We start from the raw sequence: 40,758 nt of genomic DNA, 5'->3' as shown, positions 1-40,758 counted from the left end.
AGGACGTTGCCAGGCAGTATCAATTATATATTTTATCAATGAGTATAAAAGCTCAAAGATGTATATTACTATCGCGGGGTGGAGCACTATCGAATCAACTTCTTCGAATCAGCTTCAGCGTACTGATTGAGCCGCACCTTGGCTAAGCTTTCTGAAATCAGGACGGTCTACGCAATCAATGAGCATAAAAGCTCAAAGATATTTATTACTATCGCGGGGTGGAGCAGTCTGGTAGCTCGTCGGGCTCATAACCCGAAGGTCGCAGGTTCAAATCCTGTCCCCGCAACCAAATGGTCCCGTGGTGTAGCGGTTAACATGCCTGCCTGTCACGCAGGAGATCGCCGGTTCGATCCCGGTCGGGACCGCCATTATTACATAAACGACAACGAAACTACGTGTTTCGTTTTTTTTATGCATTTTTTAGGGTAGACTGTTAAAGAAACTTGGACAAACTAGATAGATGCGATACACTTGATAAAAGGGATCAATCCTTAGAACTGCATGGTTCTAAGGTTTTTTTATAAATCTTTCCATATGGATTTTTCAGGTAGCAGACTGTCTGAGGCTGCATCTGACTTTTATGACAGAAAAGGCGGTGCAGCACATGACCATTGAAGATGAATTTCATTTTATAGATAAAATCAGGCAAAGTAAAAATCGCCAGCCGGAATTAATAGAAGGCATAGGAGATGATGCTGCGCTCTATCAAGCTAAAGCTGATCATTTAGAAATTGTATGCGCGGACACCATGACTGAAGGCGTTCATTTTCTCAAAGGAGCTTCTTCTCCAAAGGATATCGGCTATAAAGCTGTGGCTGTCAATATTAGTGACGTTGCAGCTATGGGCGGTATTCCAAAGTACTATCTTGTCACTATTGCTGTGCCTAAAACCTGGTCTGAAGAGGAATTAGTGGAGCTCTACGCAGGGATGGATGAGATCGCTGCTATATACCGCATGGATCTGATCGGCGGAGATACGGTTTCAACCTCAGATAAGCTTGTAATTACGGTTACGGTCATAGGAGAAGTTCAGAAAGGGAAACAGCGTTTGAGAAAGGATGCCCGTCCTGGTGATGCGATATTTGTAACAGGCACAATTGGCGACTCAGCTGCAGGGCTTCATATTCTGCTTGGAAACGTCTCAGTTCATGGAGAAAACGATTCTGAATTTCTTGTGAATCGCCATAAGCGTCCAGTGCCGCAGGTTAAAGCAGGACAGCTTATGTCTTCCGCTGAGCGCATTTCATTGAATGATATCAGTGATGGTCTCGCAAGTGAACTAAATGAAATATGCGAAGCAAGCTGTGTTAAAATGGTCATAGAAAAAGACCTTGTTCCACTCAGTGATTCACTGCGTTCTTTACATTCTGAGCAGCTCGATGAGTGGATTTTATATGGCGGGGAAGATTTTGAGCTGGTTGGCACTGTACCTCTCGCAGCATTTGACCTACTTCAAATGAAGTGCAGCGAAGAAGGCATTTCTCTAACAAGGATTGGACATGTAGAAGCTGGCTCATCTGAGGTGCTGCTCCTGCATAATGGCAAAAAAACAAAGCTCAAAAAATCTGGATACAATCATTTTAAGTAAGGTGAGTATATGACAAAGCATACAGTGAAAACAAATAGCTCTGAGGAAACAACGAAGCTTGCAATCAGGCTTGGTGAACTTGTGAATCCTGGAGATGTGATTACATTAGAGGGCGATTTAGGAGCCGGGAAAACTACGTTTACGAAGGGTTTAGCAAAAGGCATCGGAATCCAAAAAAACGTAAACAGCCCGACATTTACGATTATGAAGGAGTACAGGGATGGGAGGCTCCCTCTTTACCACATGGATGTATACAGAATGGAAGACAGCGATGAGGATTTAGGATTTGATGAGTTTTTTGAAGGAGAGGGTGTCACTGTGGTTGAATGGGCGCATCTTATTCAGGATCAGCTTCCTCCAGTTCGCCTTGATATTCGTATACTTCGTGTAGAAGATGAGTCACGTGAAATTATCTTTGAACCTATCGGGGATCACTATATTGGTTTATGTAAGGAGCTTATAGATGAAAGCAATCGCGATTGATACGTCCAATTTGACACTTGGTGTGGCCATAGTGGAAGACAGCAAAGTGATTGGAGAATATGTAACAAACATTAAGCAGAATCATTCGGTCCGGGCAATGCCTGCTGTTGAATGGCTTATGCAGGAATGCGGAGTTAAACCAGGTGAACTGGATCGTGTCATTGTTGCGGGAGGGCCTGGATCCTATACCGGCCTCAGAATTGGTGTCAGCATTGCTAAAACACTTGCATGGACGTTAAACATTCCCCTTTCAAGTGTTTCAAGTCTTGAGGTGCTTGCAGCTGGCGGAAGTTATTTTAATGGTTTTATCTGTCCGATTTTTGATGCCCGGCGCGGTCAGGTGTATACCGGACTGTATGAGTATGCAGATGGGGAGCTTATGAAAAGAAGAAATGATCAGAATCTCCTGCTGTCTGACTGGCTCTTAGAATTAAAAAAGGAAGAGAAGCAAATTCTTTTTATCGGGAATGATGTCAGCCTGCATCTGCAGTTAATTATTGAAATGCTTGGTGATCAGGCAGTGATTGCAAGTATGACCGAACATAATCCAAGACCAGCCATGCTTGGAAAAATCGGTTTGATGAAAGAGCCTGAGGATATACATACCTTCGTGCCGAACTATATCCGCTTAGCAGAGGCGGAAGTTAAGTGGCTCGAACAACAGAAATAAGTGGGTGAGAAGGTTGAAACAGGAACAGGATACAATCAGAATTAGGCTTATGAATGTTGATGACATTAATGATGTTTACGAAATTGAAACACAATCCTTTGCAACACCTTGGCTGAAGGAATCCTTTCATAATGAATTGACTCAAAATCATTTTGCCAAATACCTTGTTGTAGAATTTGACCAGAAAATTATCGGCTACTGCGGACTGTGGATCATAATGGATGAGGCTCAAGTAACGAACATTGCTGTTTTGCCTGGCTATAGAGGGAACAAGGTGGGGGAAACACTGCTGAAGCAGGCCATCGGAATGGTGAAGGAATATGGAGCAGGGAAAATTTCTCTGGAAGTGCGCGTCTCAAATCATGTTGCGCAATCTTTGTACACCAAGCTCGGTTTTCAGCCTGGCGGAATTAGAAAACGGTATTATACTGATAACGGGGAAGATGCGTTAGTAATGTGGGTGAATTTAAAATGACTGGAAAAGATCAATATATATTAGGAATAGAAACGAGCTGTGATGAAACAGCTGTATCGATCGTGAAAAACGGGCGGGAAATCATTTCGAATGTTGTAGCTTCACAAATTGAAAGCCATAAACGTTTTGGCGGCGTTGTACCTGAGATTGCGTCAAGACATCATGTTGAGCAGCTGACACTTGTGCTTGAAGAAGCGATGCAGCAGGCTGAAATGACATTTAAAGACCTAGATGCCATCGCAGTTACGGAAGGCCCGGGCCTTGTTGGAGCGCTATTGATTGGAGTCAATGCGGCAAAAGCGCTGGCATTTGCCCACCAGCTGCCATTAATAGGCGTTCATCATATTGCAGGTCATATCTATGCAAACCAGCTGATCTCGGAACTGCAGTTTCCTTTGCTTTCGCTTGTTGTATCAGGGGGACATACTGAACTTGTTTATATGAAAGAACATGGATCATTTGAAGTAATCGGAGAAACGCTTGATGATGCTGCAGGAGAGGCGTATGACAAAGTGGCAAGAACGCTTCATCTGCCTTATCCGGGTGGACCTCATATTGACCGGATGGCAGCGGAAGGATCTCCTGTCATCAATTTACCGAGAGCCTGGCTTGAACCGGATTCTTACAACTTCAGCTTCAGCGGTTTGAAATCAGCTGTCATCAATACTCTTCACAATGCAGAACAGCGTGGTGAAGTCATTGATCCCAATGATTTAGCGGCAAGCTTTCAAGCGAGCGTGATTGAAGTTCTTGTCACAAAGACAGCATCAGCTGCTGAGAAATATAAGGTAAAGCAAGTTCTTCTTGCTGGAGGTGTAGCAGCCAATCGCGGTTTACGGGCAGCTTTAGAAGAGAAGTTTAAAGAATTTCAGGATGTAGAGCTGCTGATTCCGCCATTATCTCTATGTACAGACAATGCTGCGATGATTGCAGCTGCAGGAAGCGTCCTTTTTGAAAAAGGACATAGAGGAAATTTGAGAATGAATGCGAATCCTGGACTGGAACTGCCTAGTTAATATGTTGTATTAACATGTTATCCACATACCGTCTAATAACATCTTTTCGCTTATAGAAAAGCTTGTGGAATAAGCATTGGATAACTTGTGGACATTGTGGATAAAAAAGCGTTATTTTGTGGATAATGTGAATAAAAGAGTGGAAACCTTATGAATTAAGATTCTTTTATGTGGATAACTAAAAAACTCAGTGCCGTCATCGGCACTGAGTTTTTTTGATTCTTTCAATATATGTGTATAAACTGTTAATCCTCTTGAAGCTGTTCCCATTCATTCATTAAATGTTCGACTTCTTGTTGATAACCATCGTTTTCGGTGTTGATTTCCTGCACTTTCGTATGATTTTGATAAATATCCGGATCACATAAAAGCTCTTCATTCTTCTCAATCTGCTGTTCAACGAACGAGATTCGCTCTTCTACTTCCTGCAATCTTCTTTGTTTTTGTCTTGCCAGTTTTTTTGCTTCTTTATCTTGTTCATAGGACAGCTTGTTTTGATTTTCTTTAGGCTTCAGATCAGGGACTGCGTCAAGTGCTGCAAGCTCCAGCTGTTCTGCCTTTTTAGATTGATAATAATCATAGTCGCCCAGATATTCATAGACGCTGTTTGCTGATAGTTCATATACTTTGGTCGCAATGCGATTAATGAAATATCGGTCGTGGGAAACAAATAGGATTGTGCCCGGATAATCTATCAAGGCATTTTCCAGAACTTCTTTACTGTCAAGATCGAGATGGTTTGTCGGCTCATCAAGAATGAGCAGATTCGCCTTTTGAAGCATAAGCTTGGCAAGAGCAAGTCGTGCTTTTTGTCCGCCGCTTAAAGTTGATACATTCTTTAAAACATCGTCGCCTGAAAATAAAAAATTGCCGAGTACGGTACGGATTTCTTTTTCAGCAAGCATCGGATATTCATCCCATAATTCATCAAGAACGCGTTTGTTTGAAGTTAAATTTGCCTGCTCCTGATCGTAATAACCAATCTTCACTCCTGAACCTATTTCAAATGCCCCTTTAAATGGGACCATCTTATCAATGATTGTTTTTAGAAGCGTAGATTTGCCTACTCCATTTGGACCGACAAGAGCAATGCTGTCACCTCTTGAGATGGAAAAAGAAACGTTTGAGATGATTGGCTGCACACCATCATATGAAACGGCTATATCCTTGGCTTTCAGCACATCGTTTCCGCTTTGTTTTTCAATATCAAAACGGAAGTGAGCTGATTTTTCATCGCCTTGAGGCCTGTCCATCAGTTCCATGCGGTCCAGTTTTTTTCTGCGGCTTTGAGCGCGTTTTGTAGTAGACGCCCTGGCCATATTCTTTTGGATAAAATCTTTCAGCTTCGCAACCTCATCCTGCTGTTTTTCGTAGAGTTTTAATTCACGCTCATAGTTTTCAGCGCTTTGCTCTAAGTAGCGGCTGTAGTTTCCTGTATATTTCAAACTGGTGTTTCTTGAAATTTCGTAGACCTGATTTACGACTTTATCTAGAAAATAGCGGTCATGGGAAACGATTAAAATCGCTCCGCTGTAGCTTTGCAGATATTGCTCGAGCCAGGAGAGTGTTTCAATGTCCAGGTGATTCGTCGGCTCATCCAGCACTAATAAGTCAGGACTTGTCAACAGCAGCTTGCCAAGTGCAAGGCGCGTTTTCTGGCCGCCGCTCAGACGCTGGATAGGCGAAGAGGCATCGAAATCAGCGAAACCCAGACCGTGAAGTACAGAACGGATATCCGCTTCATATTGATAGCCGCCTTTTTCTTTAAACTCAATTTGCAGACGGTCGTATTCTTTCAGGTATTGGTCAAATTCGCGCTGTGCGGGATCTGTACTCGCCATTTTTTGCTCTAAATCACGCATGGATTGTTCCATATCCTTTAAAAACTGAAACACAGAAACCATCTCATCCCAAATCGATAGACTGGATTCGAGTCCCGTATCCTGAGCAAGGTACCCGATGGAGACACCTTTTGGTTTGATGATCTCCCCGGATTCGTAAGAAAGCTGACCTGCAATAATTTTGAGCAGGGTTGATTTTCCGGCGCCGTTGCGGCCGACAAGAGCAATTCTATCCCTGGTTTGAACTTCAAGTTTGATATTCGATAATATAAGATCAGCTGCAAAATATTTCGTCAGCTGGTTAATTTGTAGCAAAATCATGTATTTTCACCTCAGGCTATGATAGTTTAAGTGTAGCTTATAGAAGAGAGAGCCGCAATGATTGTAGCTTTCAGGGAGCAGACATTTGTCACAATAAGTAAAAAGACAGATTTGTAAAAATAGTGTATAGTCTAGTATGAGGGGCGTTAAAAGATGTCAAATTTTACTCATTTTAACCAGCAGGGCAGAGCCAAGATGGTTGATATATCGGACAAGCATGATTCTGTACGCACCGCTGTAGCTGTTTCAAGCGTTGTCATGAAAGAACATGTATATGAACAAATTGTAAATAATAAGCTCCAAAAAGGGGACGTGCTGGCTGTTGCCCAGGTAGCAGGCATCATGGCCGCCAAAAACACATGGAACATCATTCCCATGTGCCACCCGATTCCGCTTAAAGGAATTGATATTGAATTTGAGTGGAAAAAAGAGAACGGTCTTTTCCATCTGATGATTGCTGCTTCAGTGAAAACATCAGGAAGTACGGGTGTGGAAATGGAAGCGCTAACTTCTGTTTCAGTCTGTGCCCTGACCGTGTACGACATGTGTAAAGCACTTGATAAAGGGTTAATCATCGGACCTGCCTATTTATCTGTAAAAACTGGCGGGAAAAGCGGAGATTATACACGAGACGAACCTGTAGCTTTGAATGTGGGGGATAGAATGTGAACAACATCGAACAATCGAAAATTCCGCAAGCTACTGCTAAGCGCTTGCCTTTATACTACCGTTTTTTAAAAAATCTTCATGCATCAGGAAAGCAGCGTGTTTCTTCAGCAGAGCTGAGCGATGCGGTAAAAGTGGATTCTGCAACGATCCGCAGGGATTTTTCTTACTTTGGAGCTCTTGGCAAAAAAGGATATGGGTATAATGTTAATTATCTTCTGTCTTTTTTCAGAAAAACGCTCGATCAGGACGAAGTGACAAAAGTCACCTTAATAGGTGTCGGTAATTTAGGCACAGCCTTTTTGCATTATAATTTTACTAAGAATAATAATACGTTAATCTCACTTGCCTTTGATGTCGATGAGAAAAAGATCGGCACTGAAATTGGTGATGTGCCTATTTATAATCTGGATGATCTTGAGGAGCACCTTCCTGATGATGTGACCGTAGCGATTTTAACGGTTCCGGCACAGGCTGCCCAGCCCATTACGGACAGGCTGATTGCAAAAGGAATTAAAGGGATTCTGAATTTTACTCCGGCACGGTTAAATGTACCTGAAGAAATACGGATTCATCATATTGATCTTGCAGTAGAACTGCAATCACTCGTGTACTTTTTGAAACACTATCCTAACGCTTAAGAATTGAGGTGAATGATATGCCTACTATCGGTTTTGGAAGTTTATTGCTGATTGTTTTTGCTGCACTTTTAATCTTCGGGCCAAAGAAACTGCCTGAGCTTGGAAAAGCGGTTGGAAATTCATTGCGTGAATTTAAGCATGCAACGAAGGGTTTAGCGGATGATGATGAAGATAAAAAGAAAGAAGAGAAGTAAGATAGGATGAAAGCTGTCATGAAACAAAACGAAATGTCGGTTTTCGATCACATTGCCGAGCTGCGGAAAAGGCTGATCATTACGGTTTTTTTCCTTTTCATCTCTGTGATCGCCGGCTTTTTATTAGCAAAGCCGATTATCATCTATTTACAGCATACAAATGAAGCTCAGAACTTAACGCTGAATTCATTCCGAATGACCGATCCGCTTATGGTCTATATGCAATTTGCGTTTATTATTGCCTTTATTATTACATCTCCAATTATTCTTTATCAGCTGTGGGCATTCATTAGTCCGGGTCTCTATGAAAAAGAAAGACGGGTCACGCTGAGCTATATTCCAATCTCCATTGGACTGTTTCTTGCCGGCATAAGTTTCTCGTACTTTTTGCTCTTTCCATTTGTCGTGGATTTCATGGAGGGAATCTCCAATGACTTAGAGATTAATCAAGTCATTGGCATCAACGAATACTTTCAGTTTTTAATTCAGCTGACAGTGCCGTTTGGACTGCTGTTTCAGCTTCCGGTTGTCATCATGTTCTTAACGAGGCTAGGCATTGTAACACCGATGTTCCTCTCTAAAATCAGGAAATATGCGTACTTTGCCCTTCTCGTCATTGCTGCGCTGATTACACCGCCGGAGCTTGTGTCGCATCTTATGGTTTCCGTGCCGCTGTTTATCCTTTATGAAATAAGCATTGTTGTCTCCAGATTTGCTTACCGCAAGGCGCAGCGCACACAGTTTGAAGAGGCAAATAAAGAAGGGTGATCCTGTTAATAGGATCACCCTTCTTTTTATTTGACTGTTTTCGCATAGATTGTTGTTTTTCATTACAAATGTTGCCCGTTCCTTGCAGCGAGAGGAACTTGCTTTCCGCGGGGAGCATGGGAGCCTCCTCGGCGTTGCCTGTGGGGTCTCCCAATTTGCTCTATATCCCGCAGAAGTCAAGTTCCTTCCGCTGCAATCCACTAAGGGTTTTTAACATTTAGTCTAATAACAACAATATTTACGAAAAGAGCCTTTTATTTCTTCTTCGTTTTCACTTTATAAGAAAGATTAAACATTCTAAATGCTACTCCAAGATCAAACGTAGCGATTAACATAAGCAGGATTGTCGGAAACGTCCAGATCCCGCTTTCTGAACTGTTTATGGCAAGATAGGTAAACAGAATACCCATTGCCAAGTAAAAGACTCCCATAGAAATTGGGCTAGTTCTCATGCTTACATGCCTCCAAAAATAAATTGCATTTGTTCTGCCTTTTTCATCATTTCCTCAAGCTGCTCCCGGTTTGATTGCAGAATGACGACAAACGTATTCATCGCAACATGGGCAAAAATAGGTACCATGAGGCGTTTCGTTTTTACATATAGAAAAGCAAACACAAACCCCATGGATCCATAAAGAAGAAGATGCTGAGGTTCACCGTGAACAAGTGCGAATACGATTGAACTGATCAGTGCGGACAAAAAGAAATTCAGGCGCTGATACAATGCGCCGAATAAAATTTTTCTGAAAATGATTTCTTCCAGGATCGGGCCGATGATGGAAGTGACGACTATAAGCAAAGGCGTTACCTTCAAGACTTCCATGATGACCTTTGTATTTTCTGATTCACCTTCAATGCCAAATACCTGAATTTCTATATTAGCGGCAATCACTTGAACAGACAGCGCCATGAACACTCCGCCTGCAGCCCATAAAATCGATGGACCGGCGGGGGCGGCATCGCCCCTTAAATCATTGCTTTTATAATGGCTGCGAAGAAGAAGCAGGACGATCACAAAAGCTGCTGCAAAACTGAATACCGTCCAATAGCCCGATGCTGTTATCTGCGCCATGCGCATCGATTCGTCGTCACCGACGCCAAGCTTAAGCAGAAGCGGAATGCCAAGAATGCCTGAAAACTGCATGACGATATATGTCAAAATAATAAGCCAGTATTCTTTCTTCAAATGAACGACTCCTTTAACTTGCCGGATGTTTATGTCCGTAAAAGCATAATTTCAGCTAGGCATAATTGTACCATAAATATGAGCGGATGTAGGAAGATAACGCCTTTAGGGTATGCCGGAATGGCTGTAAACATGTGAAATCGGCATAAGGAAAAGGATTTCAATTTTTTTTAACTTATTACTTGAATTTGAATGAGAGATTATATAATATAGTACTTGTGTTAGCACTCAAGACATATGAGTGCTAATAAAATGAAAATTTAAATTAATGAAATCTTGAGGAGGTTGTTTCACTTGTTAAAGCCATTAGGTGATCGTGTCGTAATTGAGCTTGTACAATCTGAAGAAAAAACTGCTAGTGGGATCGTACTGCCGGATAGTGCGAAAGAAAAACCGCAAGAAGGTAAAGTAGTGGCAGCAGGTACTGGTCGTGTGCTTGACAACGGTGAGCGTGTTGCTCTTGAAGTTGCAGAAGGCGATCGTATCATCTTCTCAAAATACTCTGGTACAGAAGTGAAGTATGAGGGTTCTGAATACTTAATCTTACGCGAAAGCGACATTTTAGCAGTTATCAGCTAATTTATAAATTTCCAATATCATAGAACATCATTCTTAGGAGGTAATGGAACATGGCTAAAGACATTAAATTCAGTGAAGACGCTCGCCGCGCAATGCTGCGCGGGGTTGATGCACTTGCTAATGCAGTTAAAGTTACGCTTGGACCAAAAGGACGCAACGTGGTTCTTGAAAAGAAATTCGGTTCACCGCTTATTACAAATGACGGTGTAACAATTGCTAAAGAAATCGAACTTGAAGATGCATTCGAAAACATGGGTGCAAAGCTTGTTGCTGAAGTTGCAAGCAAAACAAATGATGTTGCCGGTGACGGAACAACAACTGCAACGGTTCTTGCTCAGGCAATGATCCGCGAAGGTCTTAAAAACGTAACAGCTGGAGCTAACCCAATGGGTATCCGCAAAGGAATCGAAAAAGCTGTTGTCATTGCAACAGAAGAATTAAAAGCGATCTCTAAACCAATCGAAAGCAAAGAATCGATTGCTCAAGTAGCTGCGATTTCTGCTGCTGACGATGAAGTAGGCCAATTGATTGCTGAAGCAATGGAGCGCGTTGGAAACGACGGCGTTATCACAATTGAAGAATCTAAAGGCTTCACAACTGAGCTTGAAGTAGTTGAAGGTATGCAATTCGACCGCGGATATGCATCTCCTTACATGGTTACTGATTCAGATAAAATGGAAGCTGTCCTCGACAACCCATACATCTTAATCACTGACAAAAAAATCACGAACATTCAAGAGATCCTGCCTGTATTAGAGCAAGTTGTTCAACAAGGCAAGCCTCTATTATTGATTGCTGAAGATGTTGAAGGTGAAGCATTAGCTACATTAGTAGTGAACAAACTTCGCGGAACATTCAATGCAGTAGCTGTTAAAGCTCCTGGATTCGGCGACCGCCGCAAAGCAATGCTTGAAGATATCTCAGTTCTTACTGGCGGAGAAGTGATCACTGAAGATTTAGGCTTAGATCTTAAATCAGCGAACATCACTCAGCTTGGCCGCGCTTCTAAAGTTGTTGTAACAAAAGAAAACACAACAATCGTTGAAGGTGCTGGAGAGTCTGACAAAATTGCTGGCCGCGTGAAACAAATCCGTGCTCAATTAGAAGAAACTACTTCTGAGTTCGATAAAGAAAAATTACAAGAACGTCTTGCTAAATTAGCTGGCGGTGTAGCAGTTATCAAAGTTGGTGCTGCAACTGAAACAGAATTAAAAGAGCGCAAACTTCGCATTGAAGATGCCCTTAACTCTACTCGCGCTGCAGTAGAAGAAGGTATCGTATCAGGCGGTGGTACTGCCCTTGTAAATGTATACAACAAAGTAGCATCAGTAGAAGGCGAAGGCGATTTCGCAACAGGCGTAAACATCGTATTGCGCGCTCTTGAAGAGCCAGTACGTCAAATCGCACACAACGCTGGTCTTGAAGGCTCAGTTATCGTTGAGCGCTTAAAGCATGCTGAAGTAGGCACTGGATTCAACGCTGCAACTGGTGCATGGGTAAACATGATCGAAGCTGGTATCGTTGACCCAACGAAAGTAACTCGTTCAGCTCTTCAAAACGCTGCATCTGTAGCGGCTATGTTCTTAACTACTGAAGCAGTAGTTGCAGACAAGCCAGAAGAAAACGCTCCTGCAATGCCTGATATGGGCGGCATGGGTGGAATGGGCGGCATGATGTAATTAATTTACATTATTCTATAAAAAAACGCGAAACCTCCTGGGTTTCGCGTTTTTTATAGGGGAAATTTAAAGTGGACGTTTGTTGAACTTACAAAAAACTTTATTAACGAATTAAGTCATATCTATAATGGATTAAAAAGTATCCGGGGATTAAATGTTATTACAAAACATCATTGCAAGGATCAACCTTTTGTTTTCAAGAACCGGAAGAAAGAGATAGTGGAAGACTTCGTGATTTTTATGCGAAACTAGTGATAATATGCAAGTAGCTATAGAGGCGAAACATCCGGGGTGAAACGATGAAAAAAGGAAAATGGAGTCTTCAGGCAACGATTACGGTATTTGTCTGTGCTGTTGTTGCTCTGTCTCTTTTAGTTACCAATTTGCTTGTAACGAATATGGTAACGGAGAATGTTGAGATGAATCAGGAGGAAAAGGCGGGAAATGTAGCAAGGATAATGGCAGAAACTCCGCTGATTATTGACGCGCTGGACGGAAGGGGAGATAAGGCAGCAGTACAGAACTTCGCCAACAAAGTCCGAAAGGCTTCGGGTGTTCAATTTGTCGTTATTATGGATATGAAGGGGACTCGGCTTTCCCACCCTGATTCTGCAGAGGTAGGAAAACGGTTTGTCGGCGGGGATGAAGAGGAAGTGTTACGAGGTAAAGAGTATACCAGCATATCAGAGGGGACACTTGGACGATCGCTCCGGTCTTTTACTCCAATTTTTAACGCAGAAGGAAAGGAAGTCGGAGCTGTTGCTGTTGGGATCTCTCTTGAAGAGGTAAATGATGCGGCGAAAAGGAGCCGGGATAATGTACTTACCGGAACGGTTCTCGGAATTCTGGCTGGAATTGCAGGAGCGGTCTTCCTTGCTAAGTACATCAAAAAAATTCTGTTCGGACTGGAGCCATTTGCTATTGCCAAGCTTCTTCAGGAGAGGAGTGCCGTTCTTCAATCTGTCCGGGAAGGGGTCATTGCAGTAGATCAGGACGCTAAAATTACTCTTGTTAATAAAGCGGCCGAAAAGCTCGTGCACAAGGCGGGGCTGACTGCTCAAAATCCGGTAGGCAAGGACATCAATAACTATATGCCTTCTTCCACCTTAAAGCGGGTGCTGCAAACCGGGAAGGCGGAACTTGATGAAGAGCAGGAATTAAAAGGCATCACGCTTCTCACAAACAGGGTGCCGGTTATCTTGGACGGGAAAACAGTCGGGGCGGTTGCGACGTTCCGGGATAAAACGGAAATCAGCCAGCTTGCCGAGCAGCTTACAGGTGTGAGGCTTTATGCTGACGCCCTCAGAGCTCAATCACACGAATTTATGAATAAACTGCATGTTATTTTGGGGATGGTTCATATGAAGCATTATGATGAACTGGCTGGCTATATCAGCCGAGTCGTGGGGCATCATCAGAGCGAAATCGGTTCAATTTCAAGAAAGATAAAGGATCCGGTACTGGCCGGCTTTTTAATTGGCAAGGTCAGCAAGGCGAGGGAAGAGGGGGCAGAGCTTGTCTACTCAACCGGTTATCCGGTTCCTGAAGGAGGGGAACACCTCACACACGAGCTGATTACCATTATAGGAAATTTAATTGACAACTCGCTTGCAGCCGTTGAAAATTCGGCGCACAAAAAGGTCAGCGTTCATTTTGACTATTGTGATGAAATATTGACAGTAGAAGTGAAGGATACAGGGAAAGGAATGAGTGAAGACATTCAAAGCCGTATATTTGAAAAAGGCTTTTCTACGAAAGGCAGTGACCGCGGGATTGGTTTGTACTTAGTCCGTGAGAGTCTTGCAAGGCTTGACGGGGACATGGAGATTCTATCAAAAGAAGGAAGGGGAACGAAAGTGGCTGTTTACATACCATACGAAAATAAAGGTGAGACTTTATGACCAGGGTAATGATTGTAGAAGATGATCCGATGGTGGCGGAGTTTAATAAACGATATCTGGCCCAATCCGGAGGGTTCCAGCTGACAGCCGTCTGTACCTCGGTTGGAGAAGCTATACAAGAATTGGAAAAAACAGATGTAGACCTGATGCTGCTGGACATTTTTATGCCGGGAAAAAGCGGGCTCGATCTTTTGGCATACATTCGGGAAAAGAAGAAGGAAATTGATGTCATTGTCATATCTGCAGCCTCTGATATGGGCCGCGTGCAGAAGGCTCTGAGGCTTGGTGCGGTGGATTATTTAATTAAGCCTTTTGAATATGAACGGTTTCACGAAGCGCTTTCGGCATACCGGGAAAAGGCTTCTTTTATCCGGAAGCAGCAAGTTCTTAGCCAGAAAGACCTGGATGAGCAGCTGCTTCGCAAAGAGGAGCGTCATTTTCAGGAGGACCTTCCGAAAGGGTTAACAAAGGATACACTTAAAATTACTTGGGCAGCTATCCGGGAGCTTGAAGCTGATCATTTTTCGATAGATGACATGGTCAGCATGGTGGGAATTTCCCGCGTATCGGTCCGGAAATACCTTAAGTTCCTAATTGATGCGGGAGTACTGAATGTAAAGGTCAGCTACGGAACGATTGGAAGACCAGTATACCAGCATGCGGTTAATCAATCCAAAATCCACATCATGAACCAGTATATGTAAGCGGATTTTCTCCGCTTGCTTTTTTTAGTTTTATAAACGCTTTCATAAGTTTCATAAACTAGGATTCTCCGGTTTTCTCTCCTATGATAGGGAAAGAAGAGACAGGAGGTTATTCCTTTGAAATCAGCCAACGCAATGAAAACGCTTCCTTTTGAAGCGGAACAGCAAAAACGAAAAAGCTTGTGGTACAAATTCAACCAAATTAAAGTCGGAGTCATTCCGCTGCCGGTTTACCTTGTAATAGCTCTCATTGTCTACGCAGCTGCTGTGAACAACGAGCTTCCTGCCGACATGATTGGAGGATTTGCCCTTATTATGGTCATGGGTATTCTGCTTGGCGACCTGGGCATGAAAATACCTATTCTAAAGAGCATTGGCGGACCTGCCATTCTGGCGCTCCTGGTTCCGTCCATTCTCGTATTCTATGATGTGTTGAATCCTGCTTCAATGGAAGCAGTCACCACCTTGATGAAAACATCCAACTTTTTATATCTTTATATTTCAATTCTTGTAGCAGGAAGTATCCTTGGCATGACGCGGAGCCTCCTGATTCAAGGGTTTATGAGGATGTTTGTCCCGCTCGTCCTTGGAACGCTGGCATCTGTGGCAGCGGCCATGCTAGTCGGGTCTCTGTTCGGCTACAGCATGAAGCACACATTCTTTTTTATTGTCGTGCCAATCATAGGCGGGGGAATCGGGGAGGGTATTCTCCCGCTGTCACTTGGCTATTCTCAGATTCTCGGGGGAACGCCTGAAAGCTATGTATCTCAGATGATTCCCGCAGCAGTGATCGGCAACATTGCCGCTATCATCTGTGCAGGCCTGATGAAGAATCTTGGAGAACGCAGGCCGGACCTGACTGGGAACGGCGTCTTAGTGAAATCGAAAGATGGGAACATTTTTAGCGAAGATGAGTCTAAATCCAAAAAGATCGACTTTTCGCTAATGGGAGCCGGACTTCTGATTGCTTGCACTTTCTTCATTTTCGGAGGACTGGCGCACAAATTCCTCGGAATTCCGGGACCGGTGCTGATGATTGTCGCGGCAACCCTCGTGAAATGCTTTCAACTCCTCCCGGCTAAGATGGAGCAGGGGTCGTTCCACTTGTACAAATTCATTTCAACCAGCCTGACATGGCCGCTGATGGTGGGACTTGGGATCCTGTATATTCCACTTGAGGATGTCGTGAAAATCGTAACGCCTGGATACATTTTAGTCTGCTTCAGTGTTGTTGTGGCTATGGTGACAACTGGTTATTTTACAGGAAAGCTGATGAAAATGTATCCGGTCGACTCTGCAATTGTTACAGGCTGCCACAGCGGTCTTGGCGGAACTGGCGATGTGGCTATTCTGTCAGCTTCAAACCGGATGTCGCTCATGCCATTCGCGCAGGTGGCAACCAGACTCGGAGGGGCATCAACAGTCATCATAGCTATCCTGCTTATGAAATTACTCGGTTAAAAAAGGAGATTGTAAACATTGAATGAAGCAATGATACGAGAAAAAGCGCTTAAGCTCCATCAGGATCTGGCGGGGAAAATAGAGATTACAGGAAAAATGGAGATTCAATCATCTAACGATTTAAGCCTGGCATACACACCTGGCGTAGCAGAGTCATGCCGCATTATTGCGGAGAACAGCGCAGAAGGTTATAGCCTGACAGCGCGCAGCAACATGGTCGCCATCGTGACGGACGGAACAGCCGTACTTGGAATGGGGGATATTGGCCCTGCCGCCGCAATGCCGGTAATGGAAGGGAAGTCTATGCTTTTTAAGCAATTCGGAGGAGTGGATGCTTTCCCGATCTGTCTGGCGGAAAAAAATCCAGATGAAATCGTGAAAATCGTAAAAGCTCTTGAACCAACTTTCGGAGGTATAAACCTTGAGGATATTGCAGCCCCGCGCTGCTTTGAAATCGAAGAGAGGCTGAAGAAGGAGCTGAACATACCGGTTTTCCACGATGACCAGCACGGAACCGCGATTGTTGTCTACGCTGCATTGATAAATGCACTGCGGCTTGTGAAGAAAAGACAGGAGGAAATCAAGCTTGTGCTGAACGGAGCAGGATCTGCTGGCATTGCCATTGCAAAACTCCTCATTAAAGCAGGCATACAAGACATCACCCTGGTCAGTCTTGAAGGAATTCTCTGTCCGGGAGAGGAATGGATGGATTCTAGCCAGGCAAAAATCGCAGAGGCAACAAACCATACAAGAATCCGGGGAACATTGAAGGATGCGATTACCGGGGCCGATGTGTTCATTGGTGTATCCGGTCCGGGTGCTCTAACTGGAGAATTAGTTCAAACGATGAATCGGGACGCCATCGTACTGGCACTTGCCAATCCGACCCCTGAAATCTTCCCTGAAGAAGCACTGGCTGCAGGTGCAGCGGTCGTCGGCACCGGCCGTTCCGACTTCCCGAACCAGGTAAACAACGTTCTCGCATTCCCTGGAATTTTCCGTGGTGCCCTTGACGTCCGGGCTTCCGACATTACAATGGAAATGAACCTCGCTGCAGCCCGCGCTATTGCGGAGCTTATTTCTGAAAGCGAGCTAAACCCGAATTATATTATTCCGGATGCTCTAGATCCAAGAGTTGCCTCATGCGTTGCTGCGGCTGTAGGAGAAGCTGCGGTTTCTTCCGGTGAGGATATAGTTGGAGAGCTTCAGGAAGTCAGATAAAGAAGTCACAAAAGCCGGCGAAGCCGGCTTTTTTCGTTTCAGATCATCATCCAACAAGTCCGAAATAAACATCCTTCACGTATTTTCTCACTAAATCAGGAGTTTACATCCTGATTTCCGACAGAAATAAAACGACAGCCGGCAATTAAAAAGAGCAGCTCCAGAGGCAGATAAGGATGCTTCTCATAAGTTAATCAAATTTGCAGGGTGCTGTTTTTATATGGCTCTTTTCGTAAAAATTGTTGTTTTTAGACGAGATGATAAACTATAAGTGGATTGCAGCGGAAAGGAACGGGCAGCATTATTAATCAAAAACAACAATCAATGCGAAAACAGCCTTTTATATTTACTCCGTGATGGTGAATACCGGAAATAAATTTTTACAAATAGTTGACACCATCACTACTTAGTAATACTATATATAAGTAGTAAGCAATACTGAATAGATAAATGCTTTTTATACAGGGCTTATAAGTCAAACAAAACAAAGGAGGTTCTCAACATAGAAAATTTAACGGAAATGCTGAAGGGTTCGCTTGAAGGGTGCGTGCTGGAAATCATCAGCCGTCATGAGACATATGGCTATGAGATTACCCGCCGTCTGAATGAACTCGGGTTTACTGAAGTAGTGGAAGGGACAGTCTACACCATCCTAGTGCGATTAGAAAAGAAGAAACTGGTGAACATTGAAAAAAAACCGTCGGATATGGGACCCCCGCGGAAATTTTATTCACTTAATGAAGCTGGCCGGGAGGAACTAGACCTGTTTTGGAAAAAGTGGGATTTTGTATCTGCAAAAATCAATGTCCTGAAGTCCAATTAGCAGGATAAACATTTAATATGCTTTATAAAAAGGAGGAAAACTGCATGATGGAATGGTTTAGAAAAATGATAGGTGATAAAAAAGAATACAGGACGATGATGGCACGGGTTGAAGCTCTCCCTGAGGATTATCAGTTTGTCTTTAAGAAAATTCAAAATTACATGTGGAGTTTCTCGGCAGGCAGCGGGATGGATATGCTGTATATCCAGTATGAGCTGATCGAATTGTTCGAAAGCGGAGCGGCGGAAGGCAGACAGGTGCTCGAGATCACTGGGGAAGACGTAGCGACATTTGCCGATGACCTGGTGGCATCCGCGAGAACGTATACAGCTAAACATCGTGAAGATTTAAATCAGAGTATCATGAAGCGATTGGGAAAAGAGAAGTTTAATAAATAATTTTGACTGAATAGCTGGTTTAATAGCCGCTTTTGCTGTTCAGATATTTTTTACATCAGTAGTAAGTGATACAGAATATAAGTCTCACTAAATAGTGAGTGCAGTTCATAAAATAAGGAGGAAAAAGGATGAATCAAACTGCCATTTCTGTCAAAGGGTTAAAAAAATCCTTCAAAGACAAAGAGGTTTTGAAGGGTGTGGATTTTGAAGTGCGGCGCGGAGAAATTTTCGCACTGCTGGGTTCGAATGGAGCGGGGAAGACAACTGCGGTTAACATTCTCTCGACGCTTATGAAAGCTGATGACGGCGAAGCATGTATTTGCGGCTTTGACGCAATGCGGCAGCCGGATCTTGTGCGGCAGAGCATCAGCCTGACAGGTCAGTTCGCAGCTTTGGACGGCATGCTCAGCGGACGTGAAAACATGATTCTGATTGCCAGGCTCCGCGGAGTTTCCAATCCTGCCCAAGTCGCAGACAATTTGCTTGAAAGATTCAGTTTGACCGATGCGGCCAGCCGCCGTGCCGATCACTATTCCGGAGGGATGAAGCGCAGGCTTGACATTGCTATGAGCCTAATAGGGACGCCTGCCGTCATTTTTCTTGACGAGCCGACAACAGGGCTTGATCCAGAAGCGAGGAAAGGAGTCTGGGATACCGTCAAGGAGCTTGCGGTAGGCGGTACGACGATTTTACTGACAACGCAGTACTTGGAGGAGGCGGAACAACTGGCTGATCGTATTGCCATTCTTCATGGGGGGAAAATCATCACCACCGGTACTCTTGCTGAACTCAAGGAAATGTTTCCGCCGGTGAAAGTGGAGTACATTGAGAAGCAGCCGACATTGGAGGAAATCTTCCTCGCAATCACAAGTAAAAAGGAGGAGATGTAAATGAAGAGCAATACAGGTGTATTATTGGGTCGACTGCTGCGCAATATGATGCGCAGTCCGGATACCATTATTACTGTGGCGATTACGCCGATTATGATGATGCTGCTGTTTGTCTATGTATTTGGCGGTGCCATAGAGACTGGCACAGACAGCTACATCAATTATATGCTGCCGGGAATTCTGCTGATTACGATCGCATCCGGGGTCGCTTACACTTCTTTGCGGCTGTTTACGGATGTGAAAAGCGGTCTAATGGCACGTTTTATGACCATGCCAATTAAGAGGTCGTCGGTATTGTGGGCTCACGTTCTGACTTCGCTCGTTTCCAATGCTCTTACTGTCTTGGCGGTTATCTTTGTTGCGCTCCTGCTTGGCTTCCGTTCCGGCGCGGATATCCTGGGCTGGCTTGCGGCAGCCGGAATCCTCGTGCTGTTTACGCTGGCACTCACGTGGCTTTCTGTCATTCCGGGATTAAAAGCATCGTCTATGGAAGGGGCGACTGCCTATTCGTACCCGCTGATCTTTCTGCCGTTTATCAGTTCGGCTTTTGTACCCACTGAGACTATGCCGAAAGTTGTCCGCTTATTTGCTGAAAACCAGCCTGTGACTTCAATTGTCAATACACTGCGTGCTCTTTTGTACGAAGGTTCCACTGGAAACGACATCTGGACCGCGCTTGCATGGTGCTTCTGCATCATGGTCATCGCATATTTTTTTGCGAGTAAAGAATTTAAACGGAAGCTGGGGTAACGAACGAAAGTCATTGGCTCTATGTCATATAGAAGGCTGCTCAAACGCTTGGGCAGTCTTTGCACTTTGAATAGGGTCACAAGAAGATTGATTGTAAAAATTCAGTAAATTTCCATTCCTTATATTGACTGTAACTGCAGGAAGTGTAATGATTGAAGCAGGTAAACGAGTCATTTCTCCTATGTGAATCTTCCTATTAAACTTCATAAAATCCTCTCACTGTAAACGATTATAATAGTCTGAACTTTAGAAGCAATCTTCCATTTTTTCAAAAAACCAAAAATAAGCATCGCAAACACTCTTTTTTAAGGAGGTGATTTCATTTGTAAACAAACGTTTAAATGTGAATTTTTAATAGAAATTGCATTCAAAAGTAAATGATCTCAAAGGAGGACGCATATGGGTCACGATATCTCAGGATTTAATAAAGCAGGAGAAGAAATTGCTTACGCACGTTTCAGCATGGGAAATTATAATGCGAGAATCTTGTACGGTTTACTTGGAGCAGATGAATTCAATGCAGGAGTCAGCGGGTCAGGAGGCCACTCCGTTTTTTCTCTGCAGCAGATTGAACAAGCTTTAAACGACTGTCATCACCTATTTAAAAATGAGGCTTCACAGTCAGACGGTTTCAATTGGGATAAAAAACAAATTTCCGATTTTTTATTGAACTGTATGTCTATAGTCAAAAAAGAGGGAAGTGTTTCCGTTTATTTTGGATAAAGACTGTTTAATATCTTTCCCCGATTCGCTTCTTAATTAATCTGCAAACCTATTCCCTCAAAAAGTGTCATTTTCATTTAATGGAACAAATCACATCATTATTGATTTATGTACCGGCAGCAGAATATCTAGCGATACGATTTAAAAAGGCACATGCTCTTACTTCTCATTAAGCAGGAGCATGCGCTTTTTCCTGTTTATGAACACAATACAATCAACCTGTAAGGAACAGTTTGAGCCGGTATACTTTTCGTGGAAGCCCCGTATACAACAACCAAATCACGGTTAGCGGGATTGCCCGTAAAAGCCTGGGCGTTCGTCAGCAGTGCCTGCGTAAAAGGTGATAGATTAAGCTTCAGCTGTCCGTCGCTGCTCACAAGCTGATTATTGAAATAGGATACTTTCACATTTTGATTCTGGTTTTCTTTTACCATGACCAGTGCCCGGAATTGGGGCGGATAGATGAGGGGTACGGGTGCATTTCCGTCATAGTATCCAGTCACCAGGTCTCCGGCAGAAACCATTGCATAGTCGACAAAATAGGTGGAAGGTGACACAATGAAATTTACAGTTGAGCCCGATTGATTTTCTACAGAGAATAGTTTGAAGCAGCCTTCACCATTTTGTCCTGTGTTAAAATCGCTGATTGCTGTGACGATTCCTTGAAATGAATAAAAATTTGTCATACCTCTACCTCCATTGAACAAATGAACATTTAATACACCCTATGTACTTTATGTAGGTAAATACCTAAACGACTGTGCGGATACCCATTAAGGGAAGAAATTAAAAAAGCGTCAAATCTTGATTGATCAGTGCCGTTTCTGTCGTGCTTTCCTTGCTGCTGTTCACTTTCTTATTTCTTTGAATGCTGGTTCTCTCCCTTCAAAATAATTACTTCTTGAATAAAAAAGCCCAATTCTCATGGTTCGGAATTGGGCTTTTTTATTTAACTGTACATATCTCTCTAAATCAAAACCGCTATAATTATTTCATTTCAGCAGATACTTTCATTTAGGAGCATGGACCTTGAGGTGGTCAAAAATAAAGAAACAAGTTATACTATATTTGTACCTATAAATATAATATATAATTATAAATTAAATAAATGAGTATAAAAAGGAGGCCGTACAATGAAGTTTCCACATGATTTTCTTTTTGGTGCAGCTACTGCGTCTTATCAAATCGAAGGGGCTTGGAATGAGGATGGGAAAGGTGAAACGAATTGGGATGTCTTTTCAAAAATTCCTGGGAAAACGTATGAAGGTACGAATGGAGACGCAGCAATTGATCATTACCATCGATACAAAGAAGATATTAAGCTAATGGCAGAGATGGGACTGGAATCGTACCGTTTTTCGATTTCCTGGGCTCGCATTTTGCCGACAGGAGACGGGGAAGTCAATGAAAAAGGACTGCAATTTTACAACAATGTCATTAATGAATGTTTAAAGTATGGGATTGTTCCATTTGTTACGCTGTATCATTGGGATTTGCCCATTACACTTGAAGAAGATGGAGGATGGACCAATAAGCGGACGGCTGAAGCTTTCGTCAAGTATGCAAAAATCTGTTTTAGGGCATTCGGAGACCGTGTGAAGCATTGGATTACGTTTAATGAGACGGTCATGTTTTGTGAATTAGGCTATATAAAAGGAGCTCACCCGCCTGGCATCCAAAACGATATGAAGAAATACTTTCAAGCGACACATTATGTGTTTTATGCCCATGCAAAGGCTGTAGAGGTCTATAAGAACTTATATCAATACGGAGAGATAGGGATTACCCATGTTTTCCTGCCGGCTTACAGTGTGGATGATCAAGAAGAAAACCTTGCAGCTGCCCGTCACGCAAATGAGCATCAAACCTTTTGGTACTATGACCCGATTTTAAAAGGGGAGTATCCTTCCTATGTAGTTGACCAATTAAAGAAAGAGGGCTGGATGCCAAGCTGGACAGAAGAAGAACTGGGGACGTTAAAAAGAAATGCTTTAAATAATGACTTTATTGGACTGAATTATTATCAGCCTATACGCGTGGAAAAATATCACAAAACGGAATCCATTGAGTATTCGAGAGAAACATCCACTCTGGCTCCGGGTAATCCGTCTTTTGATGGCTTTTACCGGACCGTCAAAATGGAAGATAAAACTTATACTAAATGGGGATGGGAAATCTCGCCTCAAGGATTTTTAGACGGTCTGCATATGTTAAAAGACCGATATGGCGATATTAAAATGTATGTGACTGAAAATGGGCTTGGCGACGAAGATCCGATTGTTGACGGTGAAATAATGGACGTTCCCCGCATTCAATATATCGAGGAGCATTTAAAAGTGATTAAGCGCTCAATCCAGGAAGGCATTCATTTAAAAGGATATTACGCGTGGTCTGCGATCGATTTGCTGAGCTGGCTGAACGGGTTTAAAAAGCAGTATGGATTTATCTATGTGAATCATAACGATCACTTAAACCGAAAGAAAAAACTGTCGTTTCACTGGTACAAACAAATTATTGAGACGCGGGGAGAAGAATTGTAAGAATTGGCAGCCTCTTGATTTTCATCAAGAGGTTTTGTGTATAATAGAGGCAATCAACGAATAACAGGGAGATCATATGGCCGTAAAATATAAAGAAATAGCTGATCAATTAGAGCGGGACATTCAGGAAGGGAAATTTGATGAAACCAAAAAGCTGCCGACAGAAGAAGAACTGATCAAGGCGTTTGAAGTGAGCAGAAATACGGTTCGAAAAGCCGTTACCCAGCTGGTCAATCGCGGATATGTTTACCAGGTGCAGGGCAGCGGCATGTTTTTGCGGGACAAATCTGCCGCAGATTATATAAACCTGGGAAGTCTAAGAGGATTAACAAGGGATTTGACCTCAAAGTCCATTGAAACGCAAATTTTGGCATTACATGTTCTTGAAGCTGATGAAGAAATAGCAAACGAGATGCGCTGCGAACCAGGAACAAAGCTCTATTATGTTAAGCGGCTGCGAATGGTAGATCAAGAGCCCTTCTCCATTGAAATAAGTTACTTCATAAAAGATATTGTGCCATATTTGAATGCAGATATCGCAAAGAGTTCGATTTATACCTACCTGATAGACGATTTGAAACTAAATATTGGTTTTGCTGACAAAGTCATTAATTGTGAAAAGATCGATGAAGAAAGTGCGAAAATCCTCCAAATCAATGCGCTTGACCCAGCACTTATCATCGAAAATACAGTTTGCTTATCTAATGGCAAGGTCTTTGAATTATCTAAATCGCTCTTTCATTATCAGAAAGCAAAAATTTTGAATCGGATTAATTTTAAATAATTGCAGGCAAGCCATAAATAACAGCTGGTTCTCGAACTTATTTTTATAGAACGGGTTGTATCGCCTGGCGATACAACTTGCAAAAAGGTTTAAAAGCCTTCATATTTAATAGTAAAGGAGGTCCGATATGCGACGTGATATACAACCGAATGAAAGAGCTTTCTCTTCAAAGGAAGCGGCTGAAGAAGTTGGGATTGCCACTCCCACTGTTCGTAAGTATGGCCAAATATTAGAGCGGAACGGTTATGAGTTTCTGAAAGATGGCGAACGGCGAATCTTTGTTCAATCTGACATCAGAGCGCTTATAGCGCTGCGCGATACGGACAAGCCCCTAGACGATACAGCTAAAGACCTTGTTTACGAACAAAAAGAGAGATTAGTAGGATCCGATACGTCAGAGATTGCGATACCCGATACATATAACCATCTACCAAATGATCCCAGCCAGTTAAAAGAGGCATTTATGTATGTGGTCAATGAACTTGCAGCTGCACGAGAAATGAATGTGGCGCTGAAAAACGATCTGTCACAGCTAAAAACATCTGTTTCCCGGCTTCAGCAAGATCATCATGTGATAAGTTCCACGATTGGGAATTCAGCACATAAAACAAATGCCAAAATTGAAAAACTGCTTCAGCAGCAAACAGATCACTATGAAACATTGCTGGAGGAGGAAAAACAAAAAAGTGAGCTCCTTCAAAAACAAATCCAAACCATGCGGGACGAACAGAAACAAGAATGGAGCTCCCAAAATGATTTTAATAAACGGTTAGAAGAAGCGATACAAAAACCAAGAGAAAATTGGAGCTGGCTTTTTTCTTTATTCCGGAATAAGAATGAATAAATTCATGCATTTTCGCTAGGAGCTTGAGGCGATTTACCTCTTATTGGAGTTGTTCAAGGAAGGGGCGAATCGGCTCTTTTTTTGTATCGTATCGCCGGGTGATATAACAGGCAAGTGAATCTCATCGTACGTCACATCTGAGTTTTAATAGTGATTGGCGTATCCTCCCTTCGATGTGGCAGTGAAGCGTTTGTAGCGTTAGGCGATATAAAATAAGACTCCTAAACGATTATGATCTAAACTTTAAACAGAGATTGCGATACATCATACATAGGTATGATGATTAAAAGAAATCCTGCTTAATTCTTGCAGAGTCATCATACCTTAGTTGTGTAATAAAGAGGAATGAATGGATTTCGTATCGCTGGGCGATACAGCTTAATATATCCCCATAATTTTTATAAGTTTATTAGTAAACCGTATCATTTCTAATTCACAGCGCTTGTAGCGTTACGCAATATGATTTATACTACTGGATCATGGTACTTATCAAAATCAATCCTGCTAAATTCCAATATTATACATCTCCATTTTTCATATTCCGACTAATTCCCGGGAAATATCTACATATTCTGATCAGATATCGACAAAATAAGAGGCTCTGCTAAAAAAGCGTCAAACCTTGATTTCCCGGGTTTGACGCTTTTTTATTTCTGTTTTATAAAAAATGAGATTCAATTGATCGAATCAAAATGCTTAACCTTTACATTCTCAAAAACTGCTTTTCCACCTTCAGAAAAGAGAGTAATCCCTTTATCATCAGGCTGGGGAAATACCAAACTTGAATGAGCAGCCTTTCCATCATCCACAAAAACTTCAATGCTGGTTTTATCTACAAGAATCTTTAAATGAACTTTCTTCTTACTAGCATCAAACGGTGCAGTGCTTTCAACGAATTGATTTGTTTTGTCAGGATGCTCTGAAAACGACCGATTAACAAATGAGTAATTCCCTTCAGATGATATTCCGACGTCAACATGCCGTTTCTTGTCTGCGGATTCTCTTAGTCTAAAGCCTGTATGCTGAAGTTCGGACCATGAAATGTCTGCCTCCAATTGATAGGACTCAGCCTTCACATCAAGTGTTTTAGTGCCATTCACTTTGATTTCGTCATAAGCATTCGATACTTTTGACAATTCATCTAATGCTTCTATGGGCTGTGAAGAAAGATAATACTTATTTTCTCCTTCATGCTTCAGTTCGATTTCACGCATAATGGAGTCCAAACCGTTGAAGTCTTCATCCATTGTTGGCGTATTGTCGGCGTAAGCCCAGTTGTTCATCCAGGCGAAGGCGTAGCGTTTTTTCAAAGGATCGCCTTCTGCGTCTTCGAATGAAACGCCGCCGTACCAGTCAAAGCCGTAGTCAAGCCATTGGGGTTCTTGGCTGTCCGGTTTGAATTCGGAACCATCGAACGATCCTGTCCAATAAGCGTAGGTATTTGGTTTGCCAGTGATTTTTCCGTTTGCGCTGAAGCCCAGCACCCACTTTTCAGTGCCGTCATCGGCGCGCATACGGAATAGATCAGGGCATTCAAGCACGCCGAGGTTTTCGGTGGAAATGCTGCTTGTGTAGCGCCAATCTTTCAAGTTGTCAGACTCATAAAAGCCGATTTTGCTGCCTTCTGCCATGGTCATGACCCATTTATCATGCGTGTCATCCCAAATGATTTTAGGATCTCTGAAATCCTTTGTTCCCGGGTTCTTCATGACCGGTTCATCGTTGTATGGCTTAAACGTTTTGCCTTTATCTGTGCTGTACCAGAGGAACTGTTCCTGCTTCTGGCCGTTCTTTGATGGCTGGGTTACGATGGCGATAAATGCATCTTTTCCGAATCCGGCCGTGTTTTCTTTATCTATGACAACAGATCCGGACCATGGATCTCCATTTTCATTCGTGTATTTTGGGATGGCAATGCCTTCGTCTCTCCAGTGTATAAGGTCTTTTGAGGTCGCATGGCGCCACTCTGTTCCGTTGCCATCCGGATAGTCCCCGTTATACAGATAGTAATAATGATACGTTCCTTCATAATAAACCGGCTTCTGGGGATCGTTTTTCCAATGATCAGGTGCCGTAAAATGATAGGCTGCCCGGTAGGAATATTCTTCTTTTTCCTCTGGCGGCACTTCTTTTGTTTCAAAGAATGTTTGAATTAAAAACCCGGTGCTGATTACCATCCACAATCCAATGATCAGGATGCCGGCAATTTTGTAGCTTTTCTTGAAAACTCGTTTTTTGCTCATTACATTCACCACTTTTTAAAATAGAAAAAGAAAATGCCAAGTGACATTTTCTTTCTCTTTTTTTCTTTGATTCTTACTTAATCTGTAATCTGGCCTTGTTCAAGAATACTGTCTTTTACAACTGACGTTTTGTTTCCTTTAATGTTCAGCTTGAAACTTGGAGCAAACGTTGATTTATGGTCTTCAAAGAAGCCTCTGTTTGTCATATAGCTTGTGACAACGGTATTGTCGCTGCCTTCCTGAGGAATGGCATAGTGAGCATAGTTCCAAGTGATATCATTTGGATCAAGGTCTTGATGCAGCACAATTCCCGTTTTATTCAGCGGCTTGTAATCGCCAGTAAGGGAATTAGACACATAGCCCAACAAGTAGATATCCTGATTGTCCATGCCGTCAATTGTCATCTTGGATCCGCGTGAGCTTGTGAACAGGTACCATTTGCCGTCCTTTTTGAAGATGTTTGGACGCTCAATTTCATCCGTTACTGTGTTAGATACGATCAGCGGCTTCATTTCTTTTTTAAGAGAATAATCGTCGTTGATTTCAATGATTCCGATTGCGCCGTTTGCTACTTCAGCCAGCTGTTTCTTGTCACTGTTCAGAAGTTTTGTTTTTTCTTCCTGGAAAAATTTGTTGCTTTTGCCGTAGTAGGCTTGATTGTAAAGAGATTCTTCTCCTTGGTAGCCATACTCTGTGCCTGTATTCGCTTCAAATACAAGGTACTTGCGGCCGTCTTCTTCAATGTAGTGAGGGTCTCTGAACGTATGGTTATCAGAAGGTGCTCCGTCCTCTACAAACTTGTCAACCGTTTGGTAGTACTTGCTGTCTTTGCCTTCATAGATGGATTTGTAATCCTCAACACCATCTACTTTTAATGATTTAGAATCAGGCTGAGAAAGATTAACTTGAGCAGTCGTCAGGGTTTGTTTCCCGTAATGCCCTGTATCGGCTGTATAAGGTTCGCGGTTTGTGTAGAACAAGCGGACTTCGCCGTCTTCAGTGAAGGTTGCAGAACCGGACCATTCTTCTGCCTGGTGCTTTAAGTAAGGGTCATTTGGAACGTTTTTGTCATTGTTGTCAAATACGCGTCCTGCATTTTTCCAAGCGTCAAGAGAGTTGTCGCCTGCTTTTTTGTAGAACAGATAGATGAATGTATCGTTTGCGTTTTTAGGATCGCCGGCTAAGCCGAAAACAATATGATAGCCTTTATATTCTGCTACAGTGCCATCCGCATTTTGGAGAGGCCATGTATCCCATACATCCATATCAATTGTTTCGCCTGATTCGGTTACTTTTTTGGCAGAAGGGATGTTTTTAATCGTAGATTCGTCAAACTTAGGGACGGTATATCTTGCATCACCGTGCTGGTTAATCATGTCTTTCATTGCGGAACGAGTGATTTGTGAAGTACCGTACGTTTCTTTGTAATCTGCCGGATCCTTTGGAGCCGCAAAAGACTGGGTAACAGTACCGCTTAATAGAATGCCCGTACTGAGTGTTACTGCTGTTGCCTGTTTGGCAAGCCTGCTAAAGTTCATAAGTCTTCCTCCTCGTTATATGTTGTTTTATTAATACAATTAGAATTATAGGCCAGCCCCAGAAGAAGAGGTATGGCACATATTGATTGGAATTTAGTCGTATATTGATATTGGCAAAAAAAGAAGGGTTAATGCTCTTTTTGTGGAAATTACAATGACATTGAGATTTAGCAAAGCGTATAAGGAGGCATCTGATGGATAAAAGAGTTCAATTCGACTTTGAAATCGAGTTCACTAACGGGGGCGGACTTCAGGGGCAGGAATTTAGGCTTGATATTAAAGGGGAAGACATTTCTAATGAGGATCTGGCTAAATATATCGTAGAAGATATGAGACTGCTGATGGTTGGCGATGTAAGGATTTTTAACAAAAAAATCATTGTGGAAAAACATAAACGAAAATCTGCTGAAGAAAATGCCGGTGCATAAATTTGTCTTCTGGATTGGGAAAAGAGGAGAAAAAATGAATGGTGAATTTGAGCATGAAGCCTGTCATTGCAGGAAAAAAAGTGATTCTTAGACCGTTTAACGCAGAGGAAGACTTTCCCTATATAGAAGAATGTTTAAAGGATCCTGTCGTTTTGAAATATACTGGCAGCTCTGACGAGTACGACAGGGAAGAGGTTTACAGGTGGTATAAGTCCAGAAATGAACAAATCGAGCGCCTGGATCTTGCGATTATTGATCTGGCTCAGGATCTTCTTGTGGGAGAAGCCGTCCTCAATCTTTATGATGAGAAGCAGCAAAGCATGAATTTCAGAATTCTCATTGGTCCGAGAGGCAGAGATAGCGGATTGGGTACGGAAGCATCCCGGCTGATTATCGACTATGTTTTTAAAAATACAGCACTGAAATGTCTGACTCTTAGTGTTTTTGCTTTTAATCCGCGGGCAATGAAAGTGTATGAAAAGCTTGGTTTTGCTGCATATAGTGTAGATAAAAATGAATTAGAGTTTGAAGGGGAATGGATTGATTCAATTAATATGAAATTGACAAGGGAAGATTGGATGAAGAGGGGAAAGTGAGTACATATGAGCGGAATTGCCAAAACACCTGAACCGCCTTATTATGCAGTGATTTTTGCATCAGAAAGAACGGAATCGGACAATGGATACGGAAGTATGGCGGATAAGATGGTGGAGCTCGCCTCTTTACAGACCGGGTTTTTAGGAGTGGAAAGCGCTCGGGATGAAGAACTGGGGATTACCGTTTCATATTGGAATTCGCTGGAATCCATCCGCAAATGGAAAGAGCATTCTGCTCATTTGGCAGCCCAGGATAGAGGAAAAGCGGAATGGTACAAAACGTTTTCTCTCAGGGTATGCAAAGTTGAGAGACAAAGTTTTTTTGAGATGTAATATTGGAGCGGTCTTATCTGCGGAGGAACTGAGAAAGTGCTCTTATCGTTGTGTTGGAACAATGTCAACAGCGGCTGGGTTAAAAAATGTGCACTAAACCCTGTTTAGTAACACAATCATTACCGGAAAAGCTGAAGGAAGTGCGCCAAACCGGGTTTTGCAGCACAATCATTACCGGAAAAGCTGAAGGAAGTGCGCCAAACCGTGTTTAGCAGCACAATCATTACCGGAAATGCCGAAGGAAGTGCACTAAACCCTGTTTTGCAACACAATCATCACCGGAAAAGCTGAAGGAAGTGCGCCAAACCCTGTTTTGCAGCACAATCATCACCGAAAATGCGGAAGGAAGTGCACCAAACCGAGTTTTACAGCACAATCATTACCGAAAATGCGGAAGGAAGTGCACCAAACCGAGTTTTACAGCACAATCATTATCGGAAAAGCTGAAGGAAGTGCGCCAATCCGGGTTTTGCAGCACAATCATCACCGAAAATGCGGAAGGAAGTGCACCAAACCGGGTTTTGCAGCACAATCATTACCGGAAAAGCTGAAGGAAGTGCGCCAAACCGGGTTTTGCAGCAAAATCATCACCGGAAATGCCGAAGGAAGTGCACTAAACCCTGTTTTGCAGCACAATCATTACCGGAAATGCCGAAGGAAGTGCACTAAACCCTGTTTTGCAACACAATCATTACCGGAAAAGCTGAAGGAAGTGCGCCAAACCGGGTTTTGCAGCACAATCATCACCGAAAGTGCGGAAGGAAGTGCACCAAACCGAGTTTAGCAGCACAATCATTACCGGAAAAGCTGAAGGAAGTGCGCCAAACCGAGTTTAGCAGCACAATCTTCACCGATTCAGCCTCACCTATAAGAAAAAACATACCGCCTCACAAAAGCGGTATGTCTATTCCTCCGAAAACCTCTCCCATGAATTCTGATATTCATTAAGCAGCTGCGTGCGGTTCAGCTGTTTCCCGACATAGAGCTGAGTGGCGGCGCCGAATTCTTCCCGGATTCCGACGGGGAAGTGGAACCAGTTAGAAGGGACGGTGCTGCCTTCTTTGTAGTTTCGAAGCGTTTCTTCTGCAAGCGGGCCCAGATTATTAGACTTGATATGATGAAAGGCGGGGATGAATTTGAATTCTTCCGTCATGTACCGCTTGCCCTGCTCGGAAGACACCATCCAATTTAAAAACTTTTTTGCTTCTTCTTTCTTATCTGGACTGGACTGTTTATTGACAGCCCAGTAGTTTGGAACACTGACCACGAGTGATTCCTTAACGGGACGATCATTAATCGGAATTGGCATAAAGCCGATGTTCATGTTCGGCGCAGCTTGATCAATCATCGGCTGGATCCAGTTGCCCTGCTGAATGATGGCGGCTTTTCCAGAAGTAAAAAGATTGACTTCCATCGTGTAGTCAGTAGTAAGAGGATTATCGTTTCCGTATTTTAATGTGAGATCAAGCAGGTTAAGCAAGTCTTCAAAGTTTTGGTTCGTGCTGATTTTTTCTGTTCCGTCATTCAGGTTTTGGATAAATGCTTCAGTATTCTCCTGCTGGGCAAATGCGATATTCATAAGGTGATCGCCAAGTTTCCAGTCTTCATAGTAGCCTGTTGCAAATGGGGTGAAGCCCGCCTTCTTAAGTTTTTCAGCAGCTGCCGTCAGCTCAGTAAGTGTGTCCGGCGGTTCGGTAATGCCTGCTTTTATAAACAATTCCTTATTATAAATAAATCCATAGCCTTCAAGGTTAATCGGCATTCCATAAACCTTGCCGTTCAACGTGACCGGTGTCAGGGCTTCCTGATATGCCTGATCAATCCATGGCTCTTTTGACAAATCCTCAAGATAGTTCTGCCACAGCCTGGTATTTTCATAGCCGGTGTTTGTGAAAATATCCGGTCCGGTGCCAGTTGCCATTTCCGCCTTGAGATCGGACAGATCATCCATGGCGCCGCCTACGGTATGCACGCGGATTTTCACATGGGGATTTTCCTGTTCATATGCGCGTGTCATTTCTTCAAATTGAGTGGAAACCTCTACTTTTGGATTTCTTAGATCAAGTGTAATCTGCGGCTCTTTCTTTTCCGTTTTTTCAGGCTTTGCTTCGTTCTGACAGGCAGAAAGCAGCAGGCTGGCCAGTATAAAAAAAATGATTTTTTTCATTCTGCTGCTCCCTTTCTGAACTCAAACGGCGTCATGCCGACTACTTTTTTAAACAGCTTAGAAAAATAGATTTCATCCTGATATCCGAGCATGGTCGCGATGGAATAGATGCTTTTTTCCGTTCCCCGCAGCCATGTTTTTGCTTGTTTGATCCTGAGATCGGTAATGTACTTGGAAAGGGTCATTCCGGTTTCCTGCTTGAATTTACGGGAGATATGCTCTCTGCTTAAAAAAAAGACGTTCGACAGCTTCTCCAGACTCAAATCCTCCATGTAGTACGTCTCAACATAGGAAACGATATCCTCCATGCGGCGGGCGGCATCGATGTCATCCAGCCGGTGAATCGATCTGAAATCCTGCTCCTCAAGCTTTTTCTCCAATGCTTGAAAAGATGGCCCGATTTCAGCCAGCGACTCAATCGGTTCTCCGGTAACAAGTCTTATAGGAACATCGATTTCCTGGCTGATCCATTTTTCTGCAGACAGCCACTGGTCGCGGGTTGTGATGGCAAGGCAGAGATTCAAATCTGTCTGAAGGGAAAATGCATTTCCTAATTTGCGTTCGGTCAGTTCATCTGCTAATTTTTCGACATAAGACTCTGGATTGTGCATCTGATAAAAGGAGAGGAGTGTCAGCTCATAGCCTTCAGATTCAGGAAGAAACTCGGTCAAGCTGTCTGCATCGGAACGCTCTCCTAGACAGATTGCAGTGGCCAGCTGATTTCTTCTCAGTTTTTTCGCATCTTCAAGCACTGCTGCATGCTGGTAATCATTCTTCCAGGCCTGAACGGACTTTTCCAGTGTATGATTGAATGCTTCATATTCAATCGGCTTCAGCAAATAGTCAAAGCTGCTGTGCTGGATAGCCTTGCGCATATAGGAGTAATCGTTGTATCCAGTGATGAAAATGACTTTGCCCGGATATGAAATCGAATCAAGCCATTCAATCAGTTCCATGCCGGTAATTCCGGGCATTTTGATATCTGTAAAAATCAGCTCGGGTTTTTCTTTCTCAATCCATTTCTTTGCTTCTTTGCCGTTGCTTGCCTCAAGCAGCTTGGTAATTCCGTGCTGTTCCCACTGGCCTATATGGCGGATAACGTCCCGTACATTGAATTCATCGTCGACAATCAGTGCTTTCACCGTGTTCAGCTCCTTTCCTTCATTGAGAGGTATCTATCGGGATTTTTATGCTCACGGAAAACCCTCTGCCGTTTTTTGAATCAATGTTAAAATCGGCAACAGGCCCATACCTGAGCAGCAATCTGTCACGAATATTCTTCAGGCCGATATGTTCATGTGAATAAGTCCCTTCGTATGGCGGTGTGCAAATATTATTCCTCAGGTCCTGAAGCTCATCTGGTGCAAGGCCGGGACCGTCATTCTCCACAAGAAAGTGCAGATGGTCCCTCACTTTTTCCCCAATAATGGATAGATGAGCGCTGCTGTACCCATCCTCATATGTGTGTTTAAAGAAATTTTCAGCGAGGGGCTGCAGAATCATGCTTGGAATGGTCATGTCCATAATGGACTCATCGATATCAACTGAAAAGCTGACCGATTCACCGAATCGTTCGGATTGAAGAGACAGGTATGCTTTTGTGTAGTCGGCTTCATCCCGGACCCGCACCCATTGATCCGCCTGCAGGGAGTAGCGCATCATTCTCGACAGCGAGGTGATCAATTGATACACCTTTGGAGCATTTGACCTTAAAGCAACCGCTCCAATTGACTGCAAGGCATTGAACAGGAAATGCGGGTTAATCTGTGATTTTAATGCTCTGAACTGGTTTTTCCTGTTTTCAATTTCAAGCTTATATTCCCGGTCAATGTGGGAATTGATCCTGTTCATCATATCTTTCATATGAGATTCAAGATGGCCGATTTCATCATCTCTACCATGATCAAACGGCACATTATCATTTCCGCCTTCAATGGAACGTACTTTGCTGCTGAGCTTAGCGATCGGACGGGTAATCCGATTTGAGATAATGCCGATCATCAGGAGACCGAGCAAACCTACGCCAAGTCCGACAAGAATATTTATATACGCAGTTTTCCTGACATCTTCATATAAGGCCTGACTGGAGGTGATTTTAATCAGCTTCCAGCCATTTAATGAGCCTGTTAGCTCTTTGGAAAGCAGAATGTTGTCATCCTTGCTGCCCTCATGTCCGTTCAGACGCTCCTTAGAAAGAGATTTTCCTATATGTTCCCGGTCATTTGAATACAGAACACGATCTCCAGAATCAAGAAGCAGAACAGAAGATTCATCACCCTGCACAAGGTTATTGCAGATGCGGGCATAGCCGCCCATGTCAATGTCAATCGTGATGATCCCGAGAAATTTCCTGGAGAGAACATCTGTAATCTTGTGATGAAACGTCATCACCATCGTTTTGTCTGATTCTGGAACAATCGCTGCGTTGTTGTAATTGATGAGCGGGTGGGGCGGCTCTATTAGATAATTCAAATCAGAATCATACAGCTTTTTAATCGGACCCTGCTCAAGAAAATCAGGCTGATATCTGCGTGTACTGATCATTGCATTGTACACCGTGAATGATTCTTTGTTTTTATCAATATAGAACCTTATCTGCCGGATTTCGTTTCTCATCAGGTAAAAGGTTTCGAGACTTTTTTCCATCGTCTTTGGGCTGAAATAAATGGAGTCTTCAAAGCCGTTGTTAAAAATCCGGAAAAGATCAGGGTTGCGGTACAGGATGTAAGGAAAATCAATCATACTGTCAAAATACTGCTCCAGCTCATCCGCATTTTTTTGAAGCTGTTCCCGGCTGTTTTCAAGTTCATGCCGCTCCACACTGCTTTTTGTATAGGTATAGATGAAAAAAACTGACAGGAAATAGGGCAGAACGATGAAAATCAGGAGCATGATCAACAGGCGGCTTTGTATGCTTTTCACAGGAGTCACTCCTTTCGCGGAAGACTGAAATACGGCTTTCTCTCTTTAGCATCCTAAAACTATATCAAACCCAAAATTCAAGTCAATCGTGCACAAGTAGGATTTGTAAAAGACCGATTATCCTTATATTTTTCGCATGGAGGACCTATATTATGTTCCCTTGCCAAAATGATGGGCAAACAAAAAAGCTGAAGGGATCTTCAGCTTTTGAATCGATTTATTCTATTTTTTAAGCAGCAAATACATAAAATACGGAGCTCCAATCAGCGAAATCATGATTCCTGCAGGTATACCTTCAGGTTCAACGATGTTCCGCCCTATCGTATCTGCTAAAAGCAGAAGGAAGGCTCCGATCAGAATTGCTACAGGCAGGAAAAGCTGATTTCGGGGCCCGACTAATGCTCTTGCAATGTGGGGAGCCATCAGTCCGACGAAGGCGATGCCTCCTGTGACAGAGACAGCAGCAGCTGCAAGCGCAACCGCAGTCAGCATCAGGATCATTCTTTCTTTTTCAACTGAGACACCTAAGCCAATAGGCACAGGTTCACTCATCCCAAGCAGATTAAGCCGATTCGCTTTGTACAGGGTATAAGGGATAAGAATGGCAGCCCATGGAAGGATGGCCAAAATGAAAGGCCAATCCGCACCCCATATATTCCCTGACAGCCATTTTGCGATAAAATCCACTTTTTGGCGATCAGCAGATGAAACCAGGACAATCATCAGACCTGAGAGGGCCATAGAAAATCCCACACCGGTCAATACGAGTTTGACCGGCTGCATGCCGCCTGTGCGGCTGTATGAAAAAACATAGATTAGGATAGCAGTGAGCAGGGCTCCCGCAAATGCAACTAAAGGAAGCATATAAACGAATGAACCTGCATCAATAGGAAAGAACAAAAAGAATACAGCGATAGCTGCTCCCGCGCCGGAGTTAATGCCGATAATGCCGGGATCAGCCAGATCATTTCTTGTGATGCCCTGCAAAATGGCACCTGATAGAGCAAGCGCCATTCCAGCCAGGATCGTGATAATGATCCGCGGAAGGCGAATGGAATAGAGAATAAAGTCTTCTTTAAACGTACCATGCCCAATCAGAACAGGAATCAGCCTGTCATAAGAAAGAGAGGCGTATCCAAGTCCCATCCCGGCAATAATAGTCGTTAAAAGCAGGATAAACAAGATTAAAATGGTGATTCGCTGTTTTTTGACTAAGGCAGTATGAATCATGTGAAATCACGGCCCCCTTTGCGGACAATAAAGAGAAAGAAAGGCAGACCGAGAATCGAGACGATTGCCGCCACAGGTGTTTCATAAGGAGCATTGATGGTTCTGCCAAGCGTGTCAGCAAGCAGCATAAACGTTGCTCCCATGACAACGGACATTGGAATGATATAACGGTAGTCCGTTCCCACTATCGCCCGGACGATGTGCGGAATCATTAGCCCGACAAATGCCAGATTTCCTGCAAGAGCAACCCCTGCGCCTGCAAGCAAAACGATGACAACAAAAAGAATAGCCTTATTATAGACTGTTTTTTGGCCTAATCCTACAGCAACCTCTTCACTTAAACTAAGAATGGTAAGCTGTCTTGAAAGCAACAGGGAAATCAGAATGCCAGCTGCAATAAACGGGACAATGAACTGAAGCTGATTCCAGGATGTGCCTGCCATGCCTCCTGATGTCCACATCGAAACATCTTTTGAAAGCTTATGATAAATGCCTACTCCTTCTGCGACCGCAAACAGGAAAGCAGAGACGGCTGCACCAGCCAATACGATGCGCATTGGTGAAAATCCTCCCCGCTGCATTGAACCTATACCAAAAACCATGCCGGCTCCAACTGCACAGCCAATGAAGCAGGCAATCATAATGCCAAAATAATTTACTGAAGGGAAAAACGCGAGTGTGACGGCAAGCGCTGCCGTACCGCCTGCTGTCAGCCCGATTAATCCAGGGTCAGCGAGCGGGTTTCTCGTCAATCCCTGCATGATGGCACCTGATACTGCAAGGGCAGCGCCGACTGAAATGGCTGCGAGCTCACGTGGCAGGCGAATTTCCTGTATCATGGTTGCCTTATCATTGAGATCTGAACTCGTCATGGCAAGCAGGACATCTTTCATAGCCGTGTCTGCCGCACCAAAAATCATAGCCGCAGTAAAAGCAGCTATGAATACTAGAATGCAAGCGATCATTTTTAATGGGAACAACATGTTTTTTGTCATCAGTCAATCATTCTCTTCTTTTTGGAATAAAGGAAAAGGAATTCTTACTAGTAAGAATCCCTTTTCTTTGCATTAGTTTTCTAAAAAGCTTTTCTTAAAGAATTCAAGCTGGTAGTCAAGTGAGATTGGATCGTTGAAATAGAATTCTTTTGCGTTCGCTTCAAATACTTGATTGTTTTTAACGGCAGGAATATTTTTATATGTTTCAGTCTCTTGGAAGGAAGTATCTCCATCTGTGTTTTTGCTGAAGATCATATAGTCGCCCGCATATTCAGGAAGAACCTCAGCAGAGATAGCATAAAATCCGTCTTTCAATGCCATTTCCGTTACTTTTTCAGGCATTTTCAATTTCATTTCCTGATAAAGAATTTCTGTGCCGCGTGCCCAGTTGTCACCGAAAACATATAGCTGTTTATCAAAGTTTTCAATAACAGAAACTGTTGCATCTTCGCCGATTTTTGCTTTGATTTCTTCACCGGCCGTTTGACTGCGTTTTTTGAAGTCGTCAATCCAAGCCTGTGCTTCTTTTTCTTTGTTTAAAAGTTTTCCGATTTCAAGGTGCTGTGTTAAATAATCGACTTTTCCGTAAGTATACGTAACAGTAGGAGCGATTTCTTTTAACTTATCAATGTTTTTGATGTTTGAAAGGCCGATAATCAAGTCTGGATTAAGTTCAATGATTTTTTCAAGATTATCATCCGTTACTTCTTCTACACCTTCTAAAGCCTCATAGCGCGGATTCATTTTTGACCATGAATCAACTCCGACAAGGTTTGTATCTAAGGCCATCACATTACCTGCGAAAGAGGAGAGGACGATAACGCGTTTTGGATCTGCAGGAACTTCAACTGGTCCTGCTTCTGACTCGTAAGTGATGGTGCTTTTTTCTTCTTTCTTATCTGAACCTTTATCTTCAGCTGCTTCATTGCCGCAAGCGCTAAGCAAGACTAAGAGCAGCAGCAGGAATGGAATCATTACTTTCTTCATTTTCTTTATCTCCCTTTATTAAGTTATAAGTCATACACATTGGTTTATTGGTGCGAGGGTCATTTCCGATCACAGCATCAATATGAAAAACTTCTTTCAGTACATCACGGGAAATGACCTCTTCACATGATCCTGCTTTTACGATTTCGCCGTCTTTGAGAGCAATGATGTAGTCTGCAAAGCGGGCTGCCTGATTCAAATCGTGAAGAACCATGACAATGGTGCGTTCCTGCTCAGCATTTAATGTTTGCAGCAGTTCAAGCACTTCAAGCTGGTGAGCCATATCAAGATATGTAGTAGGCTCGTCAAGGAAGATAATGTCTGTTTCCTGCGCGAGGGCCATCGCAATCCATACACGCTGGCGCTGACCGCCAGACAGTGAATCGACAGGACGGAATTTAAAGTCGGCAGTTCCAGTGACTTCAAGAGCCCATTGTATAACCTCATAATCCTTCTTCGTTAATCTTCCGAAGCCCTTTTGGTGAGGAAAACGGCCGTATGAGACAAGTTCTCCCACTGTAAGGCCTGCGGCGCTTTCAGGTGTTTGAGGAAGGATCGCCATTTTTTTTGCCAGTTTTTTTGTTTGTTCTTTGGAAATTGATTTTCCGTCGAGGACGACGTCCCCTGACTGAAGAGAGATAATACGGGTAATCGCTTTCAGCAAAGTGGATTTTCCGCAGCCATTTGGACCGATGATGGTTGTAATCTTTTTATCCGGAATACTCACGGTAAGATCTTTTACGATTAGACGGTCATCATAGCCAATGTTTACTGACTCGGTAAGTAGGCGAACCATGTTTCCCCCTCCATTTGCTGAAAAATTGGTAAAATTTACTGATAATGATTATCAGTATCGAATAAGGAAAGTCTATAATTCTTTCCGACTGTTGTCAATAGCAGTTTTTCTTGTCATTTTTAAGAATACAGGATATATTTAATTGAGAATGATAATCAATAATAATTAATAGTATATAAAGAATGATGTTTGCAAAGAGGGAGTGTTGAGTGTGGAGGGGCATGAGATTTTTGATGTGACGGTTATTGGGGGAGGTCCTGCCGGGCTTTATTCGGCTTTTTACAGCGGACTGAGAGAAATGAAAACGAAGATTATTGAGTACCAGCCCAAGCTTGGCGGAAAAGTTCATGTATATCCCGAGAAGATGATTTGGGATATTGGGGGACTCACTCCCATACCAGGAGCACAATTGATTAATCAGCTTGTAAAACAGGGATTAACGTTTCATCCGGAAGTGGTTCTGAATGAAAAAGTTGAGTCCATCACAAAAAATGAAAAAGGCATTTTCGTGATGAAAGCTGCATCCGGCCGCACCCATTATTCAAAAACGGTCATTGCTGCAGTAGGCGGAGGCATCTTAAATCCTCAGAAGCTTGAGATTGAAGGGGCAGAGAGATTTGAAGTCTCGAACTTGAACTATACAATCAAATCATTAAAGCGATTTAAAGATAAAACGGTCGTCATTTCTGGCGGAGGGAATTCGGCCATTGACTGGGCGCTTGAATTAGAGCCTGTTGCCAAAAAAGTGTATGTTGTTTACCGGAAGGATGCACTAAAAGGTCATGAGGCACAAGTGTCCCAGCTGATGAACAGTAAAGCAACGTGCGTATTTCAGACATCTATTACAAAACTGATAGCCTCTGATGACCATGAAAAAATAGAACGTGTCGAATTGACGAATCATGAAACAGGAGAAAAATCTTACCTCTCGATTGATGAGGTGGTCATCAATCACGGATATGAACGGGATGCTGCACTGCTGCAAAATAGCCGGCTTAACATCGCGCTCGCAGAAGAATTCTATATTGCAGGCAATGAATCGAGTGAATCCTCTGTTGAAGGACTATTTGCTGCAGGCGACATCCTTATGCACAGCGGGAAGCTGCACTTAATCGCGGGAGCTTTTCAGGATGCGGCAAATGCGGTAAACAAAGCAAAACAGTACATACAGCCGGATGCACATAAGTCTGCGATGGTTTCCTCTCATAATGAAGTGTTTAAAGAACGGAACAGGGAGTTAGTAAAAGAGATGATGAAATAGAGGGGTCATTTGAGGGCTTTCCGTATAGGGAAGCCCTTTTTTTAGTAAATATTATCTGTCTGTCGGAGCTGAACAGTCGGCTCCGCTTTTCGGTGTTGTCTAGCTCCGCCTCCTAA

General features: G+C 43.1%; 41 protein-coding genes and 2 tRNA genes. 30 read left to right on the top strand and 13 right to left on the bottom strand.

Going from position 1 to position 40,758, the window contains the following annotated elements; all coding sequences use genetic code 11:
- Positions 1–212 precede the first annotated feature (212 nt).
- The 7 genes from ABEQ24_RS10605 to tsaD all read left to right on the top strand — a co-directional run bounded on the left by ABEQ24_RS10605 (position 213) and on the right by tsaD (position 4,232).
- Positions 213–289, top strand: a tRNA-Met gene (locus ABEQ24_RS10605).
- 3 nt (positions 290–292) lie between these two features.
- Positions 293–368: transfer RNA gene (locus ABEQ24_RS10600), tRNA-Asp, on the top strand.
- Positions 369–604: 236 nt separating this feature from the next.
- On the top strand, positions 605–1,588 hold the full coding sequence (gene thiL, locus ABEQ24_RS10595; RefSeq protein ID WP_430006768.1) for a thiamine-phosphate kinase: 984 nt from the start codon (positions 605–607) through the stop codon (positions 1,586–1,588).
- A gap of 9 nt (positions 1,589–1,597) precedes the next feature.
- Entirely contained in the window at positions 1,598–2,071 is a 474-nt protein-coding gene (gene tsaE / locus ABEQ24_RS10590) for a tRNA (adenosine(37)-N6)-threonylcarbamoyltransferase complex ATPase subunit type 1 TsaE (RefSeq protein WP_430006767.1), read from the top strand.
- Positions 2,052–2,741, top strand: coding sequence for a tRNA (adenosine(37)-N6)-threonylcarbamoyltransferase complex dimerization subunit type 1 TsaB (gene tsaB, locus ABEQ24_RS10585; protein WP_430006766.1), 690 nt, complete (start codon positions 2,052–2,054; stop codon positions 2,739–2,741). Before tsaE ends, tsaB begins: the two co-directional genes overlap by 20 nt.
- A 13-nt stretch (positions 2,742–2,754) precedes the next feature.
- On the top strand, positions 2,755–3,216 hold the full coding sequence (gene rimI / locus ABEQ24_RS10580; protein ID WP_430006765.1) for a ribosomal protein S18-alanine N-acetyltransferase: 462 nt from the start codon (positions 2,755–2,757) through the stop codon (positions 3,214–3,216).
- Positions 3,213–4,232 carry a tRNA (adenosine(37)-N6)-threonylcarbamoyltransferase complex transferase subunit TsaD gene (gene tsaD, locus ABEQ24_RS10575; RefSeq protein WP_430006764.1) on the top strand — a complete coding sequence of 340 codons (1,020 nt, stop codon included), beginning with the start codon at positions 3,213–3,215 and terminating at the stop codon, positions 4,230–4,232. Before rimI ends, tsaD begins: the two co-directional genes overlap by 4 nt.
- A 245-nt stretch (positions 4,233–4,477) precedes the next feature.
- Here the strand turns inward: tsaD and ABEQ24_RS10570 are convergent, their stop codons facing one another.
- Entirely contained in the window at positions 4,478–6,394 is a 1,917-nt protein-coding gene (locus ABEQ24_RS10570) for an ABC-F family ATP-binding cassette domain-containing protein (RefSeq protein WP_430006763.1), read from the bottom strand.
- A gap of 153 nt (positions 6,395–6,547) precedes the next feature.
- On the opposite strand from ABEQ24_RS10570, the gene moaC reads away from it, so the two are divergent.
- The 4 genes from moaC to tatC are packed head-to-tail and all read left to right on the top strand — an operon-like array spanning position 6,548 to position 8,663.
- Entirely contained in the window at positions 6,548–7,063 is a 516-nt protein-coding gene (gene moaC / locus ABEQ24_RS10565; protein WP_430006762.1) for a cyclic pyranopterin monophosphate synthase MoaC, read from the top strand.
- Positions 7,060–7,701, top strand: a complete 642-nt coding sequence (locus tag ABEQ24_RS10560; protein ID WP_070875293.1) for a redox-sensing transcriptional repressor Rex — start codon at positions 7,060–7,062, stop codon at positions 7,699–7,701. Before moaC ends, ABEQ24_RS10560 begins: the two co-directional genes overlap by 4 nt.
- A gap of 17 nt (positions 7,702–7,718) precedes the next feature.
- Positions 7,719–7,895 carry a twin-arginine translocase TatA/TatE family subunit gene (locus tag ABEQ24_RS10555; RefSeq protein WP_070875292.1) on the top strand — a complete coding sequence of 59 codons (177 nt, stop codon included), beginning with the start codon at positions 7,719–7,721 and terminating at the stop codon, positions 7,893–7,895.
- Between the two features lie 18 nt (positions 7,896–7,913).
- Entirely contained in the window at positions 7,914–8,663 is a 750-nt protein-coding gene (gene tatC, locus ABEQ24_RS10550; RefSeq protein ID WP_430006761.1) for a twin-arginine translocase subunit TatC, read from the top strand.
- 254 nt (positions 8,664–8,917) lie between these two features.
- On the opposite strand, the gene ABEQ24_RS10545 is transcribed toward tatC, so the two are convergent.
- On the bottom strand, positions 8,918–9,115 hold the full coding sequence (locus ABEQ24_RS10545; RefSeq protein WP_430006760.1) for a YdiK family protein: 198 nt from the start codon (positions 9,113–9,115) through the stop codon (positions 8,918–8,920).
- Between the two features lie 2 nt (positions 9,116–9,117).
- Positions 9,118–9,849, bottom strand: coding sequence for a CPBP family intramembrane glutamic endopeptidase (locus ABEQ24_RS10540; RefSeq protein WP_430006759.1), 732 nt, complete (start codon positions 9,847–9,849; stop codon positions 9,118–9,120).
- Between the two features lie 294 nt (positions 9,850–10,143).
- Between ABEQ24_RS10540 and groES the strand changes: the two genes are divergently transcribed.
- The 11 genes from groES to ABEQ24_RS10485 all read left to right on the top strand — a co-directional run bounded on the left by groES (position 10,144) and on the right by ABEQ24_RS10485 (position 20,978).
- Positions 10,144–10,428: a co-chaperone GroES gene (groES, locus tag ABEQ24_RS10535; RefSeq protein ID WP_430006758.1), complete on the top strand. Its 285-nt coding sequence runs from the start codon at positions 10,144–10,146 to the stop codon at positions 10,426–10,428.
- 50 nt (positions 10,429–10,478) lie between these two features.
- Positions 10,479–12,107, top strand: a complete 1,629-nt coding sequence (gene groL / locus ABEQ24_RS10530) for a chaperonin GroEL (protein WP_309194664.1) — start codon at positions 10,479–10,481, stop codon at positions 12,105–12,107.
- A 299-nt stretch (positions 12,108–12,406) separates the two neighbouring features.
- The gene (gene dcuS, locus ABEQ24_RS10525) at positions 12,407–14,008 is read left to right on the top strand and encodes a DcuS/MalK family sensor histidine kinase (RefSeq protein WP_430006757.1); all 1,602 of its coding nucleotides are present in this window, start codon (positions 12,407–12,409) and stop codon (positions 14,006–14,008) included.
- On the top strand, positions 14,005–14,712 hold the full coding sequence (locus ABEQ24_RS10520) for a response regulator (RefSeq protein WP_430006756.1): 708 nt from the start codon (positions 14,005–14,007) through the stop codon (positions 14,710–14,712). Before dcuS ends, ABEQ24_RS10520 begins: the two co-directional genes overlap by 4 nt.
- A 135-nt stretch (positions 14,713–14,847) precedes the next feature.
- Positions 14,848–16,173, top strand: a complete 1,326-nt coding sequence (locus ABEQ24_RS10515) for a 2-hydroxycarboxylate transporter family protein (protein ID WP_430006770.1) — start codon at positions 14,848–14,850, stop codon at positions 16,171–16,173.
- Between the two features lie 30 nt (positions 16,174–16,203).
- On the top strand, positions 16,204–17,394 hold the full coding sequence (locus tag ABEQ24_RS10510; RefSeq protein WP_430006769.1) for an NAD(P)-dependent malic enzyme: 1,191 nt from the start codon (positions 16,204–16,206) through the stop codon (positions 17,392–17,394).
- Positions 17,395–17,896: 502 nt separating this feature from the next.
- Positions 17,897–18,217: a PadR family transcriptional regulator gene (locus tag ABEQ24_RS10505; protein ID WP_133313908.1), complete on the top strand. Its 321-nt coding sequence runs from the start codon at positions 17,897–17,899 to the stop codon at positions 18,215–18,217.
- Between the two features lie 44 nt (positions 18,218–18,261).
- Positions 18,262–18,615 carry a DUF1048 domain-containing protein gene (locus tag ABEQ24_RS10500; protein ID WP_430006755.1) on the top strand — a complete coding sequence of 118 codons (354 nt, stop codon included), beginning with the start codon at positions 18,262–18,264 and terminating at the stop codon, positions 18,613–18,615.
- A 128-nt stretch (positions 18,616–18,743) separates the two neighbouring features.
- Positions 18,744–19,505: an ABC transporter ATP-binding protein gene (locus ABEQ24_RS10495; RefSeq protein ID WP_430006754.1), complete on the top strand. Its 762-nt coding sequence runs from the start codon at positions 18,744–18,746 to the stop codon at positions 19,503–19,505.
- Positions 19,506–20,255 carry an ABC transporter permease gene (locus ABEQ24_RS10490; protein ID WP_430006753.1) on the top strand — a complete coding sequence of 250 codons (750 nt, stop codon included), beginning with the start codon at positions 19,506–19,508 and terminating at the stop codon, positions 20,253–20,255.
- A 399-nt stretch (positions 20,256–20,654) separates the two neighbouring features.
- The gene (locus ABEQ24_RS10485) at positions 20,655–20,978 is read left to right on the top strand and encodes a hypothetical protein (protein ID WP_430006752.1); all 324 of its coding nucleotides are present in this window, start codon (positions 20,655–20,657) and stop codon (positions 20,976–20,978) included.
- A 197-nt stretch (positions 20,979–21,175) separates the two neighbouring features.
- On the opposite strand, the gene ABEQ24_RS10480 is transcribed toward ABEQ24_RS10485, so the two are convergent.
- On the bottom strand, positions 21,176–21,664 hold the full coding sequence (locus ABEQ24_RS10480; protein WP_430006751.1) for a hypothetical protein: 489 nt from the start codon (positions 21,662–21,664) through the stop codon (positions 21,176–21,178).
- Between the two features lie 447 nt (positions 21,665–22,111).
- Between ABEQ24_RS10480 and ABEQ24_RS10475 the strand changes: the two genes are divergently transcribed.
- From ABEQ24_RS10475 to ABEQ24_RS10465, 3 genes are all read left to right on the top strand, one after another.
- On the top strand, positions 22,112–23,518 hold the full coding sequence (locus ABEQ24_RS10475) for a GH1 family beta-glucosidase (RefSeq protein WP_430006750.1): 1,407 nt from the start codon (positions 22,112–22,114) through the stop codon (positions 23,516–23,518).
- Between the two features lie 76 nt (positions 23,519–23,594).
- Positions 23,595–24,302 (top strand): GntR family transcriptional regulator, encoded by a 708-nt coding sequence (locus ABEQ24_RS10470; protein WP_430006749.1) that lies wholly within the window; start codon positions 23,595–23,597, stop codon positions 24,300–24,302.
- 127 nt (positions 24,303–24,429) lie between these two features.
- Positions 24,430–25,146, top strand: coding sequence for a hypothetical protein (locus tag ABEQ24_RS10465; protein ID WP_430006748.1), 717 nt, complete (start codon positions 24,430–24,432; stop codon positions 25,144–25,146).
- A gap of 674 nt (positions 25,147–25,820) precedes the next feature.
- Here the strand turns inward: ABEQ24_RS10465 and ABEQ24_RS10460 are convergent.
- Both ABEQ24_RS10460 and ABEQ24_RS10455 read right to left on the bottom strand, forming a co-directional pair.
- Complete coding sequence (locus ABEQ24_RS10460) at positions 25,821–27,389, bottom strand: glycoside hydrolase family 32 protein (protein ID WP_430006747.1); 1,569 nt, start codon at positions 27,387–27,389, stop codon at positions 25,821–25,823.
- Between the two features lie 77 nt (positions 27,390–27,466).
- Positions 27,467–28,927 carry a glycoside hydrolase family 68 protein gene (locus tag ABEQ24_RS10455; protein ID WP_430006746.1) on the bottom strand — a complete coding sequence of 487 codons (1,461 nt, stop codon included), beginning with the start codon at positions 28,925–28,927 and terminating at the stop codon, positions 27,467–27,469.
- A 194-nt stretch (positions 28,928–29,121) separates the two neighbouring features.
- Here ABEQ24_RS10455 and ABEQ24_RS10450 point away from each other — a divergent pair, with 194 nt between their 5' ends.
- The 4 genes from ABEQ24_RS10450 (at position 29,122) to ABEQ24_RS10435 (ending at position 31,068) form a co-directional block, all read left to right on the top strand.
- Complete coding sequence (locus ABEQ24_RS10450) at positions 29,122–29,355, top strand: cyclase (protein ID WP_430006745.1); 234 nt, start codon at positions 29,122–29,124, stop codon at positions 29,353–29,355.
- Between the two features lie 38 nt (positions 29,356–29,393).
- A complete protein-coding gene (locus ABEQ24_RS10445; protein ID WP_430006744.1) occupies positions 29,394–29,951 on the top strand; it encodes a GNAT family N-acetyltransferase in 558 nt (185 codons plus the stop codon).
- Between the two features lie 6 nt (positions 29,952–29,957).
- Positions 29,958–30,284: an antibiotic biosynthesis monooxygenase family protein gene (locus ABEQ24_RS10440; RefSeq protein WP_430006743.1), complete on the top strand. Its 327-nt coding sequence runs from the start codon at positions 29,958–29,960 to the stop codon at positions 30,282–30,284.
- Between the two features lie 400 nt (positions 30,285–30,684).
- Positions 30,685–31,068: a hypothetical protein gene (locus ABEQ24_RS10435; RefSeq protein ID WP_430006742.1), complete on the top strand. Its 384-nt coding sequence runs from the start codon at positions 30,685–30,687 to the stop codon at positions 31,066–31,068.
- Between the two features lie 120 nt (positions 31,069–31,188).
- On the opposite strand, the gene ABEQ24_RS10430 is transcribed toward ABEQ24_RS10435, so the two are convergent.
- From ABEQ24_RS10430 to ABEQ24_RS10400, 7 genes are all read right to left on the bottom strand, one after another.
- Positions 31,189–32,451, bottom strand: coding sequence for an ABC transporter substrate-binding protein (locus ABEQ24_RS10430; RefSeq protein ID WP_430006741.1), 1,263 nt, complete (start codon positions 32,449–32,451; stop codon positions 31,189–31,191).
- The gene (locus ABEQ24_RS10425) at positions 32,448–33,593 is read right to left on the bottom strand and encodes a response regulator transcription factor (protein ID WP_430006740.1); all 1,146 of its coding nucleotides are present in this window, start codon (positions 33,591–33,593) and stop codon (positions 32,448–32,450) included. The genes ABEQ24_RS10430 and ABEQ24_RS10425 overlap by 4 nt, the downstream gene beginning before the upstream one ends.
- A gap of 19 nt (positions 33,594–33,612) precedes the next feature.
- Positions 33,613–35,373 (bottom strand): cache domain-containing sensor histidine kinase, encoded by a 1,761-nt coding sequence (locus tag ABEQ24_RS10420; protein ID WP_430006739.1) that lies wholly within the window; start codon positions 35,371–35,373, stop codon positions 33,613–33,615.
- A gap of 222 nt (positions 35,374–35,595) precedes the next feature.
- Positions 35,596–36,603 carry a FecCD family ABC transporter permease gene (locus tag ABEQ24_RS10415; protein ID WP_430006738.1) on the bottom strand — a complete coding sequence of 336 codons (1,008 nt, stop codon included), beginning with the start codon at positions 36,601–36,603 and terminating at the stop codon, positions 35,596–35,598.
- A complete protein-coding gene (locus ABEQ24_RS10410) occupies positions 36,600–37,598 on the bottom strand; it encodes a FecCD family ABC transporter permease (RefSeq protein ID WP_430006737.1) in 999 nt (332 codons plus the stop codon). Before ABEQ24_RS10410 ends, ABEQ24_RS10415 begins: the two co-directional genes overlap by 4 nt.
- Before the next feature lie 72 nt (positions 37,599–37,670).
- Positions 37,671–38,585, bottom strand: coding sequence for an iron-hydroxamate ABC transporter substrate-binding protein (locus ABEQ24_RS10405; protein ID WP_430006736.1), 915 nt, complete (start codon positions 38,583–38,585; stop codon positions 37,671–37,673).
- Complete coding sequence (locus ABEQ24_RS10400) at positions 38,536–39,381, bottom strand: ABC transporter ATP-binding protein (protein WP_430006735.1); 846 nt, start codon at positions 39,379–39,381, stop codon at positions 38,536–38,538. Before ABEQ24_RS10400 ends, ABEQ24_RS10405 begins: the two co-directional genes overlap by 50 nt.
- 211 nt (positions 39,382–39,592) lie before the next feature.
- On the opposite strand from ABEQ24_RS10400, the gene ABEQ24_RS10395 reads away from it, so the two are divergent.
- Positions 39,593–40,642, top strand: coding sequence for an NAD(P)/FAD-dependent oxidoreductase (locus ABEQ24_RS10395; protein WP_430006734.1), 1,050 nt, complete (start codon positions 39,593–39,595; stop codon positions 40,640–40,642).
- Positions 40,643–40,758 lie beyond the last annotated feature (116 nt).

The organism is Metabacillus idriensis (genome assembly GCF_050483325.1).
GTDB classification, from domain to species: Bacteria; Bacillota; Bacilli; order Bacillales; family Bacillaceae; genus Bacillus_P; species Bacillus_P idriensis_A.
This window is presented reverse-complemented; position numbering and strand designations above follow the sequence as displayed.

Excerpts from the sequence above, each read along its gene's own strand:
- ABEQ24_RS10440 (WP_430006743.1), top strand. The coding sequence starts at position 29,958 with ATGAGCGGAATTGCCAAAACACCTGAACCGCCTTATTATGCAGTGATT.
- ABEQ24_RS10460 (WP_430006747.1), bottom strand. The coding sequence starts at position 27,389 with ATGAGCAAAAAACGAGTTTTCAAGAAAAGCTACAAAATTGCCGGCATC.
- ABEQ24_RS10490 (WP_430006753.1), top strand. The coding sequence starts at position 19,506 with ATGAAGAGCAATACAGGTGTATTATTGGGTCGACTGCTGCGCAATATG.
- ABEQ24_RS10445 (WP_430006744.1), top strand. The coding sequence starts at position 29,394 with ATGGTGAATTTGAGCATGAAGCCTGTCATTGCAGGAAAAAAAGTGATT.
- groL (WP_309194664.1), top strand. The coding sequence starts at position 10,479 with ATGGCTAAAGACATTAAATTCAGTGAAGACGCTCGCCGCGCAATGCTG.
- ABEQ24_RS10410 (WP_430006737.1), bottom strand. The coding sequence starts at position 37,598 with ATGACAAAAAACATGTTGTTCCCATTAAAAATGATCGCTTGCATTCTA.
- ABEQ24_RS10405 (WP_430006736.1), bottom strand. The coding sequence starts at position 38,585 with ATGAAGAAAGTAATGATTCCATTCCTGCTGCTGCTCTTAGTCTTGCTT.
- ABEQ24_RS10570 (WP_430006763.1), bottom strand. The coding sequence starts at position 6,394 with ATGATTTTGCTACAAATTAACCAGCTGACGAAATATTTTGCAGCTGAT.
- tsaB (WP_430006766.1), top strand. The coding sequence starts at position 2,052 with ATGAAAGCAATCGCGATTGATACGTCCAATTTGACACTTGGTGTGGCC.
- dcuS (WP_430006757.1), top strand. The coding sequence starts at position 12,407 with ATGAAAAAAGGAAAATGGAGTCTTCAGGCAACGATTACGGTATTTGTC.
- tsaD (WP_430006764.1), top strand. The coding sequence starts at position 3,213 with ATGACTGGAAAAGATCAATATATATTAGGAATAGAAACGAGCTGTGAT.
- tatC (WP_430006761.1), top strand. The coding sequence starts at position 7,914 with ATGAAACAAAACGAAATGTCGGTTTTCGATCACATTGCCGAGCTGCGG.
- ABEQ24_RS10485 (WP_430006752.1), top strand. The coding sequence starts at position 20,655 with ATGGGTCACGATATCTCAGGATTTAATAAAGCAGGAGAAGAAATTGCT.
- ABEQ24_RS10430 (WP_430006741.1), bottom strand. The coding sequence starts at position 32,451 with ATGAAAAAAATCATTTTTTTTATACTGGCCAGCCTGCTGCTTTCTGCC.
- ABEQ24_RS10555 (WP_070875292.1), top strand. The coding sequence starts at position 7,719 with ATGCCTACTATCGGTTTTGGAAGTTTATTGCTGATTGTTTTTGCTGCA.
- ABEQ24_RS10415 (WP_430006738.1), bottom strand. The coding sequence starts at position 36,603 with ATGATTCATACTGCCTTAGTCAAAAAACAGCGAATCACCATTTTAATC.
- ABEQ24_RS10520 (WP_430006756.1), top strand. The coding sequence starts at position 14,005 with ATGACCAGGGTAATGATTGTAGAAGATGATCCGATGGTGGCGGAGTTT.
- ABEQ24_RS10515 (WP_430006770.1), top strand. The coding sequence starts at position 14,848 with ATGAAAACGCTTCCTTTTGAAGCGGAACAGCAAAAACGAAAAAGCTTG.
- ABEQ24_RS10400 (WP_430006735.1), bottom strand. The coding sequence starts at position 39,381 with ATGGTTCGCCTACTTACCGAGTCAGTAAACATTGGCTATGATGACCGT.
- ABEQ24_RS10475 (WP_430006750.1), top strand. The coding sequence starts at position 22,112 with ATGAAGTTTCCACATGATTTTCTTTTTGGTGCAGCTACTGCGTCTTAT.
- ABEQ24_RS10450 (WP_430006745.1), top strand. The coding sequence starts at position 29,122 with ATGGATAAAAGAGTTCAATTCGACTTTGAAATCGAGTTCACTAACGGG.
- ABEQ24_RS10510 (WP_430006769.1), top strand. The coding sequence starts at position 16,204 with ATGATACGAGAAAAAGCGCTTAAGCTCCATCAGGATCTGGCGGGGAAA.
- ABEQ24_RS10545 (WP_430006760.1), bottom strand. The coding sequence starts at position 9,115 with ATGAGAACTAGCCCAATTTCTATGGGAGTCTTTTACTTGGCAATGGGT.
- ABEQ24_RS10455 (WP_430006746.1), bottom strand. The coding sequence starts at position 28,927 with ATGAACTTTAGCAGGCTTGCCAAACAGGCAACAGCAGTAACACTCAGT.
- ABEQ24_RS10470 (WP_430006749.1), top strand. The coding sequence starts at position 23,595 with ATGGCCGTAAAATATAAAGAAATAGCTGATCAATTAGAGCGGGACATT.
- thiL (WP_430006768.1), top strand. The coding sequence starts at position 605 with ATGACCATTGAAGATGAATTTCATTTTATAGATAAAATCAGGCAAAGT.
- ABEQ24_RS10480 (WP_430006751.1), bottom strand. The coding sequence starts at position 21,664 with ATGACAAATTTTTATTCATTTCAAGGAATCGTCACAGCAATCAGCGAT.
- tsaE (WP_430006767.1), top strand. The coding sequence starts at position 1,598 with ATGACAAAGCATACAGTGAAAACAAATAGCTCTGAGGAAACAACGAAG.
- ABEQ24_RS10500 (WP_430006755.1), top strand. The coding sequence starts at position 18,262 with ATGATGGAATGGTTTAGAAAAATGATAGGTGATAAAAAAGAATACAGG.
- ABEQ24_RS10465 (WP_430006748.1), top strand. The coding sequence starts at position 24,430 with ATGCGACGTGATATACAACCGAATGAAAGAGCTTTCTCTTCAAAGGAA.
- ABEQ24_RS10495 (WP_430006754.1), top strand. The coding sequence starts at position 18,744 with ATGAATCAAACTGCCATTTCTGTCAAAGGGTTAAAAAAATCCTTCAAA.
- moaC (WP_430006762.1), top strand. The coding sequence starts at position 6,548 with ATGTCAAATTTTACTCATTTTAACCAGCAGGGCAGAGCCAAGATGGTT.